At 65.6% G+C, this 57,149-nt stretch carries 54 protein-coding genes, 2 tRNA genes and 1 rRNA gene (1 of these 57 running past the window's edge); 39 read left to right on the forward strand and 18 right to left on the reverse strand.

Annotation, left to right across the window (positions count from 1 at the left end; genetic code table 11):
* Window positions 1–117: ribosomal RNA gene (rrf, locus tag HK401_RS14950) — 5S ribosomal RNA — on the forward strand; the annotation flags it as partial.
* Between the two features lie 328 nt (window positions 118–445).
* Here the strand turns inward: rrf and HK401_RS14955 are convergent.
* Window positions 446–1,096, reverse strand: coding sequence for a GNAT family N-acetyltransferase (locus HK401_RS14955; RefSeq protein WP_181275465.1), 651 nt, complete (start codon window positions 1,094–1,096; stop codon window positions 446–448).
* 140 nt (window positions 1,097–1,236) lie between these two features.
* Between HK401_RS14955 and gdhA the strand changes: the two genes are divergently transcribed.
* Entirely contained in the window at window positions 1,237–2,583 is a 1,347-nt protein-coding gene (gene gdhA, locus HK401_RS14960; RefSeq protein ID WP_181275466.1) for an NADP-specific glutamate dehydrogenase, read from the forward strand.
* Window positions 2,584–2,858: 275 nt separating this feature from the next.
* Here gdhA and HK401_RS14965 read toward each other — a convergent pair whose 3' ends face one another.
* Window positions 2,859–3,374, reverse strand: coding sequence for a flavin reductase family protein (locus HK401_RS14965; protein ID WP_181275467.1), 516 nt, complete (start codon window positions 3,372–3,374; stop codon window positions 2,859–2,861).
* A 31-nt stretch (window positions 3,375–3,405) separates the two neighbouring features.
* On the opposite strand from HK401_RS14965, the gene HK401_RS14970 reads away from it, so the two are divergent.
* Window positions 3,406–3,660 carry a DUF3039 domain-containing protein gene (locus HK401_RS14970; protein WP_035320920.1) on the forward strand — a complete coding sequence of 85 codons (255 nt, stop codon included), beginning with the start codon at window positions 3,406–3,408 and terminating at the stop codon, window positions 3,658–3,660.
* Window positions 3,661–5,454 carry a DEAD/DEAH box helicase gene (locus tag HK401_RS14975; protein ID WP_181275468.1) on the forward strand — a complete coding sequence of 598 codons (1,794 nt, stop codon included), beginning with the start codon at window positions 3,661–3,663 and terminating at the stop codon, window positions 5,452–5,454.
* A gap of 12 nt (window positions 5,455–5,466) precedes the next feature.
* Here HK401_RS14975 and HK401_RS14980 read toward each other — a convergent pair whose 3' ends face one another.
* Window positions 5,467–6,786, reverse strand: a complete 1,320-nt coding sequence (locus tag HK401_RS14980; RefSeq protein ID WP_181275469.1) for a nicotinate phosphoribosyltransferase — start codon at window positions 6,784–6,786, stop codon at window positions 5,467–5,469.
* 52 nt (window positions 6,787–6,838) lie between these two features.
* Here HK401_RS14980 and clpS point away from each other — a divergent pair, with 52 nt between their 5' ends.
* The 10 genes from clpS (at window position 6,839) to HK401_RS15030 (ending at window position 16,867) form a co-directional block, all read left to right on the forward strand.
* Window positions 6,839–7,144, forward strand: coding sequence for an ATP-dependent Clp protease adapter ClpS (clpS, locus tag HK401_RS14985; protein WP_181275470.1), 306 nt, complete (start codon window positions 6,839–6,841; stop codon window positions 7,142–7,144).
* Between the two features lie 3 nt (window positions 7,145–7,147).
* Window positions 7,148–7,726, forward strand: coding sequence for a DUF2017 family protein (locus HK401_RS14990; RefSeq protein WP_181275471.1), 579 nt, complete (start codon window positions 7,148–7,150; stop codon window positions 7,724–7,726).
* Window positions 7,723–8,544 carry an MBL fold metallo-hydrolase gene (locus HK401_RS14995; protein ID WP_181275472.1) on the forward strand — a complete coding sequence of 274 codons (822 nt, stop codon included), beginning with the start codon at window positions 7,723–7,725 and terminating at the stop codon, window positions 8,542–8,544. Before HK401_RS14990 ends, HK401_RS14995 begins: the two co-directional genes overlap by 4 nt.
* 95 nt (window positions 8,545–8,639) lie before the next feature.
* Window positions 8,640–9,362, forward strand: coding sequence for a ribonuclease PH (rph, locus tag HK401_RS15000; protein ID WP_181275473.1), 723 nt, complete (start codon window positions 8,640–8,642; stop codon window positions 9,360–9,362).
* Window positions 9,359–9,964: an RdgB/HAM1 family non-canonical purine NTP pyrophosphatase gene (gene rdgB, locus HK401_RS15005; RefSeq protein ID WP_181275474.1), complete on the forward strand. Its 606-nt coding sequence runs from the start codon at window positions 9,359–9,361 to the stop codon at window positions 9,962–9,964. Before rph ends, rdgB begins: the two co-directional genes overlap by 4 nt.
* A gap of 230 nt (window positions 9,965–10,194) precedes the next feature.
* On the forward strand, window positions 10,195–11,697 hold the full coding sequence (locus HK401_RS15010; protein ID WP_181275475.1) for an ABC transporter substrate-binding protein: 1,503 nt from the start codon (window positions 10,195–10,197) through the stop codon (window positions 11,695–11,697).
* Between the two features lie 12 nt (window positions 11,698–11,709).
* Window positions 11,710–12,657 (forward strand): ABC transporter permease, encoded by a 948-nt coding sequence (locus tag HK401_RS15015; RefSeq protein ID WP_181275476.1) that lies wholly within the window; start codon window positions 11,710–11,712, stop codon window positions 12,655–12,657.
* Between the two features lie 5 nt (window positions 12,658–12,662).
* A complete protein-coding gene (locus HK401_RS15020; RefSeq protein ID WP_181275680.1) occupies window positions 12,663–13,598 on the forward strand; it encodes an ABC transporter permease in 936 nt (311 codons plus the stop codon).
* Window positions 13,591–15,333, forward strand: coding sequence for a dipeptide ABC transporter ATP-binding protein (locus HK401_RS15025; protein ID WP_181275477.1), 1,743 nt, complete (start codon window positions 13,591–13,593; stop codon window positions 15,331–15,333). Before HK401_RS15020 ends, HK401_RS15025 begins: the two co-directional genes overlap by 8 nt.
* A 115-nt stretch (window positions 15,334–15,448) precedes the next feature.
* Window positions 15,449–16,867 carry an amidase gene (locus tag HK401_RS15030; protein ID WP_309136011.1) on the forward strand — a complete coding sequence of 473 codons (1,419 nt, stop codon included), beginning with the start codon at window positions 15,449–15,451 and terminating at the stop codon, window positions 16,865–16,867.
* Window positions 16,868–16,915: 48 nt separating this feature from the next.
* On the opposite strand, the gene HK401_RS15035 is transcribed toward HK401_RS15030, so the two are convergent.
* Window positions 16,916–18,739, reverse strand: a complete 1,824-nt coding sequence (locus HK401_RS15035) for a hypothetical protein (RefSeq protein ID WP_181275478.1) — start codon at window positions 18,737–18,739, stop codon at window positions 16,916–16,918.
* 116 nt (window positions 18,740–18,855) lie between these two features.
* Here HK401_RS15035 and HK401_RS15040 point away from each other — a divergent pair, with 116 nt between their 5' ends.
* The gene (locus HK401_RS15040; protein WP_181275479.1) at window positions 18,856–20,121 is read left to right on the forward strand and encodes a cell division protein PerM; all 1,266 of its coding nucleotides are present in this window, start codon (window positions 18,856–18,858) and stop codon (window positions 20,119–20,121) included.
* 142 nt (window positions 20,122–20,263) lie between these two features.
* Here the strand turns inward: HK401_RS15040 and HK401_RS15045 are convergent, their stop codons facing one another.
* Window positions 20,264–20,716, reverse strand: coding sequence for a hypothetical protein (locus tag HK401_RS15045; RefSeq protein WP_181275480.1), 453 nt, complete (start codon window positions 20,714–20,716; stop codon window positions 20,264–20,266).
* Between the two features lie 156 nt (window positions 20,717–20,872).
* Here HK401_RS15045 and purN point away from each other — a divergent pair, with 156 nt between their 5' ends.
* From purN to HK401_RS15065, 4 genes are all read left to right on the forward strand, one after another.
* Window positions 20,873–21,496, forward strand: a complete 624-nt coding sequence (gene purN, locus HK401_RS15050; RefSeq protein ID WP_181275481.1) for a phosphoribosylglycinamide formyltransferase — start codon at window positions 20,873–20,875, stop codon at window positions 21,494–21,496.
* A 49-nt stretch (window positions 21,497–21,545) separates the two neighbouring features.
* Window positions 21,546–23,090, forward strand: coding sequence for a bifunctional phosphoribosylaminoimidazolecarboxamide formyltransferase/IMP cyclohydrolase (gene purH, locus HK401_RS15055; protein ID WP_181275482.1), 1,545 nt, complete (start codon window positions 21,546–21,548; stop codon window positions 23,088–23,090).
* A gap of 112 nt (window positions 23,091–23,202) precedes the next feature.
* A complete protein-coding gene (locus HK401_RS15060; RefSeq protein WP_309136012.1) occupies window positions 23,203–23,439 on the forward strand; it encodes a DUF3017 domain-containing protein in 237 nt (78 codons plus the stop codon).
* Between the two features lie 119 nt (window positions 23,440–23,558).
* The gene (locus HK401_RS15065; protein ID WP_181275484.1) at window positions 23,559–23,741 is read left to right on the forward strand and encodes an antitoxin; all 183 of its coding nucleotides are present in this window, start codon (window positions 23,559–23,561) and stop codon (window positions 23,739–23,741) included.
* Between the two features lie 142 nt (window positions 23,742–23,883).
* Here HK401_RS15065 and HK401_RS15070 read toward each other — a convergent pair whose 3' ends face one another.
* Window positions 23,884–26,481, reverse strand: a complete 2,598-nt coding sequence (locus tag HK401_RS15070) for a UvrD-helicase domain-containing protein (protein ID WP_181275485.1) — start codon at window positions 26,479–26,481, stop codon at window positions 23,884–23,886.
* 125 nt (window positions 26,482–26,606) lie between these two features.
* The gene (locus HK401_RS15075; RefSeq protein ID WP_181275486.1) at window positions 26,607–26,999 is read right to left on the reverse strand and encodes a hypothetical protein; all 393 of its coding nucleotides are present in this window, start codon (window positions 26,997–26,999) and stop codon (window positions 26,607–26,609) included.
* 63 nt (window positions 27,000–27,062) lie between these two features.
* Here HK401_RS15075 and HK401_RS15080 point away from each other — a divergent pair.
* From HK401_RS15080 to pth, 6 genes are all read left to right on the forward strand, one after another.
* Window positions 27,063–27,134: transfer RNA gene (locus tag HK401_RS15080), tRNA-Gln, on the forward strand.
* Between the two features lie 32 nt (window positions 27,135–27,166).
* Window positions 27,167–28,621 carry a bifunctional UDP-N-acetylglucosamine diphosphorylase/glucosamine-1-phosphate N-acetyltransferase GlmU gene (glmU, locus tag HK401_RS15085; RefSeq protein ID WP_181275487.1) on the forward strand — a complete coding sequence of 485 codons (1,455 nt, stop codon included), beginning with the start codon at window positions 27,167–27,169 and terminating at the stop codon, window positions 28,619–28,621.
* Window positions 28,618–29,589 carry a ribose-phosphate diphosphokinase gene (locus tag HK401_RS15090; RefSeq protein ID WP_181275488.1) on the forward strand — a complete coding sequence of 324 codons (972 nt, stop codon included), beginning with the start codon at window positions 28,618–28,620 and terminating at the stop codon, window positions 29,587–29,589. The genes glmU and HK401_RS15090 overlap by 4 nt, the downstream gene beginning before the upstream one ends.
* A gap of 170 nt (window positions 29,590–29,759) precedes the next feature.
* A complete protein-coding gene (locus HK401_RS15095; protein WP_181275489.1) occupies window positions 29,760–30,770 on the forward strand; it encodes an alpha/beta hydrolase in 1,011 nt (336 codons plus the stop codon).
* Window positions 30,771–30,930: 160 nt separating this feature from the next.
* The gene (locus HK401_RS15100) at window positions 30,931–31,581 is read left to right on the forward strand and encodes a 50S ribosomal protein L25/general stress protein Ctc (protein WP_181275490.1); all 651 of its coding nucleotides are present in this window, start codon (window positions 30,931–30,933) and stop codon (window positions 31,579–31,581) included.
* A gap of 184 nt (window positions 31,582–31,765) precedes the next feature.
* Complete coding sequence (pth, locus tag HK401_RS15105) at window positions 31,766–32,365, forward strand: aminoacyl-tRNA hydrolase (protein WP_181275491.1); 600 nt, start codon at window positions 31,766–31,768, stop codon at window positions 32,363–32,365.
* Window positions 32,366–32,414: 49 nt separating this feature from the next.
* Here pth and HK401_RS15110 read toward each other — a convergent pair whose 3' ends face one another.
* Together HK401_RS15110 and HK401_RS15115 are read right to left on the reverse strand one after the other, a co-directional pair.
* On the reverse strand, window positions 32,415–33,134 hold the full coding sequence (locus tag HK401_RS15110; RefSeq protein WP_181275492.1) for a rhomboid family intramembrane serine protease: 720 nt from the start codon (window positions 33,132–33,134) through the stop codon (window positions 32,415–32,417).
* Window positions 33,135–33,283: 149 nt separating this feature from the next.
* Complete coding sequence (locus HK401_RS15115) at window positions 33,284–34,759, reverse strand: arylsulfotransferase family protein (RefSeq protein ID WP_181275493.1); 1,476 nt, start codon at window positions 34,757–34,759, stop codon at window positions 33,284–33,286.
* A gap of 84 nt (window positions 34,760–34,843) precedes the next feature.
* Between HK401_RS15115 and mfd the strand changes: the two genes are divergently transcribed.
* The 5 genes from mfd (at window position 34,844) to eno (ending at window position 41,623) form a co-directional block, all read left to right on the forward strand.
* The gene (gene mfd, locus HK401_RS15120; RefSeq protein ID WP_181275494.1) at window positions 34,844–38,437 is read left to right on the forward strand and encodes a transcription-repair coupling factor; all 3,594 of its coding nucleotides are present in this window, start codon (window positions 34,844–34,846) and stop codon (window positions 38,435–38,437) included.
* Window positions 38,438–38,557: 120 nt separating this feature from the next.
* Window positions 38,558–38,752 carry a CsbD family protein gene (locus HK401_RS15125; RefSeq protein WP_181275495.1) on the forward strand — a complete coding sequence of 65 codons (195 nt, stop codon included), beginning with the start codon at window positions 38,558–38,560 and terminating at the stop codon, window positions 38,750–38,752.
* A gap of 63 nt (window positions 38,753–38,815) precedes the next feature.
* Window positions 38,816–39,394, forward strand: coding sequence for a MazG nucleotide pyrophosphohydrolase domain-containing protein (locus HK401_RS15130; RefSeq protein WP_309136013.1), 579 nt, complete (start codon window positions 38,816–38,818; stop codon window positions 39,392–39,394).
* Window positions 39,391–40,266, forward strand: a complete 876-nt coding sequence (locus HK401_RS15135; protein ID WP_181275496.1) for a tyrosine-protein phosphatase — start codon at window positions 39,391–39,393, stop codon at window positions 40,264–40,266. Before HK401_RS15130 ends, HK401_RS15135 begins: the two co-directional genes overlap by 4 nt.
* 76 nt (window positions 40,267–40,342) lie before the next feature.
* Window positions 40,343–41,623 carry a phosphopyruvate hydratase gene (gene eno, locus HK401_RS15140; protein WP_181275497.1) on the forward strand — a complete coding sequence of 427 codons (1,281 nt, stop codon included), beginning with the start codon at window positions 40,343–40,345 and terminating at the stop codon, window positions 41,621–41,623.
* Between the two features lie 276 nt (window positions 41,624–41,899).
* Here eno and HK401_RS15145 read toward each other — a convergent pair whose 3' ends face one another.
* A complete protein-coding gene (locus HK401_RS15145) occupies window positions 41,900–42,763 on the reverse strand; it encodes a type IV toxin-antitoxin system AbiEi family antitoxin (RefSeq protein WP_258234254.1) in 864 nt (287 codons plus the stop codon).
* A 581-nt stretch (window positions 42,764–43,344) separates the two neighbouring features.
* Here HK401_RS15145 and HK401_RS15150 point away from each other — a divergent pair.
* From HK401_RS15150 to HK401_RS15170, 5 genes are all read left to right on the forward strand, one after another.
* On the forward strand, window positions 43,345–43,833 hold the full coding sequence (locus HK401_RS15150) for an FtsB family cell division protein (protein ID WP_181275499.1): 489 nt from the start codon (window positions 43,345–43,347) through the stop codon (window positions 43,831–43,833).
* Entirely contained in the window at window positions 43,833–44,396 is a 564-nt protein-coding gene (locus HK401_RS15155; RefSeq protein ID WP_181275500.1) for a DUF501 domain-containing protein, read from the forward strand. The genes HK401_RS15150 and HK401_RS15155 overlap by 1 nt, the downstream gene beginning before the upstream one ends.
* Before the next feature lie 9 nt (window positions 44,397–44,405).
* On the forward strand, window positions 44,406–45,350 hold the full coding sequence (locus tag HK401_RS15160) for a Ppx/GppA phosphatase family protein (protein ID WP_181275501.1): 945 nt from the start codon (window positions 44,406–44,408) through the stop codon (window positions 45,348–45,350).
* On the forward strand, window positions 45,347–46,591 hold the full coding sequence (locus HK401_RS15165; RefSeq protein ID WP_181275502.1) for a S8 family peptidase: 1,245 nt from the start codon (window positions 45,347–45,349) through the stop codon (window positions 46,589–46,591). The genes HK401_RS15160 and HK401_RS15165 overlap by 4 nt, the downstream gene beginning before the upstream one ends.
* A gap of 93 nt (window positions 46,592–46,684) precedes the next feature.
* Window positions 46,685–48,067 carry an NAD(P)/FAD-dependent oxidoreductase gene (locus HK401_RS15170; RefSeq protein ID WP_181275503.1) on the forward strand — a complete coding sequence of 461 codons (1,383 nt, stop codon included), beginning with the start codon at window positions 46,685–46,687 and terminating at the stop codon, window positions 48,065–48,067.
* A 95-nt stretch (window positions 48,068–48,162) separates the two neighbouring features.
* Here HK401_RS15170 and HK401_RS15175 read toward each other — a convergent pair whose 3' ends face one another.
* Window positions 48,163–48,768, reverse strand: a complete 606-nt coding sequence (locus HK401_RS15175; protein ID WP_181275504.1) for an NAD(P)-dependent oxidoreductase — start codon at window positions 48,766–48,768, stop codon at window positions 48,163–48,165.
* Between the two features lie 112 nt (window positions 48,769–48,880).
* Here HK401_RS15175 and HK401_RS15180 point away from each other — a divergent pair, with 112 nt between their 5' ends.
* On the forward strand, window positions 48,881–49,276 hold the full coding sequence (locus HK401_RS15180) for a winged helix-turn-helix transcriptional regulator (protein ID WP_181275505.1): 396 nt from the start codon (window positions 48,881–48,883) through the stop codon (window positions 49,274–49,276).
* Here the strand turns inward: HK401_RS15180 and HK401_RS15185 are convergent.
* Entirely contained in the window at window positions 49,257–49,706 is a 450-nt protein-coding gene (locus tag HK401_RS15185) for a hypothetical protein (protein ID WP_181275506.1), read from the reverse strand. The genes HK401_RS15180 and HK401_RS15185 overlap by 20 nt on opposite strands.
* Window positions 49,707–49,778: 72 nt before the next feature.
* Here HK401_RS15185 and bioB point away from each other — a divergent pair, with 72 nt between their 5' ends.
* Entirely contained in the window at window positions 49,779–50,999 is a 1,221-nt protein-coding gene (bioB, locus tag HK401_RS15190) for a biotin synthase BioB (protein WP_181275507.1), read from the forward strand.
* 63 nt (window positions 51,000–51,062) lie between these two features.
* Here bioB and HK401_RS15195 read toward each other — a convergent pair.
* Window positions 51,063–51,139, reverse strand: a tRNA-Leu gene (locus HK401_RS15195).
* A 90-nt stretch (window positions 51,140–51,229) separates the two neighbouring features.
* Here HK401_RS15195 and HK401_RS15200 point away from each other — a divergent pair.
* Both HK401_RS15200 and ppk2 read left to right on the forward strand, forming a co-directional pair.
* Window positions 51,230–52,540, forward strand: coding sequence for an MFS transporter (locus tag HK401_RS15200; protein ID WP_181275508.1), 1,311 nt, complete (start codon window positions 51,230–51,232; stop codon window positions 52,538–52,540).
* A gap of 67 nt (window positions 52,541–52,607) precedes the next feature.
* On the forward strand, window positions 52,608–53,510 hold the full coding sequence (ppk2, locus tag HK401_RS15205; protein ID WP_181275509.1) for a polyphosphate kinase 2: 903 nt from the start codon (window positions 52,608–52,610) through the stop codon (window positions 53,508–53,510).
* Window positions 53,511–53,761: 251 nt separating this feature from the next.
* Here the strand turns inward: ppk2 and HK401_RS15210 are convergent, their stop codons facing one another.
* The 5 genes from HK401_RS15210 to HK401_RS15230 all read right to left on the reverse strand — a co-directional run.
* On the reverse strand, window positions 53,762–54,922 hold the full coding sequence (locus HK401_RS15210) for a TIGR01906 family membrane protein (RefSeq protein WP_309136014.1): 1,161 nt from the start codon (window positions 54,920–54,922) through the stop codon (window positions 53,762–53,764).
* Window positions 54,923–55,085: 163 nt separating this feature from the next.
* Window positions 55,086–56,012: an AEC family transporter gene (locus tag HK401_RS15215; RefSeq protein ID WP_181275510.1), complete on the reverse strand. Its 927-nt coding sequence runs from the start codon at window positions 56,010–56,012 to the stop codon at window positions 55,086–55,088.
* 72 nt (window positions 56,013–56,084) lie between these two features.
* The gene (locus tag HK401_RS15220; protein ID WP_258234256.1) at window positions 56,085–56,402 is read right to left on the reverse strand and encodes a hypothetical protein; all 318 of its coding nucleotides are present in this window, start codon (window positions 56,400–56,402) and stop codon (window positions 56,085–56,087) included.
* Between the two features lie 91 nt (window positions 56,403–56,493).
* Window positions 56,494–56,871 carry a DUF202 domain-containing protein gene (locus HK401_RS15225; RefSeq protein ID WP_181275512.1) on the reverse strand — a complete coding sequence of 126 codons (378 nt, stop codon included), beginning with the start codon at window positions 56,869–56,871 and terminating at the stop codon, window positions 56,494–56,496.
* Window positions 56,868–57,149: the 3' portion of a YidH family protein gene (locus HK401_RS15230; RefSeq protein WP_181275684.1), read on the reverse strand. It continues 141 nt past the right edge of the window; the window shows 282 of its 423 coding nt (coding positions 142–423); its start codon lies beyond the right edge, outside the window; its stop codon occupies window positions 56,868–56,870. Before HK401_RS15230 ends, HK401_RS15225 begins: the two co-directional genes overlap by 4 nt.

Genomic DNA, 57,149 nt, shown 5'->3' on the forward strand with positions numbered 1-57,149 from the left:
CGGTGGTGATAGTGGTGGGGAAACGCCCGGTTAACCGTTCCGATCCCGGTAGCTAAGCCCATTCGCGCTGATGGTACTGCAACTTGGTGGTTGTGGGAGAGTAGGTGACTGCCGCAATATTTTTTGGTGGAGGGAGTCTGTTTCGGCAGGCTCCCTCTTCTTCTTTGTGTGGTCCTGTCTGACGTGTGGTGTTGGGTGGGGCCTTTCCTGTATTCACCGGGTTGTCGACCATGTGTGGGTGCTGCTGGTGTGGGTGCTGCTGCTGTTGATGGGTGGTGTGGTGTGTGGCTGGCTGGTGGTCGTCGTTGAAGGCGGGGCGCGTTCGTCGAGTGGTGGACGGGTCTGCAGTTAGGTGACGGCTTGAGTGGCGGTCTGCCGGGCGGGTTGTGGGTCGATAGAAGCGATGCGCCTTGAACGACGAGCCGCCGGCCGCTGCCTCGTGGTGTCAGTCGGGCAGGCCGAGGAAGGCTCGGAACGTTTCTGCACCGGCGACTTCGACCTCACCAGGGTGTCGTCGAAAGTCCTCGGAGAACAGCACCATCTTGTTCTCGATCTGCGTGGTGCCATTCTGGCCGATGGTGCGTCGGTCACCGTTGGGGGAGTACCCGAGTTTCTCCGACACCCTTCGGCTCGCGACATTGCCGTCGAAGTAGGCGGTCTCGAACCGCTCAGCTTCGAAGTGCGTGATGAACGCGTCGATCATGATTCCGCGTGCCCATGTGCCGAGGCCTTTGCCCTGTTCGGCTCGTGCCAGCCACGACCCGGTGGACACCGTGCGTGTCTGAGGGAATCGGCGGCCGGTGACTCCCTGAATACCCACGATTCTTTCCCCGACACGGACCGTGAACTCGATGGTCCAGTCGTCGACGGTGAAATTCGCCCGTGTCGCCCAGTGATACTGAGCCAGATTCCGGGCGATCTGCTCATCGCTGCCCGAATCCCAGCCGACGATGAAAGCCTGTACGCCATTTCGCCTCACACCTCCACGGGCGATCTCAGCGAGTTCGGGAAGGTCGGCCTCCCGTACTGGCGAGAGCTCCATATCTCCGGAAGACAGACGAAGTGCATACGGCGGCCAGATGTCCTCGATGACCATTCGTCGCGTTCCTCCATTCCGCATCTCCACGCCGATGACGGCGACTGCGCTCTTATATCCCACTTGAAGTGAGCGGACAACGTTGTCCATCAGCTGGTCGCGTGGAATCCTGTTATACGGGTCACGGTATGTTTGCCGGCATGAGTCTACATCCATCACTGCAGCCAATCTTCGACACAGTTCTCCAGCGCAATCCTGGAGAGTCGGAGTTTCACCAAGCGGTACAGGAAGTTCTTTATTCCTTGGGACCCGTCGTGGACAAGCATCCCGAATACCTCGAGCTCTCTGCCCTCGAGCGTCTGTGCGAACCCGAACGCCAGATCATCTTCCGCGTCCCCTGGATCGATGACTCCGGCGTCGTCCAGATCAACCGTGCGTTCCGGGTCCAGTTCAACTCGGCTCTCGGCCCCTACAAAGGCGGTCTGCGCTTCCACCCGACCGTCAACCTCGGCATCGTCAAGTTCCTCGGTTTCGAGCAGATCTTCAAGAACGCCATCACCGGACTGCCCATCGGCGGCGGCAAGGGCGGATCGGATTTCGACCCGAAGGGGCGCAGCGACCGTGAGGTCATGCGCTTCTGCCAGTCATTCATGACCGAGCTCTACCGCCACATCGGCGAATACCGCGACGTGCCGGCAGGCGACATCGGCGTCGGCGGTCGCGAGATCGGCTACCTCTTCGGACAGTACAAGCGGATCATGAACTCGTACGAGGCCGGCGTGCTCACCGGCAAGGGGCTGTCCTACGGCGGATCCATGGTCCGCACCGAGGCCACCGGCTTCGGAGTCGTGTACTTCCTCAAGGACATGCTTGCCGCAGCGAAGAAGAACATCGATGGTCGGACTGTCTCCGTCTCCGGATCGGGCAACGTCGCGGTGTTCGCTGCCGAGAAGGTCACGGCCTTCGGCGGCACCGTCATCACCATGTCGGACTCGTCGGGATTCATCCATGATCCGGACGGCATCGACACTGAGATCGTCAAGCGCATCAAGTTCGAAGAGCGCGGCCGTATCTCCGAGTACGTTGAGCAGCGCGGTGGGCGCTCCTCCTACCACGAAGGCGGCAACGTCTGGGACGTCGAGGTCGATGTTGCGCTCCCATGTGCGACTCAGAACGAGCTCGACGGTGACTCGGCCGCAACCCTGGTGAAGAACGGCGTCATCGCTCTTGCCGAGGGTGCGAACATGCCCTGCACTCCGGACGCTGCGAGAATCTTCTCCGAGGCCGGCGTCCTCTTCGCCCCGGGCAAAGCGGCGAACGCCGGAGGCGTCGCCACCAGTGCCCTGGAGATGCAGCAGAATGCCAGCCGCGACTCGTGGGACTTCGACTTCACCGAGGCGCGCCTGGCCGAGATCATGGGGGATGTGCACGACAGCTGCGCAGCCGCCGCCGACGAGTTCGGTTCACCCGGTGACTATGTCGCCGGCGCCAACATCGCCGGATTCATCCGCGTCTCCGAAGCGATGCTGGCCCAGGGGGTCGTGTGATTCGCTGACGCAGCGGATGTCGCGCGGTGCTGCCGCCGGCGCGCCGATCGACATCGCCTGACGAAGAGCCCTGTACCGGGCCGGACAGCTTCGGAAGGAAGCTGACCGCCCGCGTGCGGGGCCCTTCGCGTGTGTGAGACGGAGGGTTGTGGCTGACTTGGTGGGAGACCGAGTGTCCGCAGTTCGTGGAAGGGGCCACCTCGGCACAGGAGATCTCGGCGGATGTCAGCGGTCATCGGCGATGATCAGTGGTCAACGGGCGCGGTCAGCGACGATCAGCGGGGCCCGATGGTTCCATAGCCCTTGCGCCAACGCAGCAGAGGCCGACTCGTGCCCGCATTCTCACCCGCACCCATCGCCACCACCTCGCCGACGACGATGTTGTGGGTGGCCACTTCGAGCACCTCGGTGAGTTCGAGTTCGAACCAGGCGATCGCCTCGGTGAGCACCGGCTGTCCGGCCTGCGGAGCCGGAAAGGTGTCGATGCCTTTGAGAGATCCGTAGAGCGGCTGCCCCGAAGCTCCGAGGCGTTCGGAGATGTCCCTCTGCTTCGCATTCAGCAGCGAGATCGCGAAATGCGAGCTCACCTCCAGGGTCTCCATCATCCGCGAACCTGAGTAGATGCTCACGGCCATGGTCGGCGGATCATAGGAGACGTCGAGGAACGAATCGACGGTGATCGCGTGCAGCGCGGTGCCGCGGGTCGCGGAGACGACGGCGACGGCAGCGGCGATGTCATCACTGAGCTCCCGATAGCGTTCTGTGAGGGATTCGTCGTGGGCCTGGTCCATGACTCACATTCTAGGGAACTACAATGGAGCCATGACCATTCCAGCTTCAGGCGGTTCAGCAACGATCGAGCGCGAGCAGTCCGAGCAGCTTGTCGAGCCCGGAGACCACGAGCGCTTCAGCCACTACGCTCCCAAGGACAAGATCATGGAGTCCATGGTGACCGGGACTCCGCTGATCGCCTTGTGCGGAAAGGTGTGGGTGCCCACTCGCGACCCGGAGCGGTTCCCGATCTGCCCCAAGTGCAAAGAGATCTACGAGACGATGTCCGAAGGACCGCAGGAGTAGATGTCCGCGGAACGTCTCCCATCAGCACCTGGGACCTCCGCTGCAGAACAACTTCCACCGGCTTTCCCCGAACGCGCCGCTTGGGGAACGGCCGGAAAGTTGCGTGCGTGGCAGGCGGAGGCCCTCGAACTCTACTTCCAGAAGCAGCCGAAGGACTTCCTGGCCGTCGCGACTCCCGGCGCCGGTAAGACCACATTCGCTCTGCGTCTGGCCGCCGAACTCCTGGCTCAGCGAGTCGTCAACCGCGTCACCGTCGTCGCCCCCACCGAACATCTCAAGGTGCAGTGGGCCGATTCAGCGGCGCGTGTCGGCATCAAACTCGACCCCCACTTCAAGAACTCCCAGGGCAGGCACGCACCCGGCTTCCACGGAGTGGCACTGACCTACGCCCAGGTGGCAGCGAAGCCGGTCCTCCACCACAACCGGACCGCCGCCGGCCGCACACTCGTCATCCTCGACGAGGTCCATCACGGCGGTGACGCACTGTCATGGGGCGACGCGGTCCGGGAGGCCTTCGGCCCGGCGGTGCGCCGACTGTCCCTGACAGGAACCCCGTTCCGATCGGACACCTCACCGATCCCGTTCGTCACCTACGCTCCCGACGAGAACGGCATCCGCACCTCGGTGGCGGACTACTCCTACGGATACGGCCGCGCGCTCAAGGACTCCGTCGTCCGACCCGTCCTCTTCCTCGCCTACGCCGGGGCCATGAGCTGGCGAACCAAGGCCGGCGACGAGATGTCCCACGTCCTCGGTGAGGAGACGACGAAGGACATCAACGCACAGGCCTGGCGCACAGCGCTCGACCCCAAGGGCGACTGGATCCCAGCCGTGCTCAAAGCCGCCGACCTCCGGCTGACCGAGGTCCGCCGCACCGTCCCCGACGCCGGCGGCCTCGTCATCGCCACCGACCAGGAGGCGGCCCGCGCCTACGCCAAACGCCTCCACGACATCACCGGTGAGAAGCCGACCGTCGTGCTCTCCGACGAGGCCGGTGCATCGGAGCGGATCGAGCAGTTCCAGAACTCCACCGACAGGTGGATGGTGGCCGTGCGAATGGTCTCCGAAGGCGTCGACGTCCCACGTCTGTGTGTCGGTGTCTACGCGACCTCGTCATCGACCCCGCTGTTCTTCGCTCAGGCGATCGGGCGCTTCGTGCGTGCTCGCAAACGCGGAGAGACCGCCTCGGTGTTCCTGCCTTCCGTGCCGGTCCTGCTGGCGCTGGCGAACACGATGGAGGTCGAACGCGACCACGCCCTCGATCGTCCGACGAACGAAGACGAGAACGACGTCGTCGTCTTCGACGAGCAGGCCATGGAACAGGCGAACCGGAACGAAGGCGCCTCATCCGACCAGCTCGGCTCCTTCGAAGCCCTCGGCGCCGAAGCCCTGTTCGACCGTGTCCTCTACGACGGCGGCGAATTCGGCACCGGCGGTGCCATCGGTTCGGAGGACGAACTCGACTTCATCGGGATCCCCGGACTGCTCGAACCCGATCAGGTCCACGAACTGCTGCGCACCCAGCAGGCCAGGCAGGCCAAACGGAAGACCGCAGCGACACCGCCACAGCCGGAGACGGCCACCAGCGAACTCGAGCACCGGGCGATGAAGGAAGAGCGCAACCAGCTGCAGAGCCTCGTCGGCGCTTGGTCACGCCGTACCGGCACCCCGCATCAGAACGTGCACGTCGAACTGCGCAAGGCCTGCGGGGGACCGGCCGTGGCTCAGGCCACCCGCGAACAGATCCAGGCCCGGATCGCGAAGCTGCAGGGCTGGTTCGTCGGCAAGAAGTGACGCCGGTCGCGTTCAGTCTGTGTAGAAGACGGTCGGGATAGCCGGTTCGCCGTCCTGCAGACGGCGAGCCGAGCGCGGCAGCTCGGCCAGAGACTCGTCGTGGCGGGCACAGGCCTTCTTCACTCCGGCGGCACCGATGAAGTCCTCGTCGACCTCACCGTCGATGACGAGATCGACGCTGAGCCGACGTCCCTCGCCGACGTCTCCGGGCAGGGACGGAATGCCGACGGCCTCCTCGACGGCGATCGCACCGTCGATGAGTCTCAGCGCCTCCTTGTGCCCGCCCCGCGAGGGTTTGCCGGACGAGTGCTTGGCCACGGACGTCCATTCCCCGGCTTCGTCGGCGCGCGCCACGAGCTTGTACACCAGGCCGGCCGCCGGTGCTCCGGACCCAGTGACGACGCGAGTGCCGACGCCGTAGGAATCGACGGGGGAGGCCGCCAAGGCCGCGATCGCATACTCGTCGAGGTCGCTCGTGACCGTGATCGTCGTGTCATGGGCGCCGAGGCGGTCCAGCCCGTCCCGGACCTCCCTGGCCTGCTCGATGAGATCCCCGGAATCGATCCGCACCCCGCCGAGGTCCGTGCCGGCCAGTTCGACCGCGGTCGCCAGCGCGTCCTCGACGTCGTAGGTGTCGAGCAGGAGAGTCGTGTCCTGGCCCAGCGACTTCAGCTGAGCGGCGAAGGCCTCACGCTCGGAATCATGGAGGAGGGTGAAGGAATGCGCCGAGGTGCCGATCGTGCGCAGCCCGTACCTCAGTCCTGCAGCCAGATTCGACGTCGACGCGAAACCGCCGATGACGGCCGCCCGTGCCGCAGCCACTGCGGCATGCTCGTTCGTTCGTCGTCCGCCCATCTCCGCACACGGGCGATCACCGGCGGCCTGCGCCATCCGAGAGGCCGCCGAGGCGACCGCGCAGTCATAGTTCATCGCCGAGAGGATGAGCGTCTCGAGGATGACGCCCTCGGCGAACGTCGATTCGATCGTCAGCAGCGGTGAACCGGGGAAGTAGACTTCACCCTCGGCATAGCCGCGGATGGTCCCGGAGAACCGGTAGTTCGCCAGCCAGTCGATGGTGCGATCGTCGACGATCTGCTCACGGCTGAGATACGACAGCTCCGCATCGTCGAAGCGGAAATCCCGGATCATCTCGAGGATCCGCCCGGTGCCGGCGACGACACCGTAGCGACGACCGGCAGGAAGTGTGCGGCCGAAGACTTCGAAGAGGCTCTTGCGGTGTGCGGCGCCCGATTCCAAGGCGGCCTGCACCATCGTCAATTCGTACTGATCCGTGAAGAATGCCGTCGAATCGGTGCGTGTGAGATCACTCATAGGCGCGATCTTACGTCACGACAGCGTCAGTCTTCTGCCGTAAGCTGGAAACGTGAGCAATCCAACGACACCAGTTCTGGAGCCGGACGTCGACGTCCGACCGGTCGAAGACCTGGCCAAGCCCTGGCGGACCGTGGTCTTCAACGACCCGGTCAATCTCATGAGCTATGTCAGCTTCGTGTTCCAGAGCTACTTCGGCTATTCCGAGGACAAAGCCGATTCACTTATGCTCGAAGTCCACGAGAACGGCCGCTCCGTCGTCGCCACCGGTGGTCGCGAAGCGATGGAGCGGGACACCCAAGCGATGCACGAATACGGCCTCTGGGCCGCATGCCAACCCGATTCAGGATCCGACTGAGATATGGCCGCCATCGACGCTCGTGGGGACGACATCGTCCTCAGACTCGAGGACAACGAACGTTCTCTCATGCTCACGGTCTTCACCGACCTCGCCGAACTCCTGTCCGAGGCCGACGACGGTGATGCAGACCGACCGGACTCGGAGAACTGGGAAGCCCGGCTCAGACTCGTCGATCGCCCTCGCCCCGAGGACCCGGCGCTGCTGCGGCTGCTGCCCGATGTCGACCCCGACGACGAAGAACGCTCCGCCGAGTTCCGGCGGCTCACCGAATACGACCTCAAACAGGCCAAGGCGCACAATGTGCGCATCGTGCTGCTGGGACTGAGCAAGAGCAGCGACATCACCCTGACCCACGACGAGGTCCTGGCCTGGATGAAGGGACTCAACGACCTGCGGCTCGTGTTCGCCGTGCGCCTGGGCATCGATTCCGAGGAAGCGCAGGAGGAGAAATACGCCCACCGCGAGGACCTCTCCGAATCGGAAGACCTCACCCTGACCCTGTACGATTTCCTGACCTGGATTCAGGACCGACTGACGTCGACCTTGCTGGACCAAGCGCAAGGGGATGACGAGACATGAAACTCACTGCCATCGGCACCGCCGGCTCCTTCCCCGGGCGAGGCACCCTCGCCAGCTGCTATCTCATCGAATCCGACGAGGACACGCCCACCCGCATCATCCTCGACCTCGGCTCGGGAGCGCTCAGCCCGCTCCAGCAGACGATCGACACCGATCGTCTGTCGGCAATCGTGCTCAGCCACCTGCACCCTGACCACTGCATGGACATGACCGGTCTCTACGTCAAGCACTGCTTCGACCCGAAGTACTTCAACGGCGACATCTCCGACACCGGCACGATCCGCACCCGCACCCCGGTGCTCGCGCCTCCCGGTGCGAAGGACCGGCTGACCCGCGCTTACTACACCGATCCCGGTCGGTCCCCGGTCGCCAACGGAGGAGACGATTCGGACTTCGACCACGCCTTCGAGTTCTCCGACCTCGACCACGGCAGCCGACACCAGATCGGAACGCTGACGATCGAGTCCTTCCTCGTCGACCATCCCGTCGAGACCTACGCACTGCGGATCACCGATGCCAAGGGCAGCGTCATCACCTATTCCGGTGACAGCGACGAATGCGACAACCTCGTCGCCGCCGCCGAAGGCGCCGATCTCTTCCTCTGCGAGTCCGCCTTCCAAGAGGACCGTGACACCGCTCGTGGCATCCACCTCACCGGAAAGCGAGCCGGGCGAGTGGCCCAGAACGCCGAGGTGGCTTCGCTCGTGCTCACCCACATCCCGATCTGGACCGACTGCTCCATCGTTCGTGGTGAGGCAGCCGGCGAGTTCCACGGTCCCATCGAACTCGCCAAACCCGGAGCCACCTGGACCGTGTGAGTCCGGCGCCTTCGCGCCTGGCACGTGTGAGCTCGGGCGAAGCGGCATGAGCCGCAGCAGAAGAATCCGCAACGACGAAACGAAAGAGGCAGACAGTGCGCGCAGACGGCCGTCAGGCAGACGAACTCCGTGAAGTCAGGATCACCCCCGACTGGATCAACACCGCAGAAGGGTCAGCTCTTATCGAGTTCGGCAACACCCGCGTCCTCTGCGCGGCCTCGCTGACCGAAGGCGTGCCCCGCTGGCTCAAGGGCCAGGGCCGCGGCTGGGTCACCGCCGAATACGCCATGCTGCCGCGGGCCACCGATTCCCGCAGCACGCGAGAGTCCGTCAAGGGCAAACAGGGCGGCCGCACCCACGAGATCTCCCGGCTCATCGGCCGCAGCCTGCGCGCGGTCATCGACATGGAGAAGCTGGGAGAGAACACGCTCGTCCTCGACTGCGACGTCCTCCAGGCCGACGGAGGGACCCGCACCGCCTCGATCACCGGTGCCTATGTGGCGCTGGCCAAAGCCATCGACAAGGGTCGGTCGACCGGGCTCATCCCCGCCGCCCACAACCCGATCATCGACTCCATCTCCGCCATCAGCGTCGGCATCATCGACGGGCAACCCCTGCTGGATCTGCCCTACGTCGAGGACTCCCGCGCCGAGACGGACATGAACGTCGTCATGACCGGATCGGGCAAGTTCGTCGAAGTCCAGGGAACCGCCGAGGGTGCGCCGTTCGACCGCGATGAACTCGGCCAGCTGCTCGACCTCGCGACCAAGGGCTGCACCGATCTCACCCGCATCCAGAACGAGGTGCTCGGACAGTGACGACGCTCGTCCTCGCCACTCACAACGAAGGCAAGAAGCGGGAGCTGCTGACCATTCTCAGCCCCGTCCTCGGCGCCGACACCACGGTGCTCACCGCCGCCGAGGCGGGCCTCGACGATGTCCCCGAGACCGGAGTGACCTTCATCGAGAACGCGCTCATCAAGGCCCGCGCTGCCGCGATGGCCACCGGGAGGACCGCCATCGCCGACGACTCGGGCATCAGCGTCGACGTCCTCGGCGGGGCACCGGGCATCTTCTCCGCTCGATGGTCGGGCACACACGGCGACGACCGGGCCAACCTCGACCTCCTGCTCGCACAGCTGAGCGACATCGCCGAGGAGCACCGGGGCGCCCAGTTCCGGTGTGCCGCGGCGGCCGTGACCGCGGACGGCCGAGAATTCACCGCCGAGGGCGTCATGCCCGGTTCCCTGGCGACCGAACCCCGAGGCGAGAACGGCTTCGGCTACGACCCGATCTTCGTGCCCGAAGGCTCGACGATCAGCGCCGCACAGATGAGCGCCGAAGAGAAGAACTCCCGCTCCCACCGCAGGATCGCCTTCGACGCACTTGCAGAGATCCTCGCCGCCGAACCCGACCTCTGAGCGGCGGGCCTGGGCTTCTGAGAAGCGGGCCCAGGCCTCTGAAGGATGGGCTCGCGCCCGGCTGATGAGCCCGACTCTGCCCGCTGCTCGCACCGGGTCTCGTTCGCGTTCCCGATCCGGCCCAGCATTCGAACTTCGTCGCCTCACCTGGTGAGAATATCGGTTACACTGACGATGCTTGGGTGTTTGGCGAACGACCCGCTCTGCGGTCGGCGAATTCGAGGAGAACAATGAAGACTCCGCGCATCATGACGTGGGTGGCGGGCGCTGCCGCTGTGAGCCTGTTGCTGACGGCCTGCTCGGCCGGGGCATCGGATTCGGGCGAGGATGCGAAGAAGGATTCGATGACCATCGCCTTCACCGCCGAACCGGTCAACCTCGACTTCACCTCCACCTCGGGGGTTGCCATCCCCGAAGCGCTCATGGAGAACGTCTACGAATCGCTCGTCCGCCTCGACGGTGAGGGCGAGATCCAGCCGGCGCTGGCCAAGGACTGGTCGCTCTCCGACGATCGCACGACCTACACCTTCGAACTGCAGGAAGGCGTGAAGTTCTCCAACGGCGCGGACCTCACCAGCGAGGACGTCAAGTACTCCTATGAGCGGGTGCAGAAGGACTGGAAGAACGCGCTGAAGTCGAAGATGGACATCGTCAAATCCATCGAGACCCCCGACGACGACACCGTGAATATCGAATTGAAGAAGCCGTCGAACACGTGGCTGTTCAACCTCACCAGCCTCGTCGGCGCCGTCTTCGACACCGAGGGCACGAAGGACCTGGCCAACGAGGCCATCGGCACCGGACCCTTCGAGATCGAGAAGTTCACCCGCGGCCAGTCGATCGACTTCGCCGCCCGGGACGACTATTGGGGTGACAAACCCGCCCTGAACTCGGTGCAGTTCAAATACTTCAAGGACGCGGTCTCGGCCTCGAACGCCCTGAAGTCCGGAGAGATCGACCTCGTCTCCAACCTCCAGGCGCCCGAACTGGCCGACGAATACCAGAGCGACGACTACCAGATCGTCTCCGGCACCACCAACGGTGAAGTCGTGCTGTCGATGAACAATGCGAAGGGGATCTTCAAGGACAAGAAGGCCCGCGAAGCAGTCATGCACGCCATCGACCGCAAGGCCGTGCTCGACACCGCCTGGGCAGGCTACGGCGAACTCATCGGCTCGATGGTCCCACCGACGGATCCGTACTACGAGGACCTCACCGGGGTCTGGAAGTACGACCCGAAGAAGGCGAAGGAGCTCGTCGACGAGGCCGGGATCAAGGGGGAGGAGTTCTCCTTCACCGTGCCCAACCTGCCGTATGCGAAGGCGATCTCCGAGATCGTGTCCGCCCAGCTCGAAGAGGTCGGACTCAAGGCGAAGGTGACGACCCAGGAGTTCCCCGCCGTCTGGCTGGACAAGACTTTCACCGAACACGACTTCGACATGTCGGTGATCAACCATGCCGAACCGCGGGACATCCTCACGGTGTTCTCCAAGGACTACTACATCGGCTACGACGATGCGAAGATCAAGAAGATCGCCGAGAAGGCGGACACCGGAACGGAGGAAGAGTACATCTCCGGAATGAAGGAGATCGCGAAGACGATCACCGACGATGCGGCCTCGGACTTCCTGTTCCTGTTCCCGAACCTCGTCATCGCCAAGGCCGACATCGAGGGCGTCCCCGCCAACCGGGTTTCCGACGCGTTCAAGATCGCGGACCTCAGCTGGAAGTGATCGATCCGTTCGATGCTCACCTACGCAGCCAACCGTGCGATCCAGTTCGCACTCTCCCTCATCGTCGCCTCGGTGGTGGTGTTCGCACTGATGAGCCTGCTGCCCGGCAACGCGGCGCAGGTGGCTCTGGGCACCAACGCCACCCCTGAGGCGGTGGCGGCGCTGGAGGTCCAGTACGGCCTCGACCGGCCGCCGGTCGTCCGCTACTTCGACTGGGTTGTCGGCATGCTCGGCGGCGACTTCGGCACCTCCTACGTCACCGGGGCTGCGATCACTCCGGTCATCATCGACAGCGTCCAGGTCACCGCGATCCTCGTCATCTCCGCAATCGCGCTGTCGATCCTCATCGCCGTGCCGCTGGGCACCTTCGCCGCGCTCGAACAGCGCAGCTGGATCGGAGTGACGATCTCCGCGGCAAGCCAGGTGGGCATCGCGGTCCCGAACTTCCTCGCCGCCATCATCCTCGTCATCGTCTTCTCACTCACCCTCGGCTGGTTCCCCTCCCAGGGCTGGATGGCTCCGATCGAGGGCGTCGGCGGATTCCTGCTCCGACTCGTCCTGCCCGTGGTCTCACTGGCGCTGGTGCAGGCGGCCATCCTCACCCGCTATGTGCGCTCGGCTGTGCTCGACGTGATGCGTGAGGACTTCATCCGCACCGCCCGAGCGAAGGGCCTGACCAGAACCAAAGCCCTGTTCGTCCACGGTCTGCGCAACGCTGCGATCCCCGTCATCACAGTCGCCGGTGTGCAGCTGGCGACCCTGCTCGTCGGTGCCGTGATCATCGAACAGATCTTCGTCCTACCGGGCATCGGGTCCGAACTCGTGCGCGCAGTGGCTAACCGAGACCTCATCGCGGTTCAGGGCATCGTCATGGTCCTCGTGCTGCTCGTGCTCATCATCAACCTCATCGTCGACATCCTCGTGCCCGTCGTCGATCCCCGAATCCGGAACGCCGCATGAGTGAGATGCCCACCGGTGCGAACAGCCCCCGCGATGACGTCGCCCTCGACGTGAGCGCGGCGACCGCCTCGGCGCCGGAACCTGCGACCGGGCGCCGTCGCTCACGCCTGCGGCTGAACTCCTCGATGATCATCGGCGCCTGCCTCGTCGTCCTCATCCTCGGCCTCGCCCTGGTCTCCTTCGTCTGGACCCCTTACGGGCCCAGCGAGATCGACCCGGTCGCCAGGCTCCGCGCGGGCAGCCCCGCTCACCCGTTCGGCACCGACAGATTCGGTCGGGACACGCTGACCTGGGTGATGTACGGGGCGAGGATCACGCTCATGGTCGGCGTCGTGGCCGTGGGCATCGCGCTGCTCATCGGCACCCCGATCGGGATCGTGTCCGCGATCTTCGCGAAGCAGCCGTGGGGGATGTGGATCGACGCGGTGATCATGCGCGCCAACGACATCCTGCTGGCCTTCCCCGCCCTGCTGCTGGCGATCATCTTCGCCGCCGTATATTCGCCGGGGACGGGTCCGGCCATGGTCGCCGTCGGCATCGCCGCGATCCCCGGGTTCGCGCGGGTGGCCAGGTCGGGGACGCTGCAGGTGCTCGGCTCCGAATACGTCCGCGCCGCGCGGGCTTCGAATCGTCGGATCCCGGCGATCGCCGTGGTCCATGTGCTGCCGAACATCGCCGGAATGGTCATCGTCCAAGCCTCGGTGGCGTTCGCGATCTCCGTCCTCGCCGAGGCGGGGCTGTCCTTCCTCGGGCTCGGAACCCAGGCGCCGGTTCCCTCCTGGGGGCGGATGCTGCAGGAGTCCCAGCAGTTCCTGTCCACCCATCCGGAGCTCGCCCTGTGGCCGGGACTGTTCATCGCGCTCGCCGTCCTCGGGTTCAACCTCTTAGGGGATGGCCTGCGTGACCGATTCGACCCGAAGATGGACGCCAGGGGTGCCTGAGAACCTGCTCGAGGTCCGCAACCTCACCATCACTCCTGCCGGCGCCGAGGTGCCCGTGCTCGACGACGTCAGCCTCAGCCTGGCGCCGGGGGAGAGGGTCGGCCTGATCGGAGAATCCGGATCCGGGAAATCGCTGACCGCACTGTCGGTCATGGGACTGCTGCCCGAAGAGCTGCACGCGCAGGGCACCGTGAGTCTGCAGGGGCATGGCGGCAACCTCCTCGAGGCGAACGAGAAGACCCTGGCCGGGCTGCGCTCGGACATCGTCTCGATGGTGTTCCAAGAGCCGATGAGTGCGCTCAATCCGCTCATGCGCATCGGCGACCAGATCGCCGAGGTGCTGCGCATCCACGGCAGGGTTCCCCGCGCGCAGATCCCGGGACGGGTGCGCGAACTCCTCGCCGAAGTCCATATGCCCGACCCGGACAGTGCGCGCTTCGCCTATCCGCACCAGATGTCCGGCGGGCAGCGGCAGCGGGTCATGCTGGCCATCGCCCTGGCCAACTCGCCGAGGCTGCTCATCTGCGACGAACCGACGACCGCCCTCGACGTGACCGTGCAGAGACGCATGCTCGACCTCATCGCCGAACGGGTCGCCGCCGTGGAGGCCGGTCTGCTGTTCATCACCCACGACCTCGCCGTCGTCGCCGGTGTCTGCGACCGGGTGATCGTCATGTACCGCGGGCGGATCGTCGAGACCGGCACCGTCACCGAGATCTTCACCGCACCCCGGCACGAGTACACTCGCGGGCTGCTGGCCTCCTCCGACCTCGAGGCCACCGATGACCGCGGTCGCCTGTTCACATTGAAGACCGCGCTCGACTATGCGGGACCGCGCGTGCCGACCCGTGACTCGTCGACGGATGCGAACCGCGCGACGGATGCGAACCGCGCGGCCGACGGTCAGGGTGGGGCCGCCTCGGCGACGGGATCGGCACCGCTCATCGAGGTCTCCGACGTCACTCGCGTCTTCAAGGGTCGGGGCCTCTTCGGTCGTCGACGATCAGACGTCACGGCCCTGGGCAGCATCGACTTCAGCGTCGCCGCAGGGGAGCGGCTGGGCATCGTCGGCGAATCCGGGTCCGGGAAGTCAACGCTGCTGAACATCCTCTCCGGACTCGACCGGCCCACGACCGGGCATGTCAGGGTCGGCGACATCCGGGTCGAGGCGGCGAGCTCGACCGCCCTGCGCGCGTTGCGGGAGAACCTCCAGATCGTGTTCCAAGACCCATTCGCGTCGCTCGATCCGCGCATGAGGGTCGCCGACATCATCGCCGAACCGCTCGTCGCGGCCGGGGTCGACAAGGACGAGAGAAGCGCCAGGGTCGAGGAGATGATCGCGGCCGTCGACCTCGATGCACAGTCCCTGCGGCGCTACCCGCACCAGTTCTCCGGTGGGCAGCGCCAGCGCATCTCGATCGCCCGCGCCCTGGTCACTCGGCCGCAGATCCTCGTCGCCGACGAACCGGTCTCAGCGCTCGACGTCTCGGTGCGCGCCCAGGTGCTCAACCTGCTCGCCGACCTCCTCGAAGACTATGCGCTCACGCTGCTGTTCGTCTCCCACGACCTCGGTGTCGTCAAACACCTGTGCTCGCAGGTCATCGTCATGAAGGACGGTCAGATCGTCGAATCCGGGGCCACCGAGGACATCTACGCGAACCCTCAGGAGGGGTACACCCGGCGTCTCATCGCCGCCACACCGAGCCTCGCCGACGCGCTCGCCGCCACCGGGTGAAACGAATTCAGCACCGGATCGGCCGGGCCACGGCACCGACGGATGTTCGGATTACGGCACCGGGCGCACAAGCACCGACACACGACATCAGAACCATCGAAAGGAAGGGCGGAACGTGACCACCACGCTTGCCGATCACAGTGCGGCCGCTATGGCGGCCGGATACGCATCCGGAGACTTCGACCCGATCGAGGTGCATGCCGCGGTCGTGGACAGGATGGACGAATGCGAACCGGTCATCAACGCCCTGTTCCACCGCGATGACGACCGTTCCCGCGCAGCCGCCGTGGCCAGTGCCGCTCGCTGGCGCGAAGGCAGTCCGTTGAGCGACCTCGACGGTGTGCCGGTGACGATCAAGGAGAACATCGCGCGCCGCGGCGTGCCTCTGCCCAGCGGGCACGCGTGGGTCGAGATGCCGATCTCCGACCACGACGCCCCCATCACTCAGCGACTCGAGGAAGCCGGCGCCGTCATCCTCGGATCGACGACGATGCCCGACTGGGGAATGCTGTCCTCGGGAGTCTCCTCCCTGCACGGAGTCACCCGTTCACCGCTCGACCCGAGTCTGACCACGGGCGGTTCGAGTGCCGGAGCGGGAGCGGCGGCCGCGGCCGGGTACGGCCCCATCCACATCGGCTCCGATATCGGCGGCTCGATCCGCCTGCCGTGCACATGGCTGGGCTTGGCCGGGCTCAAACCCAGTTTCGGTCGGATTCCTCTCGACGCGCCCTACCTCGGGCGGTGCGCCGGTCCGCTCGCACGCCGGATGTCGGATGTCCGGGCCGCCATGGACATCGTCTCCGCCCCCGATGACCGGGACTATTCGCGGCTGCCGCGCTTCGCCTCCGACGATCTTCCGGCCGGCCCCGGCTGCGGGTCAGACGCCCCGTTCGATCCGCGTGGGCTGCGGATCGGTCTGCACCTCGATGCCGGATGCGGAGTGGCCGTCGATGCTCATGTGCGATCCACCATCACCGAGGCGGCCGAGAGCTTCGCCGCGGCCGGTGCCGAGATCGTCATGATCGAGCCCTTCATCGACGATGACCTGCTCCACGACATGGACCTGTTCTGGCGAGTGCGGTCGTGGGCGGACCTCAAGGCGCTGCCGGTCGAGGAGCAGGCGCTCATCCTGCCTTACATCCAGCAGTGGGCCCAGGATGGGGCGGACACCAGCGGCGTCGAGCTGATGAACTGCTATCACAGTGTGCAGGAGATCCGGCGGCGCACCATCGCGGCCACCGCCGGATTCGACCTGGTCATCTCGCCCACGTCACCGGATGCCGCGTTCCCGGCAGAGCAGCCGATGCCCTATCCGAAGGTGCACGAGCCGATGGTGCACGTCGGGTTCACCATGCCCTACAACATGTCCGAACAGCCCGCTGCGACGGTGCTGGCCGGATTCATGCCCGATGGTCGCACCATCGGCGCTCAGCTCACCGGTCGCCGCTTCGCCGACGACGTCGTCATGGCCGCCGGCGCCTGGTTCGAAGATGCCGGCGGTCTTGAGACGCCAGAACGGGCGGCGATGAGCTGAACGCTCACCGCCGCCCGTCGAGGGTCGCGGTGCGGGCGGCGCAGAGTCTCAGAAGTCGAAGAATTCGACCTTGAGCTTGTCTCCGTCGATCTTCACGCTGCCGGAGACCGAGAGAGCATTGCCGTTGGAGAAGTATGAGGAGCCGGCGGCCTTGCCGTCGACGGTGAAGTCGAACTTGCCGGGCTTCTCGGTGAAGAACGAACCAGTGTTCGTGTCACCCGCACTGAACGAGGCCTTCACCTTGGGCATGTCCTTCATGGTCCACTTCGCGGAGTCCTTCTTCGCCAGATCGTCGAGCTTCTTGTCCGAACCGCCGACAGGGATCTCGGTGGGATCGAACTTGATGAACTTGCACTTGGGCTTGATGCTCTTGTTGTCGAAGCACTTCTTGAGCTCGGCCTCGACCTGCTTCTGGACTTCCTTCTGGAACTTATCCGTGGGGGTGAGATCGAGGTTGAGGGTCGTGGGAGACACCTGCCCCTCGTTCGGCTGGCCGCCCGGGGGGAAGGCCTTCGGGAAGTTCACTCCGGCGGTGTCGGAAGCCTCCGAGATCCACTTGTTCGACGGGATCTTGAAGTCGTAGTTGCCGGGGTAGACGGCGAACGAAGTGGTTCCCGACTTCACTTTGTAGTCCTCACCGTTGACGGTGAGACCGTCGGCGGCCGGAACGTCGAGTGAGACGACGTTGAGGTCGGGGCCGGTCATCGTCCATTTGTCGAAGAACAGATCCTGCTTCCCGTCCTTCTTCGCCGCAAGATCGACATTGTAAGGACTGCCGTCGAGCTCATACGAGACGGTGACGGTGCCCTTGTCCCCGTCCACCTTCGACGACTCCACCTTCGCCTTCTCGATCTTCGCCGATGACGCGTCGGTGAACTCCTTGGACAGCAGATCGAGATTCGTGCCCTCCGGGCGCGGTGAGGGCGCGATCTTCTCGGCGGCAGCGAAGTCGCCCTTGTTGAGAGCCTCGACATAGTCCGCGGCCACCTTGTCGGGACCGTAGTTGTTCTTATTGACGCTGCCGATGACGAGGAAGCCGACGAGCACGAGAATGATGACGAGAGCGACCGCACCGAGAGTGATGAAGAGCGGAAGCTTGCTCTTCTTCTTCTCAGGACGGGAATCGGCCCGAGTCGCAGCGGCCTGCGAGCCGGCGAAGCCCGGCGCCGGCGCCGGCTGTGGAATCGCCTGCGACTGTCCGGGCCCGGAGCCGGTCTGATTCGGGTTCGGACCCGAACCGGTCCGGTACTGGCCCGGCTGACTCTGCCCGGCCTGGTTCGGTGCCGCCTGGTTCTGTGCTCCGGGGTAGGGAGTGCCGCTCTGACCGCCAGGGTACGGTGTCTGACCGCCAGGGTACGGTGCACTCGAATTCTGCGCGTTCTGGTACTGACCTCCCTGGTACTGGCCGTTCAGGGGCTGACCGTTCTGAGGGCCGGCACCGGGGTAGGGGCCGGCGGGCGGGTAGACCGGTGCCTCATTCGGCTGCTGGGGTGCGCCGCCCGGCTGCTGTGGGGCCCCACCCTGCTGGTCGGGACCGGCCTGGGAGCCGGGCCCCGAATACTGTGGGGCTCGGTCCTGCTGCGAGGCGGCCGGCGTCACGGTGGGTCGGGCCGAGGAATCCCCACTGGAGCTGCCGAGCGGAGGTGCCTGGTCGTCGGGGACCGACGAGTCAGCAGAGGACTGTGACGATTCAGACGCCTCGGGAGGGGCGTTCGACTCCTCGGAAGGGGAGGACGTTGCGGGGCTCACATCCTCAGCGGCGGCCGAACCTCGGTCGTCGTCGGTGTGCTCGCCAGGCGACTTCGCGCCGCCGGTCTTCGGAGGCTCGCTGGGTGGTGGCGGGAAATTGGGGTGATCGTTCCCGTTGCTCATCGTGGGGTTCATCCTTTGCGTGTACAAGCCTGTCCTGGCGCAATTGTACTTCCCAGAACAGGGAATCGCGCTGTCAATACCGGGAAGCCGGCTCGAAGTCAGCGAAAATGGTGCTGATGCAGACTTCTCCCCACCCTCAGACCCTTCGCCGAACGATCATCAACGCACTCATCGAAGTCGTGAAGATCGACCTCATCGTCGTGCCCGCCGTCTTCGTGGCGGCAATCGTCTTCTGGATCATCGGGCTCGGCTCACAGCTTCCCTATTCGGCCGTTCCCGAATGGGCCTTCGCACTGTGGGCGGCGATCTCGGGACTGAGCGTGACCACCCTCGGCTTCGACTTCTCCCTGGCACCGAGTCTCGTCACTCTCGGACTGTGGCTGCTCGTGGCCGCGGCGGCCAAGCGACTGGTCGCCGGTGTCGCCGCTGCGGACTGGGACGACGATGAGGTCGCACTCGGCCAGTGGTGGACGATCGTCGGCGCCGGACTGGGGACGTTCACACTCGCCTACGCTGCCCCTCTGGTGGCTCTCGCGCTCTTCGTCGGGCAGGCGACGATGACTCCGCTCGGTTTCCTCCGTCTCGTTCTCTTTCTGCTGTCGGCGCTGTTCTTCGGGTGCCTTCGGGTCCGCGGGATCGACGATTTCCCGGGACTGCGACTTCTCGACGACAGAGCCTGGGACGTCGGTGTCAGGCTCGCCCGCCGGCTGGTCTGGGGTGGGCTCGCCGCTGCGGTGATCATCCTCGCGGTCGGATTCGTCCTCCGATGGAGGGAGGTGACCGACTCGATGCAGGTCTACAGTTCGCCGGTCGCCGCAGGCATCGGCCTCCTCATCGTGCAGGTGCTCTTCGCCCCGGGCATTCTCTTCTCTGCACTCTCGTGGTCTGCCGGCACCGGTGTCGGTCTCGGAGGAGCGGGCACGAGTTCGGCGTTCAGCGCGACCGCCTCGCCGGTCCCCGATGTGCCGGTTCTCCAGCTCCTCATCGGGGACTACCCGGCATGGACGGCAGCCGCGCCTGTCCTCCTCGTCGTCCTCGGTCTGCTCTGCACCATCCTCGGACGGTTCCGGGCTCGGGACGTGCTCGAGAGCTCGTGGACGGGGATCGGAGTCGCCGCCGGAATCGTCTTCGTCGGTGCGGAGGTCATCGCGGTCTTCTCCTCCGGTGCACTGGGGCCGCTGGGACTCGCCGATTTCGGTCCCTCTGCGCTCACCTCGGCGCTGGTGATCACTGCGTGGATCGGTGCGGGGATGAGCGTCGGCCTGCTGCTGATCCGATTGTCGAACCTGCAGTCGGGACCGGGTGATGATGGTCTCGGGGTCGACGATGACGGTGGATACTTCGGAGACGACGCCGTCCTCGATGACGACGAGGTCCGCTGAGCAGGGACGCAGGGGTCAGCTGTGACGCCCGGGGGCGGCTGTATCGGGGCCGGGGATGCTGTGCTCAGCGGCAGGCAGGTACGCCGAGGTTCACGGATGAGTCCTCAGACGGGCAGGTCCGAGGTGCCGAAGCACACCGGTCTCAGTTGGTGCCGGGGATGTCGAGGTCCTGCCCGGTGATCTGTTTGAACCAGTCGCCGAGGCCGGTCTGGTATTCGCTCGTGCAGGACAGCTGAGCCTGCTGGGTGATCGCGTCGCGCAGGCACTCCTCGTATTTCGACTGCACCGGCCAGAGGATGACCGAGGACATCGTCGAGAAGATGAGATAGAGGCTGAGCAGTCCGCCGAGGATGCCCAGCGACATGTTCCTCCGCTGCTTCGTCTTGACCACGGCGACGATGTACTTCACCGACCACACGATCGCGGCGATGGCGAAGCCGACGGCGGCGAGCTTGAACGGCAGCTGGTAGGTGAACGTCAGCACCGAGGCGAGGATGAGCAGGATGAGGACGAGCCCGTGTCGTGCCGGAGCCGCCTGCTGCTCCTCTTCGGGAGTCGGGGCCTTCTTCTCTTCAGTGCTGTTTGGTGACGTCACTCCGTCAGTTTCTCACAGACGACTGACAAATGCCTCGGCGGGCTGTGCCCGAACGCCGAACTGTGTCCGACCGTCGAGCGGTGCCCGATCGTCGAACTGTGTCCGGGTGTCGAGTGCCGGGGCGCCTCGCTCCGGCACAGACGTTAGACTGTGCGGGTGCGCATCGTTCTTCTGGCCTCAGGCTCCGGTACCCTCACGCAGGCAGTCATCGACGCATTCGTCGATGGTGCGCGCGGTGTCGACATTTGCGCGGTCGGGTCGGATTCTGCGACGGCAGGTGTCCTCGACCGAGCACGCAGACACGATGTGCCGACCTTCGTCGTCCGTCCCAAGGACTTCACGGACCGTGCGATGTGGAACGAAGCCCTGCGGAAGACCGTCGCCGAGTACGCACCCGATTGGGTGGTCTCGGCGGGATTCATGCGCATCCTCGGCGAGGACTTCGTCGCGGCGTTCCCACAGCACATCATCAACACCCATCCGGCACTCCTGCCCTCGTTCCCGGGCGCGCACGGAGTGCGTGACGCGCTCGCCCACGGGGTGAAGATCGCCGGGGGAACCATCCACCTCGTCGACCCCGGCGTCGACACCGGTCCGATCATCGCGCAGTACGCGGTGCCCGTCGGCGACGATGACACCGAAGAGACCGTGCACGAACGGATCAAGACCCGCGAACGGGAGGAACTCGTCCGCGTCCTCGCCCACCTCGCCCACTCCGACCTCGTCGTCGATGGTCGGCATGTCCGCGGATATGCCGCCTCGGCGACGGTGCCGAACTGAACCCAGCCGTGCGAAGAACCGACCGGCGACCGAACCTCAAGGAGGATCTGTGACAGGAACCCGCGCGATCAAGAGAGCGCTGATCAGCGTCTACGACAAGACCGGTCTGGAGGATCTGGCCCGCGGACTGAACGCCAACGGCGTGCAGATCGTGTCGACCGGATCGACGGCCGCGAAGATCGCCGAGGCGGGGGTCGACGTCACGAAGGTCGAAGAGCTGACCGGATTCCCCGAATGTCTCGAAGGGCGGGTCAAGACCCTCCACCCACGCGTGCACGCCGGGATCCTCGCCGATTCCCGCAAACCCGATCACCTCGAACAGCTGGCCGAGCTCGAGATCGAGCCCTTCGACCTCGTCATCGTCAACCTCTACCCCTTCGCCGACACGGTCGCCAGCGGCGCCGGCTTCGACGACTGCATCGAACAGATCGACATCGGCGGACCCTCGATGGTGCGCGCGGCCGCGAAGAACCACCCCACCGTCACCGTCGTCACCGATCCGACCGACTACCAGGCGGTGCTCGACGCTGCGGCAGGGGAGGGATTCGACCTCGCGGCGCGACGCTCGTTCGCCGCCCGCGCCTTCGCCCATACCGCGGCCTATGACACGGCCGTGGCCGCATGGTTCGCCGCCGAGCTCGGCACCGACGAACAGCCGGCCTTCGCCGGAGTCACCGGTGAGAAGATCGCCGACCTGCGCTACGGAGAGAACCCGCACCAGGCCGCCGCCGTCTACGCCGACGGGACCCGCGGGATCGCCGGGGCCACCCTGCTCGGCGGCAAAGCGATGTCGTATAACAACTACACCGACACCGATGCCGCGATCCGTGCCGCCTTCGACTTCGACCAGCCCGCCGTGGCGATCATCAAGCACGCCAACCCGTGCGGGATCGCCGTCGGTGAGACCGCGGCCGCCGCCCATGCGGCCGCCCACGCCTGCGACCCGCTCTCGGCCTACGGCGGAGTGATCGCAGTCAACCGTGAGGTCGACGCCGAACTCGCCGCGTCGATCAAACCGATCTTCACCGAGTGCCTGGCCGCTCCCTCCTTCACCGAGGAGGCCCTGGAGATTCTGTCGACGAAGAAGAACCTGCGTCTGCTCGAACTCGGCGACGTCGACGTGCCCGCCTCGGAGATCAAGCCGATCAGTGGCGGGTTCCTCGTCCAGGACCGTGATGCCTTCCAAGCCGACGGAGACTCCCCGGAGAACTGGACGCTGGCCGCGGGACCTGCCGCAGCCCCGGAGGTCCTGGCCGACCTCGAGTTCGCGTGGCGAGCCGGTCGGGCCGTGAAGTCCAATGCCATTCTGCTCGCGAAGAACGGGGCCTCCGTCGGCGTGGGCATGGGCCAGGTCAACCGGGTCGACTCCGCAAAGCTGGCCGTCGAGCGTGCCGGAGCCGAACGCGCCGCCGGTTCCGTCGCCGCCTCGGACGCCTTCTTCCCGTTCCCGGACGGCCTGCAGATCCTCATCGACGCCGGCGTCACAGCCGTCGTCCAGCCGGGCGGATCGATCCGCGACGACGAAGTCATCGCGGCCGCCGAAGCGGCAGGCATCACGATGTACCTGACCGGGAGCCGCCATTTCTTCCACTGAGATGAGACACCCTCACCCTCGCCATGCCCGGCGGGGGCGGGGGAGAGGCCCGATCTCAAAGCGGTGGATCTATTGGAAGCGCCGGTACGCGCATCCCACCCGCCGGGATTGGGTGCTGCTCGGCTGCCTCCTCTGGGCGGGCGCTGCCGCAGCATGCACCTTCATCGACTTCCGCCTCGGCGCCGTCGTTCTGGCCGTTGTGCCGGCAGTCCTGGCCGTGTTCAGGGCGATGCCGCCGCCGAGGAACGAGGTGTGGACCAATCGTTCGAAGGCCGTCGACATCACCACATGCGTGCTGTTCGCCGTCCTGCTGATCGGGCTGGCGTTCATCGTCCCGCAGTCGCGATGACCTCGAATATGTGCATCCTCTGGGAAATGGAATCTGCCGGTGCCGTCGCGCCCTAATCAGTGGCAAGGTGAGTGTCGTCAGAGGTTCGCTTCGAACCTTTTCCGATGAAAGGAGACAGCATGGGACTCGACGATCTTACTAACAAAGCCAAGGACGCCTTGAATAGCGATAAGGGTGAAGAGATCAGCGACCAGGGCCTGGACAAGGCCTCGGACGCAGCCAACAATGTCACCGGTGGAAAGTTCGAAGACCAGATCAACAAGGGTCGCGACGGAGCCGACGACAAGCTTGGCAACGAATGACCTTCATTCCATAGCCGCGTCCGGCATGGACAAAGCGCCGAGGAGAATTCCGGTTCTCCTCGGCGCTTTCCTTGTGCGACGGCCCGGTCAGACCGGGCTGGTCTGACCGGGCCGGGGCTGACCAGCCGCATGACCGAGTCTCTCAGCCGAGCTTTTCGATCGGGGCGTAGCGCAGCAGCAGTCGCTTCGACCCGGCCGAACCGAAGTCGACGACCGCGACGGTCTTGTCACCGACCCCGTTGACCTCGGTGACGGTGCCGAGGCCGAAGGACTCGTGCGAGACCTTCTCTCCGACCTCGACGGAGATGACCTCTCGATTGGGGCGGATCCGATTGGGGAATCCGGCCACCGGCGCCGAGGCGGACGAACCGGAACGCGAGCGGGACGAACCGCCTGTCGAACGCGACGAACCTAAGCCGCCGGAGTATCCGGACGACGAGCCCCCGGAGCCGTACCCACCGGGCCCGTACCCACCCGATCCGAATCCGCCGGACCGCCCACCGGATCCGAATCCACCGGAGAAGCTGCCTGTGTTCTCCCAGGTGATGAGGCTCTCCGGGATCTCGCCGAGGAATCGACTCGGCGGGTTGTACTGCGGCTGGCCCCACATGCTTCGGGTCTCGGCACGGGTGACGAGCAAACGCTGACGGGCGCGTGTGAGCCCGACATAGGCCAGGCGGCGTTCCTCGGAGAGCTCCTGCGGATTCTCGAACGACCGGGCGTGGGGGAAGCCGCCGTCCTCGAGACCGGTGAGGAAGACGACCGGGAACTCCAGCCCCTTCGCCGTGTGCAGCGTCATCAGCGTGACCTGACCGAGTTCGGCATCGGGGATCTGATCGGTGTCCGAGGCCAGAGCCACCTGCTCGAGGAACTGGTCGATGGCCGCAGGGCCCACCCCGGGAGCCGCTTCGACAGCCGATTCCTCGTCCTCGGCAGCCTCGTCTGAGCCGGTGTCGGACGTGGCGGCCCGCGGACCGGTCGATTCGTCGTCACGGTCGGCCGCCTCGGCGTCGGTGCCTGCCACATCTGCCGCCGTGGCGGACTCCGCACCCGATGCCTGCGAACCAGAGCCATCGCCGTCGGAATCGACGGCGGCGGCCTCCCGTGTGGCAACGAAGTCTTCGGCCACAGCGACGAGCTCGGCGAGGTTGTCCACCCGCGATTCGTCCTGCGGATCCGTGCTCTTCTGCAGCGACTCGAGGTAACCGGACTGTTCGAGGATCGCCTCGATGACCCGCGACAGAGGAGAGGACTCGGCTGTCGAGCGCAGATCCTGCATGAGATCGTAGAACTTCTGCACCGAGGTCAGGGCGCGCGAACTCAGGTGAGGGATCTCATCGAGCCGGCCCAGCGCAGTGTAGAAGCTGATGCCCTCGCGGTCGGCAAAGTCGGCGATGAGACCCTCGGTGCGATCACCGATGGAGCGTTTGGGCACATTGAGGATGCGACGCAGATTGACGTCGTCATCGGGATTGGCGACCACGCGGAGGTAGGCGAGGGCGTCCTTGATCTCTTTGCGCTCGTAGAAGCGGGTGCCGCCGACGACCTTGTAGGGAATGCCCGACCGCACCAGGGCGTCCTCGATCGCACGCGACTGCGCGTTCGTGCGGTAGAAGACGGCGAAGTCACCGTAGGTGTACTGCTCCTCGTCGATGAGGTCGTCGACGCGGTCGACGATGAACCGTGCCTCGCCCTGCTCGTTCTCGGCCACCCAGCCGATGATCGGCTCACCCGAGCCTTCGGAGGTCCACAGCTTCTTCTCGCGCCGATCGTCGTTGTTCGCGATGACCGCGTTCGCCGCGTCGAGGATGTTCTGCGTCGACCGGTAGTTCTGCTCGAGCAGGATGGTGTCCGCGTTCGGGAAGTCCTTCTCGAACTCGACGATATTGCGCACCGTCGCCCCGCGGAAAGCGTAGATCGACTGGTCGGCGTCGCCGACGACGGTGAGTTCGGCGCCTGTGGACCCTCCGGCACCGTCGCCGGCCAGAGCCTTGATGAGCGCGTACTGAGCCGGGTTCGTGTCCTGGTACTCGTCGACGAGGATATGACGGAACCGACGACGGTAGGAATCGGCCACCTCGGGGAAGGCTCCGAAGAGGTGAACGGTCTCGGCGATGAGGTCGTCGAAGTCGAAGGCATTGGCCAGTCGCAGGCGGGAGGTGTAGCGCTTGAAGACGTCGGCGAGCACCTCATCGGCAGGGTTGTTCGGTCGTGGGATGAAGTCGTCGGGCGTCTGCAGGTCGTTCTTGAGGTTCGAGATCCGATGCAGGATGGCCCGCGGTGCGTACTTCTTCGTATCCAAGCCGAGCTCCTTGAGGATCTGAGCGACGAGGCGCTGAGCGTCCTGAGCGTCGTAGATCGTGAAGTTCGACTTCATGCCCAGCACCTTCGCCTCCCGGCGGAGGATGCGCACGCACGAGGAGTGGAACGTCGAGACCCACATGGCACGCGAAGCCGGGCCGACGATGGAGGAGACGCGTTCGGCCATCTCCTTGGCCGCCTTGTTCGTGAAGGTGATGGCGAGCACCTCGCCGGGGTGGGCGCGTCCGGTGGCCAGCGCATAGGCGATGCGGCGGGTGAGCACCGTGGTCTTGCCCGATCCGGCCCCGGCGACGATGAGCAGCGGGGAACCGGTGTGGATCACGGCCTCGCGCTGCCTGGGATTGAGCCCGGTGAGGAGTTCGGCCGCCCGGGAATCGGCGCCGGCGGCATGGTCGATGTGTTCAGCTGCAGCAGTCATGTCGCCATCAACGATACCGTCAGCCTCTGACACGACACGATCCCGCCGTCCTCCCCACCCCATTTGCTACGTGACGGCGGCCCAGCAACCTCGCGCAAGGTTGCTGGGCCGCCGTCAGGTAGCAATCAGTGGATGAAGACGGCTATGAGGACGTTGAGGACCGCGAATGCGAACGTCAGATGCGCCATCGTGGCCGAGGGGCTCTTCACTGCTGTGATCACTCCTCCCTCGGCGGGGGCCGATGCGGTGAAGGCCTTCTCCTTCTTATTGCCGATGAAAGCGAAGACGGTGACGAGGATCGCCACGACGATTTTGATCCCGAGCTTCATGTGGTTGACGTCCCCGTCGCCCATCTCCGCCAGACCCATGAGCAGCAGTCCCGTGATGAGCTGCAGATAGGCCGCGTGGAGCATTCCGGGCACCACTTTCGGTGAGCGGATGACCGTGAAATAGCCGCCGACGATGATCGCCATTCCGACCAGATGCAGGGTCAGCAGAATCTCGCGTAGAATTTCCATAGCGTTCATCGTAGTGGCATGATGGTGTCTCGTGAGCGCGGGCCCCTGAACTGGTCACGCTGTTCCGCCCTGGTGTAATGGCAGCACGCCGGCCTTTGGAGCCGTGCAGTATAGGTTCGAATCCTATGGGCGGAGCTGGCCCAATCCGACTTGCGAAGGATTCAACTATGTCGCAGACTTCACCGACCGCCGTCATCGTACTGGCCGCCGGCCAGGGAACCCGTATGAAGTCGGCGCTTCCCAAGGTGATGCATCCCATCGGAGGGCGCTCCCTGCTCCACCATGCCGTGTCCGCCGCGGCCGGCACCTCGCCCGAGCATCTCGTCGTCGTGGTCCGTCACGAACGCGACCAGCTCGTCGCCCATCTCGACTCCCTGCCCCTGGCCTCCCAGCGCACACTGCTCATCGCCGATCAGGATGAGGTTCCCGGCACCGGCCGAGCCACCGAATGTGCGCTCACCCAGCTCCCCGAGGATCTCACCGGCACCATCGTCGTCACCTACGGCGACGTTCCGCTGCTGACCACCGAGACCATCAACGGCCTCGTCGCGGTCCATGAATCCGCCTCGAACGCCGTGACCGTCCTGTCCGCCGAGGTGGACGACCCCAGCGGGTACGGCCGCATCGTCCGCGATGCGAACGGATCCCTGCTGCGCATCGTCGAGCAGAAGGACGCCGACGAGACCGAACGGGCCATCAGCGAGATCAACTCCGGCATCTACGCCTTCGACGCCTCCGCCCTCAAGGAGGGCCTGGCCTCCCTGACGACCGACAACGCGCAGGGAGAGAAGTACCTCACCGACGTCATCGGCCACTCCCGCGAGGCCGGCCGCCCCGTCGCCGCCACCGCCACCGACGATCTGTGGCAGGTCGAAGGCGCGAACGACCGAGTCCAGCTGGCGCAGCTGGGCAAGGAGCTCAACCGCCGTCAGTGCGAGAAGTTCATGCGCGCCGGCGTCTCCGTCATCGACCCCGACACCACCTGGATCGACGTCGACGTCTCGATCGGCCAGGACGTCACCATCCTGCCCGGCACCCAGCTGCTCGGCGCCACCGACATCGCCGCTTCCGCCGTGATCGGACCCGACACCACCCTCAAGGACACCGAGGTGGGCGCAGGTGCCCACGTCGTGCGCACCCACGGTGAACTCGCCCAGATCGGACCCGACGCCAACGTCGGACCGTTCGCCTACCTGCGACCCGGGACCAGCCTCGGCGAAGGTGGAAAGATCGGCACCTTCGTCGAGACGAAGAACGCCGACATCGGCAAGGGAGCGAAGGTCCCCCACCTGTCCTACGTCGGCGACGCCGAGATCGGCGAGGGCACGAACATCGGAGCCGCCTCGGTGTTCGTCAACTACGACGGCGTCAACAAGCACCGCACCGTCATCGGCAAACACGCACGCATGGGCTCGGACAATATGTATGTCGCCCCTGTCACGGTGGGCGACGGCGCCTACTCGGGTGCGAGCACGACGGTGCGCAAGGATGTCCCTGCAGGAGCGTTGGCCATCTCGGTGGCCCCACAGCGCAACCTGGAGGGCTGGGTCCAAACCAATCGTCCCGGCACGTCTGCAGCGCAGGCGGCCGAAAACGCATCCGAAGGGGAACCGGATCAGTGAATGAGATAACGACGGCCGGCGACAAGAAGCTCGTCCTGGTCAGCGGCCGGGCGAATCCCGAACTCGCCGAACAAGTCGCGGAGAACCTGGGGACCGAACTCCTCCCCACCGACATCTACAACTTCGCCAACGGCGAGATCTACGTCCGGTACTCCGAGTCGGTCCGCGGCAGCGACGTCTTCGTCCTCCAGTCCCACTGCGCGCCCATCAACGAATGGCTGATGGAGCAGCTGATCATGGTCGACGCCCTCAAGCGCGCCTCGGCCAAGCGGATCACCGTCATCGCACCATTCTTCCCATACGCCCGCCAGGACAAGAAGCACCGCGGACGCGAACCCATCTCCGCTCGCCTCGTCGCCGACCTCTACAAGACCGCCGGCGCCGACCGCATCATCACCGTCGACCTGCACACCGCGCAGATCCAGGGCTACTTCGACGGCCCCGTCGACCACCTCATCGCGATGCCGATCCTCGCCGGCTACGTCAAGGACAAGTACCCCGGCGACCTCGCCGTGGTCTCGCCCGATGCCGGCCGCATCAAGGTCGCCGAGAACTGGTCGAACGCATTGGGCGGAGTGCCCCTGGCGTTCATCCACAAGACCCGCGACATCACCCGTCCGAACGAGACCAAGGCCAACCGCGTCGTCGGTGAGGTCGAGGGTCGCACCTGTGTGCTCGTCGACGACATGATCGACACCGGCGGCACCATCGTTCAGGCCGCCGATGCGTGCATGGCCGCCGGCGCCACCGGCGTCATCGTCGTGTCCACGCATGCGGTGTTCTCCGGCCCGGCCGTCGAACGCCTGTCGAACTCCGTGGCGCAGGAAGTCATCGTCACCAACACCCTGCCGCTGAGCGAGGACAAGACCTTCGACAAGCTCACCATCCTCTCGATCGCCCCGCTCATCGCCCGAGCCGTCCACGAGGTGTTCGAAGACGGATCGGTCACGAGCCTCTTCGAGGTCTGAACCGAGAACCTCCCGCCGCAGACCTGCGAGGACAACGCAGCCCGGCACGGATACCGCGGCCGACCGCGGCACTCTCGACGAACCCCGAGTCGATCATCGACTCGGGGTTCCGTCGTCTCCGAGCCGTCTTCGATCTACACTGGGAGGAAGCGACGAAGGGAACCGCGACGATGTCGTCACACGATTACAACCGGTACCGGGTCGACGTGGACGGTGGTCAGCTGTCCGTGGGGGTATGGGAACCCGTGGCCGCCGGGCCCGGACATGTGCCCACGGTCTGCGTCATCCACGGCATCACCTCGAACCATCTGTTCTTCGCCGGCCTCGTCTCCGCCCTGACCGAGGTCCGCGTCATCGGCCCCGACCTGCGTGGTCGCGCCGATTCCCGGACCCTGCCGGGACCTTACGGAATGGCCGCCCATGCCCGTGACGTCCGCGCCGTGATCGACGCCTTCGCCCCCGAGGGGCCGGTGGTGCTCGTCGGGCATTCGATGGGCGGGTTCGTCGCGATGACCCTGGCGGCCATGCCTGACGAGGATGACACCGGCACCGAGGCAGCCCGACGCTTCCGGGGGCCCGTGCTCATCGACGGCGGGCTTCCGCTGCCCGTAGGGCAGCCGACCGGCGGTGAGCCCGTCGACGATCTCAACGACGATGACCTCGACACCGACGATCTCATCGCTGCCGTGCTCGGTCCCGCCGCCGAACGGCTGTCGATGAGCTTTGCCACCGTCGAGGAGTACCTCGCGTTCTTCGCCGCCCACCCGGCCTTCGTCGACGGTCTCGACACCGTGGCCACCGAGAGCTTCGTCTACGATCTTGCGGCCAAGGACGACCATTCGTTCCAGCCCTCCACCTCGATCGAGGCGATGCAGTCCGATTCGGCCGATATGTACACAGGCTCCGCCTACGCCGATGCGCTGGCAACGGTGATGGGGGATGAGGGCCGGCAGGGCGAGGTCGTGTTCCTCTTCGCCGAACGCGACCTCGTCGCCGCCGAACCCGGACTCTATCCGCCCGAGCTCGTCGACGACTACGCGAAGCGGTGGCCGCGGCTGTCCGTCATCGGTGTGCAGGGCACGAACCATTACGACATCCTGCTCACCGAGACCGGCATCGACGCGTGCGCCGATGCCGTCGTCGGCCGACTTGGTGCGGCCGCGGACAGTGCCGTAGACTAGTGGGGTTGCCTCGGCGAGGGAGACTTCTGTCTCCGTGATCGACGCGGCCGACGTCCCACGAACTGCACGAACCCACCCGGTTCGCCTGGTCACAGTTCGCAGCGGATCCAGGCTGTTTCGCCGTGGTGCTTGAAGATAAGTTCACCACGAAGGAGAGAAAATGGCTGACTTCAAACTTCTGGCCGAAGCTCGCAATGAGTTCGGCAAGGGCGCAGCGCGCCGCATCCGTCGTGCGGGCCGCATCCCCGCCGTCGTCTACGGACACGTCGGCGATCCCGTCCACATCTCGCTCGAAGGCCACGCCACCATGATGGCACTCAAGCACGCCAACGCGCTGCTCGAGATCGAGAGCACCGACGGTTCGAAGAACGTCCTGGCCATCGCCCGCGACGTCCAGGTCGAGCCCGTTCGCCGTGAGATCGAGCACCTCGACCTCATCATCGTCAAGCGCGGTGAGAAGATCGAGGTCGACGTGCCCGTCCACGTCGTCGGAGAGGCCGCTCCCGGGACCATGGTCTCGCAGGAGGAGTCGACCATCGCCGTCAAGGCTGATGCGACCAAGCTGCCCGAACTCATCGAGGTCAGCGTCGAAGGCCGCCCGGCAGGCGAGCACGTGCTCGCCGGTCAGGTCGAGCTGCCCGCCGGTGTCGAACTCGTCGCCGACGAAGAGCTGCTCATCGTCAACGTCTCGGAAGAGGCCGAGATGGACACCGAGTCCGACGCCGAGGAAGAAGCCACCGAGGCAGAGTCGACCGACGAAGAGTCCGGCGCCGAGGAGTCGACCGAGGAAGAGGGCTCCGACGAGGAGTGATTCCTCATCGTCACGATGCCGAGCGGCGTCGTGACGAGCATCGACTGATGAATGATTTCGGTGGGTCGTCCCTGCGGCGGCCCACCGAAGTCGTCTCCGTCGGGCAGCATCCGGGCACCGGGAGCCGGCCCGGCACGAGAGCGGTGAGGCACCCGGGCGGCAGACACCAGGGGAGAGAGCGGCATTGACGAACGAGACATGGTTGGTATTCGGCTTGGGCAATCCGGGACCGAAGTACGAATCGACCCGTCACAACATCGGGCAGATGGTCGTGGCCGAGCTCGCTTCTCGTATCGGGACGACGCTGACCCGGACGAAGCTGCGCACGAACGTCGGCACCGGGCGACTGCCCACCGGCAGCGTGCCGGGTGTGCCCGGGCCCCGGGTGGTGCTGGGAACCTCGACCGGGTATATGAACGAATCCGGCGGGCCCGTGCGCCAGCTCGCCGACTTCTACGGCATTCCGACAGATCGGATCATCGCTGTCCACGACGACGTGGACATCCCCTTCGACACCATCAAGATCAAGCTCGGCGGGGGAGAGGGCGGACACAACGGTCTGCGGTCGATGACCTCCGTGCTGGGTACGAAGAGCTATCTGCGGGTTCGTGCCGGTGTCGGACGGCCTTCGGGTCGGCAGGATACTGCGGACTATGTGCTCCGCCCGTTCGCGAAGGCCGAGCGGGAGACGCTGCCGATCTTCATCGCCGACCTTGCCGACTCCGTCGAACTCCTCATCAATGAGGGATTGGACACGGCGCAGCAGAAGTTCCACTCACGCTGAGCGACCCAGCCTCAGCTCGTCTGCGCGGACTCAGCTGTTGGGTGCCGCCTCAGCTCTTCTGTTCCGCCCCCGCACGCCGGCGGTGGAGCAGCCATGCGGCGAAGACGCCGCCGGCGAGGCCGAAGAGGTGCCCCTGCCAGGAGATGTCGTTGGCCTGCGGGAGCATTCCGAAGATCATCGACGCACCGTAGGTGACGAAGATGAAGAACCCGATGACGAAGTAGACGATCTTGCGCAGCACGTCATCGGTGAACCAGGTGCGCACGGCCAGATAGCCGAAGAATCCGAACACGATGCCCGAGGCACCGACGATGTGGTGTCCCGGCCGGGTCGTCAGCCATGCTCCGAGCCCGGAGGCCAGAGCGGTGATGGCCGTGACCTGCCAGAACCGTCGGGAGCCTTCGACAGCAATGACGATTCCGAGGACGAGGAACGGGAACGTGTTGGCCAGGAGGTGGCCGAAGCCCGAATGCAGCAGCGGCGAGGTGACCAGGCCGTAGAGCGAGAGAGGGTGCCACGACTCGAGGCTGAACCGATCGAGGTCGATCGGCAGGAGCGTGTCGACGATCTCGACGACCCACATGACCGCCAGCAGCACGAGCACCGGGACGAAGCGCGAGAGATGATGGTCGCGGTCGACGCTCGTATTCAGATGGGCGACCGGTGGATTCGCCGAGCGGCCGGAGTGGGGCGACCCGGCGGAGGAATCGGACCCGAAGAGGATTCGTGACTCCTCGTCGGAGAAACGGGGGGAGTGGTTGGAGCTCATGGTCCAATTGTGGGCGATGAAGATTGGAGAACCCCGAATATCCGCGGCGGCCGGGCAATCGTGATCGTTCCGTTAGCCCCGTTATCACCCCGCAATGTTCGCCAGCGTGCATCCGGCACACCGGACTGTCTCAGCCGGGCGAGCGGGCCTCAGCTCTCGCGCTTGACCGCCCGCGTCGATCCGAGGGGGTCGCCGTTCGCATCGAGGGCCTCGACGACGATCGCCGGCCCGTTCGGGGTGATGTCGGCCGCGGTCTCGAACCCTGCGCGCTCCACCTCGGTGTTCTCAGCCAGGTGGTCCTCGTCCTCTCCGCTGAGCACCCGCCAGGACGCGACCTCGGTGGCTCCGTTCCAGCTCATGTGGATGCGGGTGACGCCGGCCTGCGGCTCGGACTTCGTTGCGATCGGCGGTGCGGTCGGCCGGGCATGCCAGTCGAAGCGATAGGCCCGGTAGTTCGATCCGCCGGTGAAGGTGAGGTCGCTCAGCAGCTTCCCGTCCTTGGAGAATTCGGAGACGAACGGCTCCGAGCCCCATCCGACGACGACGTTGCCGTTGTCGAGCTCCTGCAGGTTGCCCTGACTGCCCGACGACCGATCGTCGGGGGCAGAATATTCGGTGACCACCTCGGCGGTCCTGTCCTTCTCATCGACGTCGAGACGCAGACCGCGGGTATCGCCGAGGCGGGGCGCGGCATGATTGTCGAACAGCGTGATCGTCCCGTCCGCACGCCGGTGGGCGTCGTGCTGCCAGGCAAAGGTCGCCCCCTCTCCCATCTCGAAGTCCGAGGCCTTGCCGCCGAGGACCCAATGGAGGTCCGCAGTCGTCCGATCGAGCTGGTAGACCGCATGCGTGTTGCGGGCCGAGACGAGCAGCGAATCCCCGCCGTCGTCCTCGCTGACGGAATTGAGGTGGATGTAGTCGTAGGGTTCGTCCTTCGTCCCCTCCCCGTCCTTGAGCTCGGCTTCGGACTCGTCGACGGGGACGTCGTCGAGGGAATGCCATTCGACGAGCGGCTCACCACTGGCGATGTCGACCTCCTGGACCACGCCCTCCCAGACCCAGCCGTCGGCGTCACCGCCGACCGAGGACAGATCCGTCTGCTTCTTGACATAGGAGAGCAGGAACATGGTGTCGTCGTCGGTGATCGTCGTCTCGTGCAGGTCGGAGGTGTCCTTGGGCAGATCCCCGCCCATGCCGACCCGCGCGATCTCCTGATACGAGGTGTCAAGGACGACGACCTCTCCGGCGGTGTGCGGGGTCTCGGCCAGGCCCTCCCACCACGTGAGCACCGGTTCGCCCTGATACTGCTGAACCCGCAGGTCCCACAGGGTGCCCTCGTTCTCTCGGATCCACATGGGCTCACCGTCCGCGTCGAGGATGAGGCCCCCGACCCAGGACTTCTCGTCGGTCTGCGTCTGGCCCTTCGGGGCGAGGAACGTCTTGAGACCCCCGCGGTCGGGGAATGCACCGGAGTCGATGTCGACCTTCGGCGGTCCGAGATCGGGGCGAGAGTGGAAGTCCCACCGTTCGGCGACGTCGATGTCGTCATCGGCATCGTTCGTACAGCCCGCGAGCAGGAGAGCCGTGGCAGCCAGACCTGCAAGGACAGTTCTCATCTTCGCCATATGCCCATCCTCACACGTTTCGACCGGTTTCGCTCGACCCCGCACAGGCTGGGCCGTGTCCGTCCGGTGGCCTAGAATGTTCGGGTGCTCAACGGACTCGATCTCACACGCCAGAATCCCACCATCACCGAACTCGTCGGTGCCTTCAACGACCCGAGCACGAGCGGTGGGACGATCGACGCGATCAAGGGACTGTGGCCCTCGATCCTGCGCCGGACGGTGGCCACGGCTGGTGCACCGCAGCTCATCGTCACGGCCACCACGCGTGAGGCAGAAGACCTCGCCGAGGCGCTCGCGGACTGGGTTCCGGCCGCATCGATCGCGGTCTTCCCCAGCTGGGAGACGCTGCCGCATGAGAAGCTGTCCCCGCGCTCGGACACCGTCGGCCAGCGTCTCGAGGTGCTCCGCCGCCTGACCCACCCGAGTCCGGGTAAGGAACTGACCTTCGTCATCGCCCCCGTCCGCGCCTTCCTCCAGCCGCTGGCCAAGGGACTCGGCGACATCGAACCGGTCGAACTCTCCGTCGGAGACGAATGCGAGATCGACGATCTGTCGCAGAAGCTGACCGAACTCGCCTATTCGCGCGTCGACATGGTCTCCCGGCGCGGTGAATTCGCCGTCCGCGGCGGCATCGTCGACATCTTCCCGGCCACGGCCGAGCGGGCGCTGCGTGTGGAGTTCTTCGGCGATGAGGTCGATGAGATCCGCGAGTTCTCCGTCAGCGATCAACGGTCGATCCCCGCCGAAGACGGAGACGAGCCTCTGCACCTCTCTGCGCCTCCGTGCCGCGAACTGCTCCTGACCGACTCGGTCCGCGCCCGTGCGCGTGAACTCGCCGAGACCGTGCCGAGTGCGGCAGACATGCTCGAGAAGATCGCCGGGGGAGTCGCCGTCGAAGGCATGGAATCCCTCTCCGCCGTCCTCGCCGACGGAATGGAGCCGATCATCGCGCTGCTGCCGCCCGAGTCGAAGATCATCATCACCGAACCCGAACGCGTCGAGGCCCGCGCTGCCGATCTCGTGGAGACGACGAACGAATTCCTCGAGGCCGCCTGGGTCGGTGCCGCCGCCGGGGGAGAATCGCCGATCGACCTGTCGGCAGCGACCTTCCGCACCGTCGCCGAGATGGCCGAAGGCGCTCGCCTCATCGGCCTGCCGTGGTGGGAGATCGGCGGCTTCGCCCACGATGAGGAGCTGGCGGGTCCGGAGGAGAACATCTTCTCCGTCCCCGCCCGGACGCCGAAGGGCTACGCCGGCGATGTCGAGGCGATCCTCGCCGACGTCAAAGGTCTCGTCCATGACAAGTGGCGCATCCTCGTGCTCACCGAAGGACCGGGGCCGGGCAAACGGATGGTCGAGGTGTTCTCCGAGGCCGGAGTGCCTGCCAGCTTCGTCGAGGATCCCACCGACCTGCCCGAGGCCCTCGTCACCGTGACCACGGCGACCTCGTTCGGCGGCTTCGTCTTCGACGATCTCAGGCTCGCCGTGCTCACCGAGGCCGACGTCCTCGGGCGTGCGGCGGCCACCTCGACGCGGGATATGCGACGCCTGCCCACCCGACGCCGACGCAATCAGGTCGACCCGCTCAACCTGACCCCGGGCGACTACGTCGTCCATGATCAGCACGGCGTGGGCCGGTTCGTCGAGATGACGCAGCGGACCACGGGCAGGGGTGCGAACAAGCACACCCGCGAATACCTCATCATCGAGTACGCCCCGGCCAAACGCGGCCAGCCCGGAGACCGTCTCTACGTGCCCAGCGATGCCCTCGACCAGGTCACCCGCTACGTCGGCGGGGAGAGCCCGAACCTCAACAAGATGGGCGGCGCCGACTGGCAGACGACGAAGGCGAAGGCCCGCAAAGCCGTCAAGGAGATCGCCGGAGAACTCATCCGTCTCTACTCGGCCAGGCAGGCCACCGTCGGCCATGCCTACGGTCCCGACACCCCCTGGCAGCGCGAACTCGAAGACGCATTCCACTATGTCGAGACCGCCGACCAGCTCACGACCATCGACGAGGTCAAGTCCGACATGGAGAAGACGGTGCCGATGGACCGTCTGATCTGCGGCGATGTGGGCTACGGCAAGACAGAGATCGCGGTGCGTGCCGCGTTCAAAGCGATCCAGGAGGGCAAACAGGTCGCCGTGCTCGTGCCGACGACCCTGCTCGTGCAGCAGCACTATGAGACTTTCGCCGAGAGGTATTCGGGATTCCCCGTCACCCTCGGAGCCCTGTCGCGGTTTCGGACCAAGCAGGAATCCGAGAAGGTCAAGGAGGATCTCGCCGCTGGGAAGCTCGACCTCGTCATCGGCACCCACCGCCTCCTCAGCGGTGAGGTGAGGTTCCAGGACCTCGGGCTGGTCATCATCGACGAGGAGCAGCGCTTCGGCGTCGAACACAAGGAGACGCTCAAGGCGCTGCGGACGAACGTCGATGTGCTCGCGATGTCGGCGACCCCGATCCCGCGCACCCTGGAGATGGCGGTGACCGGCATCCGCGAGATGTCGACCCTGGCCACACCGCCCGAGGAACGGCACCCGGTGCTGACCTACGTCGGCAGACGCGAGGACAAGCAGATCAGGGCCGCGATCCGCCGTGAGCTGATGCGTGAGGGCCAGGTCTTCTACATCCACAACCGGGTCCGCGACATCGAGGCAGTGGCCGGGCATATCGCCGAGATGGTGCCCGAGGCCAGGATCGCCATCGCCCACGGGAAGATGAACGAATCGCGGCTCGAGCAGGTCATCGTCGACTTCTGGGAGAAGAAATACGATGTGCTCGTGTGCACGACGATCGTTGAGACCGGCATCGACATCGCGAATGCGAACACGCTCATCATCGACAACGCCGACAAGTACGGTCTCTCCCAGCTCCACCAGCTGCGCGGACGCGTCGGTCGCGGACGCGAACGCGCCTACGCCTACTTCCTCTACCCGCCGGACACCCAGCTGACCGAGACCGCCCATGACCGCCTGACCACGCTGGCGGCTCATACCGAACTGGGCGCGGGCATGCAGGTGGCGATGAAGGACCTCGAGATCCGCGGTGCCGGCAACCTCCTCGGCGGTCAGCAGTCCGGTCACATCGAAGGAGTGGGGTTCGACCTCTACGTCCGTCTCGTCGGGGAAGCCGTGGCGAAGTTCCGCGGGGAGGTCACCGAACCCGAAGCGGAGATGCGCATCGAGCTGCCCGTCGACGCCCACCTGCCGGCCGACTACGTCGATCACGAGCGACTGCGCCTCGAGGCCTACCGGAAGCTCGCGGCCGCGGCGAACGAAGCCGAACTGCAGGAAGTCCTCGACGAACTCGTCGACCGCTACGGGCCCTACCCGGAGGCCGTCGGAGTGCTCGCCGACGTCGCCCGGCTGCGCATTCGCGCCCGGGCCTCCGGAGTCAGCGACATCGTCGTGCAAGGCAACTTCATCCGCTTCGGTCCGCTCGAACTCGCAGACTCCCAGGTGGTCAGGCTCAAACGCCTCTACCCGAAGTCGCTGCTCAAACCGGCGATCCGGTCCGTGCTCGTGCCCAAGCCGATGGCGGGAACCGGCTTCGATGCCAAGGAGATGACCGATTCGGACATCCTGCGGTGGGCGCATCAGTTCCTCGACGCGATCGTGCCCGTCATCGGGTCCGAAGTCACGGAGGACAGCGAGGCCGGAGTTGCGAAGAACGGTTGAGAACTCCCCGACTGTTCATCGCTGACCGGCCCACGGGCCAGGGCAGTGGCGTAGAGTGCGAAACGCGGAGGCATCCGCAGCAAGTGCACATCACTCAGCTATCTGCTAAGGAGAATCCCCATGGGTGTTGACGACAAGTTCGAGAACAAGGCCGAGGACCTCGGCGGTCGGGCCAAGGAGACCATCGGCGATGCGACCGATGACGACAAGCTCAAGGCCGAAGGCGCCACCGACCAGCTCAAGGCCAAGGCCAAGGATGTCGGCGAGTCGGTCAAGGACCTCGGCTCATCGGTCAAGGACAAATTCTCGAAGTGACCGACGAATCGACCCTCATCGTTTCTGCGGTGGGGGTCTTTCGTGCCGGCAGGAGGATATTTCGTGGGTGAATGTGACGAGCAGAGTGCGGTCGAACGGGGAGCAGACCAGGTCGAAACTGGAGCGGAGCACGCCGAAACTGGAGCGGAGCAGGTCGAACCTCGGCTGCAACCGGTGATCGACGCCATGGCGATCCTGCGGCGACGCTGCCCCTGGTCGAGCCGACAGGACCACCAGAGCCTCGAGAAGTACGCTCGTGAGGAGACCGAGGAACTCATCGACGCACTCGAGGACTACGTCGACTCACCGAGCACGACCCATCGTGCGGCGGTGGTCGACGAGCTCGGCGACGTGTTCTACCAAGTGCTCTTCCACTCCGCGCTGCTCGACGAAAGCGGCGGACACGAGTACGGGCACAGCCTGGGGGCCATCATCGACGGCCTTCAGGAGAAGCTCATCCGCCGGCACCCGCTGGCCTTCGGCGACGATGCCGAAGGTGCGATGGCCGACTTGGACGACGTCGAACGCGAATACCGCCGGATCAAGTCCGAGGAGAAAGCCGAGAAGAACGTTGAGAACAACGGCGCGGAGAACGTCTCGGTGACAGCCATGACCCACGAACCTGAGGATGGGCGGCGATGAGCCTGGAACGGCTCGACATCGAAGGCACCTTCAACTTCCGTGACCTCGGTGGCGCACCCACTCGGGCAGGTGACCAGGCGGTGCGCCACGGGCTGGTGTTCCGCGCCGACGGTCTCGCTCAGCTGACCGATCGGGCGAGGGCGGATCTCGAGGAGTTGGGCATTCGAACCGTGATCGACCTGCGTGACATCGGTGAGCGGTCGAAGCTGCCCGACGCCGTCGACGGTCTCGACGTGAGGCGAATCGAACTGCCGATCTTCGACGATCACTTCTTTCCCGCCCGCCCACTGAGCGTCGATGAGATGAAAGCCGCAGCCGCCGCGTCCGGCATCGATCTCAGCGACCGCTCGCTGGCTCGGATCTATGACCTCATGATCACGCATTTCGGCCACCGTCTGGCGCTCGCCGTCGATGCGATCGCTGAGCACTGCGACGGCGGCGTGGTCTTCCACTGCTCTGCCGGCAAGGACCGGACCGGGGTGCTGGGAGCGTTCGTCCTCGACCTCCTCGGCGTGGGCCGCAGCGAGATCGTCGATGAGTATGCGATCACCTCCACCCACCTCTCCGAGGGATTCCTCGACTCGATCACCCGCGACTTCGCCGATGCGGGAATCTCCCGCAACCTCGCCGCGACCGCCACTGCCGCACCACCCGCACTCATGCACGACCTCCTCGATCGGATCGATGCCGACTATGGGGCCGCCTCGGCGAAGGGAAAAGGCACCAGCGTCGGCGGGGTCGGCACCGCCTCGGCGAATGAAGACGGCACCGGCGGGGGAGTGGAAGCGTACCTGCTCGCGCACGGAATGGACCCGACGACGCCGCAGCGGCTGCGCGACTGCCTGCTCGAGCCGACGGCGAACACGGCGTGAGCCCGGCCACGCGGTGCATTAAGCTGTCCTGCAGGCGCATGTTCCCCATGTGAAACCCATAGCTAAGGAGTAATCAGTGGCTGAGATCGTTGCCGCAAATGCCCGCGAAATCCTGGATTCCCGGGGAAACCCCACCGTCGAGGTGGAAGTGCTGTTGGCCGATGAGTCCGTCGGCCGTGCCGACGTGCCCTCCGGTGCCTCCACCGGAGAGTTCGAAGCCGTCGAACTGCGCGACGGCGACCCCGAGCGCTACCTGGGCAAGGGTGTGACCCAGGCCGTCGACGCCGTCGTCGACGAGATCCACGAAGCCATCATCGGCCTCGAGAGCGACGATCAGCGTCTGGTCGATCAGGCCCTCATCGAGCTCGACGGGACCGACAACAAGTCCCGCATCGGCGCGAATGCGATGCTCGGCGCCTCCCTGGCCGTGGCCCGCGCGGCCGCAGTCTCGGCCGACCTGCCGCTCTACCGCTACCTCGGCGGACCGAACGCCCACGTCATGCCGGTGCCGATGATGAACATCCTCAACGGCGGTTCGCACGCCGACTCGAACGTCGACATCCAGGAATTCATGATCGCCCCGATCGGTGCGGCCAGCTTCCGCGAGGCGCTGCAGTGGAGCGTCGAGGTCTACCACGCGCTCAAGGGCGTGCTCAAGGAACGGGGACTGTCCACCGGACTCGGCGATGAGGGCGGATTCGCCCCGAACCTCGACTCGAATGCCGCCGCACTCGACCTCATCCTCGAAGCCATCGACATCGCCGGACATCGCCCCGGACGGGACATCGCCGTCGCCCTCGACGTGGCCTCCTCCGAGTTCTACAACGACGGCGTCTACGACTTCGAAGGCGGGAAGAAGACCGCCGAGGAGATGGCCGCTTACTACGAGGAGCTGCTCGCGAACTACCCGCTCGTGTCCATCGAGGACCCCCTCGACGAGAACGACTGGGACGGTTGGGCGACGCTGACCGAGACGATCGGGTCGAAGGTCCAGCTCGTCGGCGACGACCTGTTCGTGACCAACCCCGAGCGCCTGCAGCGCGGAATCGACAACGCCACCGCGAACTCGCTGCTCGTCAAGGTCAACCAGATCGGCACCCTCACCGAGACCCTCGATGCCGTGTCCCTGGCACAGACGAACGGGTACACGACGATGATCTCGCACCGATCGGGCGAGACCGAGGACACGACGATCGCCGACCTCGCCGTGGCCACGAACGCCGGCCAGATCAAGGCCGGTGCACCGGCACGCTCCGAACGCGTCGCGAAGTACAACCAGCTGCTGCGCATCGAAGAGCAGCTCGGTGACGCCGCCCGCTACGCGGGACGCAAGGCGTTCCTGCGCTTCGAAGCCTGAGGCGCAGCCCGGCTCAGATCGGAATCCCCGAGGCGGGACCTCCCCGAGGCGGAGCGGAACCTTGCTGCTGAGGCGGGGCCTGAGTGATCATCATCGATCGCTCGGGCCCCGCCTCGGCGCGTCGCCGGCCTTCTCCCGATCGCGCGGCCGCCTCATTGCGCTGGGGTTGGACCATCCCGTACCGCTGCGGTCGCTTCGCACCAGTCGCCGCAGTTCCTCCGGTTCGCCACATACTGCACCGTTGCACCGGGAGGAGATGGCGCGAACGGCGACCGATCATGCCGTCTGCGGCTGTGCTGAGCGTCGGATCGCGCGACGGATCTCCTCGAACTTCGCTTCCTCGAACAGCTCCTTCCAGCTGATCCGGATGACTTGCCAGCCGCGATCGCGCAGCCACTGTTCGCGCCGTCGCTCGGCTTCGAGCTCGACGCGAGGCACGCCCGAGCCGAGATAGAGCTTCCCGAGGCCGTCGATCTCAATGATCAGGCGCGCCTGGGCGTGACGGAAGTCGACGCGGATGGTGCGGTGCAGACTTTCGGCTCGGAACGAGATCTGCGGCTCCAAGCCCGTGATGCCGTGCTGGTAGAAGCGGACCGCGGCGATCGCCTCGGCGGGGGATTCGCGGCGGGAGTCGGCGAGGTCGATGGCGAGCCTCACCCTGCTGATATTGCGTTTCTCAAGGCACTGGTCGAGGGTCGCGAGGATTCTGTCTTTCGTCGTCCGACCTCGGTGGAGTGCATCGTCGATCATGGCGACGGAGATGTCGAGGTGATAGCTGCGGGCGACATCGATGAGAGTGCGTTCGAGTGTGGTGACCTCTGCGGCGCCGGTGATCTCCCGGTGATTCGACGGAATGTGATTGCCGCGGACGTGGATGCTCTTGAACCGGCGATTCGTGCCCGGGCGGACGACTTCGACCTGGTGGGTGACGGGGTAGGCGAGCGGCAAGCCGTGGAGGAACGCCGCAGAGATGTGAGAGAAGACCTCGGGCGGGGAGCCCGGCTTCGACGCGTCTGTCCGACGATCGGCTTGCCGAGCATAGCGCGCCATCACAGCGGCGTTGAGTTCCTCCACCCGGTCGCGCGCATCGCCGTGATCGACGAATGCCTGGTGGACCCTCTCCGCGATGCTGGCCCACAACGGTCGATGAGAGTCGAGGTCGCAGACATGTCTGACGAGATAGACACCTCGCGACAGCCGTCGGAGACAGCACTTTCGGGCACGGCGAATGTCATTGTGGCTGAAACCGAGTCGGTTGAGTTCCCTGGTATCCATTAGTTTGTACATGCATTCAAAATGCAATAAACGCCCACAAAACGCAATAGAGCTATCTATATCTGTGGATAACTCTGTGGATGGCGGTGTTGCAGGATAGGAGAGCGTGCGGTGAGTCGGTGGGCCCTGTGCCGCGGCGGAAGGTATCAGTCACCGGAAGCGATAGGAAACCGTGTTGGAACGGAGCGATTTCTCGCTAACGGTGATGGATGCATGGGGGATTGTAAGAGATGTGGTTGGCGCGTGGGAGTGCCGCTCCCGGTGCGTGATGGTGCCGGGTCGGGCTCGGAATGCGCTGTGAGGTGCGGGAGGGTACCTGTACCGACCGCCGCGCGAACACGCGAACACGCCATGGGTTCGAAATCCTGGCGCTGGGAATGCCGACACGGCAGACTTGGATATGTTGCGACACGCTTCCCCGATCCCCAGTCGCAGAGGAAAGAAGCATGGTCCCGAGCAAGCCCAGAAGAAGTGCCCCGAAATCGGCTCCTGGCAAAGCCTCCCCTCGTCGACGCCCGAGACCCGTGGTCGAAGCCGATGAGTCCGCCGAGGTCCGCGGCCGTCGGATGTCCTGGCGCACCGGAATGTTTCTCCTCGTCATCGCCATCGTCCTCTTCGCCTTCCTTTCGCCGCTCAACTCCGCACTCAAGCAGGCCCAGCAGATCGCAGCCTTGAACAACGAGATCGAGACCACGAAATCCGAGGTCAAGAGCCTCGAGCAGAAGAACGAGAATCTCAAGGATCCGGACTACATCAAACGCAAGGCCCGGGCGGATCAGTACTACGTGGAGAAGGGCAAGAACGCGGTCATTGTGACCAACCAGGAAGCCGTCGACGAGGATTCGAAGTCCGATGAGCCGGTTCGCAAGCAAGCCTGGTACCTTGAATTGCTGGAGTCGATTCAAGAGGTCGGCAATACCGTGGAGAAGAACTGATGATCACAGAATGCACCGAGGCGGATTTCGCGACCCTGCAGGGTCAGCTCGGACGCATTCCCCGCGGCGTCGTCGGCATCGCCGCCCGCAGCGCCGCCGGTGAGCCGCTCGTCGTCGCCACCGCCCCACGTCTCGAGGACGGCACCCCGTTCCCGACGACCTTCTACCTCACCCACCCCGCCTACGTCGCCGAATGCTCGCGTCTGGAGGCCTCGGGCATCATGGCCGAATGGACGACCGAAGTCGGCGAAGACGAGGACCTCGCAAGCGACTATGCCGCCGCCCACCGGGCCTACCTCGACGTCCGCTCCGAGATCGGCGCCGCAGCCGGCCTCGCCGAGGTGGTCGAGATCAAGGACTACTCCGCCGGTGGGATGCCCACCCGGGTCAAATGTCTGCACGCACTCGTCGGGCACTCGCTCGCCGCTGGGCCCGGGGTCAACCCGATCGGCGACCGAGCACTGTCGTATATGGACGACGTCCCTCCCGTCGCCGAGGCGGACGCTCCGAATCCTGCGAACGTTCCCATCCCCGATGCCCCCACCGCCGAACCGACTGACTAGGATCCGACCATGCGCGTTGCTGCCTTCGACTGCGGGACGAACTCCCTGCGCCTGCTCATCGCTGATGTCGTCGATGGAACACTCACCGACCTCCGTCGCGAGACCCGCATCGTCCGCCTCGGCCAAGGCGTCGACGCGACGGGTCAGTTCGCGCCCGAGGCCCTCGAGCGCACCTTCGCCGTAGCGAGGGAATTCGCCGAGGTGGCCGCGGAGTACCAGCCGGAGAAGCTGAGATTCGTCGCGACCTCTGCCAGCCGCGACGTGAAGAACCGCGATGAGTTCTTCGCCGGCATCTTCGAGATCCTCGGCATCGTCCCCGACGTCATCACGGGCGACGAAGAGGCGCGCCTGTCCTTCCTCGGCGCCACCGCGAACCTGTCCGACGCCGAAGCACCCTTCGTGGTCATGGACCTCGGCGGCGGTTCGACCGAACTCGTCCTCGGCACCGACGATGTCGACGCCGCAGTGAGTATGGACATCGGATCCGTGCGCCTGACCGAGCGGCACATGCCTGTCGAAACCCCTGACGACACCCAGATCCGGGCCGCTCTGACCGACATCGACGCCCAGCTCGACCAGGCGGCACAGATCGTCGACTTCTCCGCTCCACGCACCTTCATCGGTGTCGCCGGCACCGTCACCACCATCACCGCAGGCATCCTCGGACTCGAGAGCTACCAGCGCGAACGCATCCACGGCGCCCGCATCAGCGTGGCCGACATCGCCGGCGAATCGCGCAGGCTGCTGGCCATGGACCGCAGCACGCGGGCGGGACTTCCGTACATGCACCCGGGCCGCGTCGATGTCATCGGAGCCGGCTCCCTGCTCTTCTCCCGCATCGTCGAACGCTTCGAGACGGCAGTGACCGGGGCGGGCGGTCAGCTGGACATCCGCACCTCGGAGACCGACATCCTCGACGGAACTGCGCTCGACCTTGCGCTGACGAGCTCGTGAGAGCCGCCGGCCGACTCGCCGCGGTCACAGTGCTCATCCTCGGCCTGATCGTCGGCACCACACAGCCGGTCATCGCGGCCCCGAAGGCCGGACCCGGGCAGTGGTTCATCAAAGACTACGGCATCGACAAGGCGTGGAAGACCTCGACCGGCAAGGGCGTGAAGGTCGCCGTCATCGACTCCGGGGTCAACACCGACCACGAGGACCTCGACGGTGTGGTGACCAAGGCCAAGGACTTCAGCGGTCTCGGAAAGGACGGCACGACGCCGATCGGCGGATCGACGACGATCCACCACGGGACCGCCGTCGCCGGAGTCATCGCCGGGCAGGGCACGGGAGCAGGACCGACAGGTGTCGCCCCCGATGCGCAGATCCTCTCCGCATCGATGTGGTTGGGCCCGGACCGGCCGAAGGAATCCGGGTCGACCCGGGAGCAGGCCGACAAGGCCATGCGCTGGGCCGTCGACTCCGGAGCGAAGGTCATCAACATGTCTTTGGGCTGGGACGACCCGGGCTGGCCGGAGAGCTGGGACAAATCGTTCGAGTACGCCTATAAGAAGGACGTGCTCGTCGTCGCCTGCGTCGGCAACGCCTCACAGGGTGCGACCCAGGCATGGTCGCCGTCGACGGTTCCCGGCGTCATCGGCGTGGGCGGACTGGACAAGAACGGCAAGGTGCTCGACGACTCCACGGCACCGGGCACGGCTGTTGACCTCATGGGCCCGGCCAAGGACATTCCGATCCCCTATTACAGCGGCGGATACGCCGAAGGGCAGGGCTGCTCCTTCGCCTCGCCGATCGTCTCCGGAGTCGCCGCACTGATTCGGGCCGACAATCCGAAACTCAGCGCCGATGAGGTTCGGGCGAAGCTGCAGTCGAGCGCGAAACCCGTCTCCGGCCACAAGGGTGTGACCAAGAAGGATAAGCCCGATCCGATCGTCGGGTGGGGCCGGCTCGACCCGAACGCCGCGTTCAGAGCCAAGGCACCAGGCAACGCGCCCTCGGCCGAGAAAGAGCTCGAGGACTGGGTGAAGATGCATCGGCGCGGTGATGCGAAGACCGAAGAGACGGAGACAGCGTCACCGGATGAGACCGAGGGGCCGAAAGCCGTGGCGCCGACCGATATCGCTGCCACCCAGTCGACGCCTGTTCTCGGATTCGCCGCCCTCGGCGTCGGTGCGCTGATCGCGCTCGGCCTCATCGTGGCCTCGATCATCGCCTTCGCTCGCCGTCGGCGCTGATGGGAGGGGAGCGCCAACCGCTCTCATCTGCGGAGTTCGAATCCTGCGAGAAAACAATTAGTGAAAGTTTTCACAAGGGTCTAGCATGGGCATATGGCACTCATCAGAAATTCGAAACTGCGTCCACGAATCCTCGTCGTCGGTGGGGGCTCCGTCGGTCTCCTCGCCGCTCAGAATCTGCTGAAGAACCTCGGACGGGGCGAAGCCACCGTCACCGTGGTCGATCCCAATCCGTACATGACCTACCTGCCGTTCCTCCCCGAGGTGGCGGCCGGTTCGATCGAGCCCCGTCACGCCGTTGTGCCGCTGCGTCGCAACCTGCCGGGTGCCGAGGTCATCACCGCGAAGGTCACCTCGATCAACCATGCCGAGAAGTTCGCCACCATTGAGCCTGAGAACGATGAGGCCTTCGAGCTCGACTACGATCACATCATCCTCGCCTCAGGTTCGGTCGCTCGCGCGCTGCCGATTCCGGGCCTGAAGGAGAACGCGATTGCGCTGAAGCGCATCGAGGAAGCCGTCGCGCTGCGCGACCACCTCCTCTCCCGCCTCGCCGACGCCGCGCTCATGGAAGACGACGAAGAGCGCCGCAAGGCCCTGACCTTCGTGTTCGTCGGCGGCGGCTTCGCCGGCATCGAGCTGCTCACCGAGCTCGAGGACATGGTCCGTTCGGCTGTTGCCCAGTACGAGACCCTGACCGAGGCCGACGTCCGCTTCGTCCTCGTCGAGGCCCTCGGCCGGGTCATGCCCGAGGTCGGCGAGGCTCAGGCCCGCTGGGTCGTCGAGCACATGCGCGAACGCGGCATCGACGTCTACCTCGAGACCTTCCTCCAGGACTGCACCGACAAGCACATCAAGCTCTCGAACGGCGAAGAGTTCGACGCCGACACGATCGTGTGGTCCGCCGGTGTCAAGGCCAACCCGATGCTCATCGACTCCGATCTGCCGATCAACGAACGCGGCAACGTCACCGTCCGCGCGGATCTGCGCGTCGAGGGCGATGACGGAGTCGTCGAGGGCGCATGGGCGGCCGGCGACAACGCTGCGGTTCCCGACCTCTCCGGCGGCGGTGTGGCGGGCTTCTGCGTGCCCAACGCTCAGCACGCTGTGCGTCAGGCTCCGGTACTGGCCGCCAACGTCCTCGCCGCTCTGCGGGGAGAGACCGAGTTCAAGCAGTACTTCCACAAGACGATCGGTACGGTTGCCGGTCTCGGACTGTACAAGGGTGTTTCGCAGATGGGCGACTTCGAGGCTCGCGGGATCCTCGCTTGGCTCATGCACCGCGCCTACCACGGCTACGCCATTCCGACCGTTGATCGCAAGGTTCGGGTCTTCGGCAACTGGTTCCTCAGCGCCGTCCTCGGCCGCGATGCCATGCCGCTGGCCGATCTCGATGTTCCGCGCAAGAACTTCGTTGAGGCCGCGAACTCGAAGTCGGCCCCGAAGAAGGAAGCCAAGGAAGCTGCCAAGGCCTGATCTCGGGCCGCCGGCCTTGACCGGCTACCGGGCCTGATGAGGCGAAAGCGCCGGGGATGCATTCAAGCATCCCCGGCGCTTCTCATTCTCTGCGCTCAGTTCGCAACGGTGAAACGGGTGTCGATGTGCTTCGGGTCGACGATCTCATCGACCATGGCCACGGCGAAGTCCTCAGCCGAGATCGCGTCACCGGCCGGAACCTCGAGCTCTGACTTGTACGATCCGGTGCGCTCACCTGGGGCGATCTCCGGGGCGGGGGAGATGAGCGTCCACGGTGACCAGTTTCCGGCGCGCAGCAGCTCGAGAGCCCGTGTGCCGGTCTCCGACTCGGCCTTGTACATGGCAGGGAAGCCCTCGGTGTCCTTGAGCATGGTGTCGCCGACCCACAGCGATCCGGCTCCGCCGACGACGAAGATGCGCGTGTCACCGCTGTTCGCGGCCAGAGTCTTCAGCGCATCGAGCCATTCCTGATGATCGCTGCCCGTGCGGCTGGGACCGGTGGTGGAGACGACGATGTCATGCTCGGCGGCGATGGTGGCATCGAAGTCCGCATCGGCCATGTCGCCCTTGAGACTGCGGGCGGCACCGGGCACGTCGCCGCCCGAGCGCGTGATGGCGGTGACCTCGAGGCCGCGGCCGGCCGCCTCGGCGGTGACGCGGGAGCCGATCATTCCGGATGCTCCGAAGAGTGCGATCTTCATGGTGTGTTCCTTTCTGCAGACGCCGCGGTGACGGCGCGAAGGTGGCGTCTCCTGTGCTGACATCATGACACTATCGTTCGGAAACCGAGTACCTCAAAGATACTATTGAAGTATGAACGTCAGAGTTTCCTGGGAAGGCGACGCCTTCGATCCGGAGTGCCCCACTCGCGTCATCCTCGACCGAGTCGGTGACAAATGGACGGTGCTCATCATCGAGATCCTCGATGACGGCCCGAAGCGGTTCGGCGAGATCCGGCAGGCGATCGGCGGCATCACCCCGAAGGTGCTCACTTCGACACTGCGGTCGCTCGTTGCCGACGGCCTGGTGACCAGGCAGTCCTACGGTGAGGTGCCTCCGCGTGTGGAGTATTCGCTGACGGAGCTCGGTCGCTCGCTCCAGGCCCCAGTGGCCGCTCTGCGACGGTGGGCCGAGCTCAACGTCGCCGAGGTGATCGACAACCGCGATCGCCAGGCCGGACTCGAACCCGTCAAGCCCGGCTCCCGCTGACGAGTTCTCCGAGCGCCGTGACGAACTCTCGCAGTCGACCGGCGACTCGGTAGACCCGCGGCGAACCTGAATGGACCCAATTGTTCGTGATGATCGAGGCGCTGCCGCCGTTCGTCGCACGCTTGAACTCGCTGACGTCGAGCGTCGCAAGGTGATCTTCGACGAGGCGGCGCCGCAGTTCCGGTCCCATCAGCACCCAATGATCGGCGGCCTCGAAGTCGATGTCCGTCCAGTCCGTGCTCGCCTCGCGGTAGGCGAGGGGGCGGTAGGGTGCGCAGGTGCATTCCCTGAGCGACGGTCCCCCGGAGCCGGCGGCAGCGCTTCCGACGTCGAAGAGTACGGCCGGTCCGGTCGCCTCGGCGACGCGCGGGTCATCAACCCCGTCGACGAACTGTGGGCGGTCGCCGACGGTGAGCAGTACGGAGGTCATCACACTATTCTGCCTCCTCGCGCGGGGAGATGTGATCTTGCACTCTCCTGAACAGTGTTCAATAATGACAACATGGATAGCTGCCAAACACTCGCCGAGCGCGTGCTCGGCGGCGCTCCGGCCACTGCCTCCGACGCTCACGCGATCCTGTCCTCGCCCGATGAGGACTTGCTCGACCTCGTGGCGGCAGCCTCCCGGCTGCGCCGCGAGCACTTCGGCAATCGCGTCAAGGTCAACTACCTCGTCAACCTCAAATCCGGACTGTGTCCAGAGGACTGCGGCCACTGCTCGCAGCGCTTGGGTTCGGACACCGGCATCCTCAAGTACTCGTGGCTGCCGAAGGATGAGGCGAAGCGGCAGGCGGAATTCGGTCTGGCAGGAGGTGCTTCGCGGGTCTGCCTCGTCGCATCCGGTCGCGGTCCTTCGAACCGGGACGTCGAACGCGTCTCGGGCATGGTTGAGGAGATCAAGTCATCCACTCCCGACGTCGAGGTCTGCGCGTGCCTCGGATTCCTCAAGGATGGTCAGGCACAGCGTCTCAAGGACGCCGGTGTCGACGCGTACAACCACAACCTCAACACCGCTGAATCGCTCTACCCCGACATCTGTTCGACCCACACATTCGCCGATCGCGTCGACACCGTCGACAAGGCACGTGGCGCCGGGCTCTCTCCGTGTTCGGGGCTCATCGTGGGAATGGGAGAGACGAATGAGCGGATCATCGAGGCGATCGAAGCGCTCAGGGCCGTCGACTCCGATTCGATCCCTGTCAACTTCTTCATTCCCTTCGACGGCACCCCGCTCGAGGGCACCTGGACGCTGACGCCGCAGCACTGCATGCGGATACTGTGTGCCGTGCGTTTCCTCTGCCCCGACCGCGAGGTGCGCATCGCCGGCGGTCGGGAGCTGCAACTGCGATCGCTGCAGCCGATGTCGCTGCATGTGGCCAATTCGCTCTTCCTCGGCGACTATCTGACCTCGGAGGGGCAGGCCGCCGAGGAGGACCTCGACATGATCGTCGACGGCGGCTTCGAGATCGTCGGGGCAGAGAGTGCCGAACGGCTGCGCAATGAGCTGAAGTCCCATCGGGCGGCGCATCAGGCCGCCTTCGCCGAGGCGACACCCAGTGAAGCGAAGAGTGGCGGAGCGCCCGCTGGGGCAGCGAAGACTATGAGTACGCTGCCCTGTGGCAAACCTCTGCCGACGGCCGGTCACGAAGCCGGCGACTCCGGAGTGACGATTCCGACCATCCGTCGCCGCGGTGCCGGCACGGAGCTCACGCCCAATGCGTGATTGCGCCTGAATGTCGACGTCGGATTCTCGCGAGCACTCTGCCGCGGATGGACCGGATCTCTCTGGTCCCCCCAGTGGGACTCGAACCCACACTGAATCGATTTTAAGTCGACTGCCTCTGCCGATTGGGCTATAGGGGGAATGCTCAGAACACACTGTATAGCCAAACGTCCGAACCCGCGATCTGAGACGTTCGGCCGCCGTCAGTGACCCGGCGGTAGCCTCGACCCATGACGAGAAACCGACCGAGCCCACAAGCCTGGATCATCCTCGTCATCGGTGTCCTCACCCAGATGGCGGCGACCATTGCGATCGCCGGTCCCGCATTCCTCATCCCGTATATGCACACCGACCTCGGGTTCACCCTCACCCAGGCTGGCACCGTCGCCGCCGCCCCGAGCTTCGGTCTCATCCTCACCCTCATCGCCTGGGGTGCCTTCGCCGACCGCTACGGTGAACGGCTGGCGATGACTCTGGGCATCGCACTGACCGCCGTGTTCTCGGCTGCCGCCGTCCTCGTCGTCGACTCACCGATCTGGATGGTCATCGTCATCGCCGCCTCCGGTGCGGCCGCCGCCTCGGTGAATTCCGCGAGCGGCCGCGTCGTCATGGGCTGGTTCCCACGCCACCGCAGAGGGCTGGCCATGGGCATCCGGCAGATGTCCCAACCCCTGGGCACGAGCATCGCCGCCGTCACGATCCCACCGATCGCCGCGGCCGGGGGATTCCCCGCCTACCTCTGGTACGTTGCCGCCGTCTCCGGGGCACTCACGCTCATCTGCTTCGCCCTCGTCCGCAACCCTCCGCCCTCGGTTCCCACCCGCACCGAGGTAGCCGACCCCGACGGCGCCACCGACGTCCTCGATACGTCCCTCCCCGAACCTGCAGCGGACGTGAACGGATCCGCTCGACCGGGCACAACCTCGGCGGGGGAGGGGAATCCGAGCCCCACCTCGGCGGTCAATCCCTACCGCAGCGATTCCTTCCTGTGGCGCATCCACGGGGTCTCGGCACTGCTGGTCATCCCGCAGTTCGCGTTCTCCACCTACGGCCTCATCTGGCTCATCGCGAATCAGGGCATCCACGCCGGCACCGCCGGAGCGATCGTCGCCGCCGCACAGATCGTCGGTGCGATCGGGCGCATGGTCGTCGGCGGTCTCTCGGATCGGACGAGCTCGCGGGTGGGCCTCATGCGGGTGGTCGCGATCGCGGCGGTCGTCAGCGTCGTCGCCATCGCCGTTCTCTCGCTCACCGAGCTGCCGGTCGTCGCGGCGATCGTGTTCATCCTCGCCTCGGCGGTGTCGGTCGCCGACAACGGGCTCGCCTTCGCCTCCGTCGCCGAAGCCGCGGGACCGCGCTGGTCGGGCAAGGCCATGGGAGCGCAGAACACGGGACAGTTCGTCATGTCGGCCCTGCTCGGGCCCGGGTTCGGCGCCCTGGTCACCGTCTTCGGCTACCCGCTGTCCTTCGGGCTCATCGCCCTCGCCCCGCTGCTGAGCATCGGAATCGTTCCGCGCAAGGACGTCGATCGCATAACCTGATATTCACCTCGGCGCGCTAGCGAGCTCGAGGCTCGACTCTGTGCCCATATCGAAAGGTGAGGATCTCGTGAACGATCTGTTCCAAGAGAATCTGCGGGAGTACATCGACAAGCTCCGGCTGGAGGGCTATACCGTTTCTGACAGCCAGACCACGGATCCGCACCTCATCGACCCCATGGGCCGGGCCGTCGAGACCTGGCGTGAAGGGTACCCGTACGACGAGCAGATGGACCGTGAGGAATACGAGATCGAGAAGTACCGTCTGCAGGTCGAGCTGCTGAAGTTCCAGTACTGGGGCCAGGACTCCGGTGCGAAGCACGTCATCGTCTTCGAAGGCCGCGACGCCGCCGGTAAGGGCGGGACGATCAAACGCTTCACCGAACACCTCAACCCGCGTGCCGCCCGCGTCGTGGCGCTGAACAAGCCCTCGGACCGTGAATCCGGCCAGTGGTACTTCCAGCGCTACATCTCCCACCTGCCCACCAGCGGTGAGATCGTCATGTTCGATCGGTCCTGGTACAACCGCGGCAATGTCGAACGCGTCATGGGATTCTGTACTGATGACGAGTACGAGACGTTCATGGAGCAGGCGCCCGTGTTCGAGAAGATGCTCATCGATTCCGGCATCCATGTCACCAAGTTCTGGTTCTCCGTGACCCAGCGTGAACAGCGCACCCGGTTCGCGATCCGCCAGATCGACCCGGTGCGGCGGTGGAAGCTCTCACCCATGGACCTCGAATCGCTCGACCGATGGGATGACTACACGCAGGCGAAGGAGGCGACCTTCCGCCGCACGGACACCGACCATGCTCCGTGGATCACGATCAAGAGCAACGACAAGAAGCGCGCGCGGCTCAACGCGATGCGCTACTTCCTCAACCAGTTCGACTACGAGGACAAAGACACCTCGGTCGTCTACGAGGCCGATCCGCTGCTCGTGCGCCGCGGCCGGGACGCCGTCGACGACTGAAAGTCACGTCTCCGGGGCGACTCCGGGCCGGATTGGGATCGGAATCGGCCCGGGACGGCGGGCGACCGGAATACTTTGGTCGATCCACCGTGTTTTCCTCGACCAGAACACCGCGGATCGACCAGGAAATCTGAGGTGGTGTCAGCGACAGCCGTCGAGACAGAATTTCGGCCGGGTGGAAGGGGAAAGACCACCCGGCCGGAACCGTGGAGCGGGGCTCTCACCCGCAGCGCACTATTGGCGGACGCGGCTTAAGCGTCGGCGGCTTCCTTGCGTGCCTTCCGCGCCGCGCGGCGCTTCTTGTGGCCGGCGAAGCTGAAGCAGAAGAGGACGATGGCCACCAGGACGAACAATCCGCCTCCGGCGATGCCGGCATCGACCCAGAACTGGGGTGGGAACAGCCGGATGAGCGAATCATCGGCGTAGAACTCCCAGGTCCCGTCCTTGAAGAAGACCTTGTGGAACCCGCGGAAGAAGCTCTCCCAGCCGAGTACGGCGACGACGGCGACAGCGGCCATGAAGATGACGCTGAAGATCGAACCGAGGCGGACTCCGGCGTGGATGCCCGAGCCGCCCTTGCGGCACATGTAGAGACCGAAGAGGACGGATCCGATGAGGCCGATGAGCGCGACGAGGTAGAGCAGCGAGATGAGCCCCTTGACGTCGGCCATATGGCTGAGCTCGTCGGAGATGAAGATCGGTTCGCCGTTGGGCATGACGATGTCGGCGAGGTAGCGCCGCGAATCGAAGTTGTGCAGATAGTCGATGACATAGGTCCCGTAGTGCTCCCGGTCGGCCTCTCCGAAGCCGAACTGGTCGGCGGGGAATCCGGGTCGGAAGTACTCGAACTTGAGGAAGATCCCGGAGGCGACGAAGCGCACGGCCAGTGCGAGCAGGACGAAGGGGGTGGCGAGCATGATCCAGATCGTGCCGATGACGTCGAGGACGCTGCGCCGACGTTCCGGGACCTCGGGTTCACGAGAATCGGTCGAGGTCGCCGCCTTCGACACAGCAGCCCAATCGGCCTCGCTCATCACCGCTGTCCGTGCGTTCGCGGGCACCTCCCGGGTGGCCCCGGTCGAGGTCGATGCGGACGCCGTCGACACCGAATCTCCAGCCTCCGACGAGGAGGATCGGTCAGCACCGCGTGTACTCGAGGACTGAGCGTTCGGATTCGACGAATGCGCGGGAGCCACCCTCACCGGGCCCGTCTGGGGCTTGGCGTCAGCGGAATGCTTGGGGGCATCCTCGGCGATGGGATCCGTGATCGGATCGAACGCCTCGGTGTCGGTCGAGGGATCGTTCGCCGCCTCCAGAGAGGTCGACGACTGCTTTTCGGCAGCACTGGCCGACCCTGAACTCATCCGCCTGCTCAGGAGGTCTTCGGTCTCGTTCTTCTCGTCTCTGGACACATCCCCATTGTCAGCGACCACAGGGTCCGAGCCCGGGAGGACACGCCACGGCGGACGATTTCGGGCACACCCGCGCCGAGGTGGGGCCGAGACGATCGGTCGAGCGCGGTTCGCGTCGGGGCGGGGGTGGTTGCGGTTCGGCCCAGGAGGGCAGACCAGAGGGTCAGCCCAGGAGGGCTGCGATGACGACGAGCGCGGGCACCGCGAGGACCGTGGTGATGAACACCGCGTCTCGCATGAGCGCCTCGGACTGGCGGTACTGCATCGAGTAGATGTAGACGTTCTGGGCTGTCGGCAGAGCCGAGGTGACGACGATGGCGAAGAGGTCGATGCCGCCGTAGCCGAGCATCGGCCCGCCGATGGCCCAGGCGATGACCGGCTGGAGGACGAGCTTGCCGCCCGCGATGTAGCCCAGCTGGGACCGGGTGCCCTTGACCGGCAGCGCCCACCCGTCCTTGAGTGAGATGCCGAAGGCGAGGAGGGCACCGGGGACCGCGGTGGCACCGATCATGTCGATGGGTTCGAAGACGAAGCGGGGCAGTTCGAAGCCGGTCGCCGAGGCGGCCACGCCGGCCGCGGCTCCGAGGACGATGGGGTTCTTGAGCACTTGGAGGACCGCGGAGTACCAGTGCGAGTCGTGCTGTTTCTTCCCGGCTCCGTCGAGGACGGCCATCCCGATCGGGGCGAGCACGAGGAGTTGGAAGAGCAGCACGGGGGCGACGTAGCCGATGTCGTGGAGGACGTAGGCGGCGATCGGGATGCCGAGGTTGCCGATGTTGACGTAGCTGGTCGCCCACGCGGAGAACATGGCCTCACCGGTGCTGCGCTTGCGGATCCAGCGGGTGAGGACGAAGAGGAGGAGGCCGACGATGGCCGCGGATCCGCCGGTGGCGAAGAGCGCGGTGTTGAAGATCAGCCCGAGATCGGTGTCGGCGACGGTGACGTAGAGCAGGGTCGGAGTGCCCGCATAGAAGACGAGCTTCGCGATGACCTGCTGGCCGTGGGGGCCGAGCACGCCGGAGCGACCGAGGATGAAGCCGACGAGGATGACCCCGGCGATGACGGCGAAACCTTCGAACACGGCGAGCATGGGTGGGTCGATCCTCGCTTTCTGGAGCAGTCGTGTTCTGAGTCAGGCGTGCCGCCGGTGACGGTCGGTAAGTCAGTCCGCCTCGGCGGCGTCGGAGACGAGATAGGACGCGGCGACGCTGACCGCGCTGACGGCGAACACCGCGGGCCAGGCGCCGATCTTCTTCGCCAGGGGATGCGAGGCTCCGAAGCCGCCGAGGTAGGTCAGACCGAGACCGACAGCGGCAGGCCAGCCTCGCTTGGCGTACCAGGAGCGGGCTGCATAGCCGCCGGCGGCGGCGAGGACGACGCCGCCGAGGGGGCGGATGCCGGTCTCGCGGGCGGTGAGGAATCCGCCGATGAGGCCGATGGCGACGAGCGGGGCGGTGGCGACTTCGTGAGCATCCTTCATGCGCTCAAGTCTATGCATGAGGGTTCGCGGTCCGGACGGCGGTCTCACAACAAGGAACGCCGATTCGGCATCGCGGCCCTCACATCGGCCCTCAGGTCAGCGAGATCTTGATGACCGAGGCGATGCTGATGACCGCGATGAGACACACCGAGGCGGTGAGGAAGGCGACGGCCCACGGGCTCGGTCGGCCGCGTTCGGCCTGGATCGAGTCCGCCCCCAACCGGTATCGCCTGACCTGCATCGACAGTGCGGCGATCGCGAGGCCCATGCACACGACGAAGACGCCGACCGACCAGCCTTCGAAGACGTTGATGAATCGCATGAAGACGAGGCTGACGACGGTCATCGTCAGTGCCGTACGCAGCCATGACTGAGTGGTGCGCTCGGGCTGCAGACCCGGATCGGGGTGCGGCTGCGGTCGAGTTCGGCGCGGCCCGGGCAGGCGCGGCCGGGGGAGGCGGGGAGTCATCGCAGCAGACCGGCGAACACGAGCACGAGCAGCCCCGCGCCCAGCGCCGAGGCGAGGCTGACGATGGGAATGATGAGCGGCAGCGGCAGCGAGGTCTTGCGCCGCATCGCCGATTCGATGCGATGCCAGCGGACTGCGGCCCCGGAAGCGAGGATGAAGCCGATGACCATGAGCACGATCGACAGAGTCGCACGCAGACCGGTCGAGAAGATCTCCGAGGTGAAGGCTTCGACGGCGATGCCGCCGCCGATGAAGGCCAGGGCCGTGCGGATCCAGGA

This window comes from Brevibacterium oceani (assembly GCF_013623835.1).
GTDB lineage: Bacteria > Actinomycetota > Actinomycetes > Actinomycetales > Brevibacteriaceae > Brevibacterium > Brevibacterium oceani.

Bases quoted from the DNA above. Each gene is read 5' to 3' on its own strand.
- HK401_RS14955 (WP_181275465.1), bottom strand. From the start codon at position 1,096: ATGGTCATCGAGGACATCTGGCCGCCGTATGCACTTCGTCTGTCTTCC.
- gdhA (WP_181275466.1), top strand. From the start codon at position 1,237: ATGAGTCTACATCCATCACTGCAGCCAATCTTCGACACAGTTCTCCAG.
- HK401_RS14965 (WP_181275467.1), bottom strand. From the start codon at position 3,374: ATGGACCAGGCCCACGACGAATCCCTCACAGAACGCTATCGGGAGCTC.
- HK401_RS14970 (WP_035320920.1), top strand. From the start codon at position 3,406: ATGACCATTCCAGCTTCAGGCGGTTCAGCAACGATCGAGCGCGAGCAG.
- HK401_RS14975 (WP_181275468.1), top strand. From the start codon at position 3,661: ATGTCCGCGGAACGTCTCCCATCAGCACCTGGGACCTCCGCTGCAGAA.
- HK401_RS14980 (WP_181275469.1), bottom strand. From the start codon at position 6,786: ATGAGTGATCTCACACGCACCGATTCGACGGCATTCTTCACGGATCAG.
- HK401_RS14990 (WP_181275471.1), top strand. From the start codon at position 7,148: ATGGCCGCCATCGACGCTCGTGGGGACGACATCGTCCTCAGACTCGAG.
- HK401_RS14995 (WP_181275472.1), top strand. From the start codon at position 7,723: ATGAAACTCACTGCCATCGGCACCGCCGGCTCCTTCCCCGGGCGAGGC.
- HK401_RS15010 (WP_181275475.1), top strand. From the start codon at position 10,195: ATGAAGACTCCGCGCATCATGACGTGGGTGGCGGGCGCTGCCGCTGTG.
- HK401_RS15015 (WP_181275476.1), top strand. From the start codon at position 11,710: ATGCTCACCTACGCAGCCAACCGTGCGATCCAGTTCGCACTCTCCCTC.
- HK401_RS15020 (WP_181275680.1), top strand. From the start codon at position 12,663: ATGCCCACCGGTGCGAACAGCCCCCGCGATGACGTCGCCCTCGACGTG.
- HK401_RS15035 (WP_181275478.1), bottom strand. From the start codon at position 18,739: ATGAGCAACGGGAACGATCACCCCAATTTCCCGCCACCACCCAGCGAG.
- HK401_RS15040 (WP_181275479.1), top strand. From the start codon at position 18,856: ATGCAGACTTCTCCCCACCCTCAGACCCTTCGCCGAACGATCATCAAC.
- HK401_RS15065 (WP_181275484.1), top strand. From the start codon at position 23,559: ATGGGACTCGACGATCTTACTAACAAAGCCAAGGACGCCTTGAATAGC.
- HK401_RS15070 (WP_181275485.1), bottom strand. From the start codon at position 26,481: ATGACTGCTGCAGCTGAACACATCGACCATGCCGCCGGCGCCGATTCC.
- HK401_RS15075 (WP_181275486.1), bottom strand. From the start codon at position 26,999: ATGGAAATTCTACGCGAGATTCTGCTGACCCTGCATCTGGTCGGAATG.
- glmU (WP_181275487.1), top strand. From the start codon at position 27,167: ATGTCGCAGACTTCACCGACCGCCGTCATCGTACTGGCCGCCGGCCAG.
- HK401_RS15095 (WP_181275489.1), top strand. From the start codon at position 29,760: ATGTCGTCACACGATTACAACCGGTACCGGGTCGACGTGGACGGTGGT.
- HK401_RS15100 (WP_181275490.1), top strand. From the start codon at position 30,931: ATGGCTGACTTCAAACTTCTGGCCGAAGCTCGCAATGAGTTCGGCAAG.
- HK401_RS15110 (WP_181275492.1), bottom strand. From the start codon at position 33,134: ATGAGCTCCAACCACTCCCCCCGTTTCTCCGACGAGGAGTCACGAATC.
- HK401_RS15115 (WP_181275493.1), bottom strand. From the start codon at position 34,759: ATGGCGAAGATGAGAACTGTCCTTGCAGGTCTGGCTGCCACGGCTCTC.
- HK401_RS15125 (WP_181275495.1), top strand. From the start codon at position 38,558: ATGGGTGTTGACGACAAGTTCGAGAACAAGGCCGAGGACCTCGGCGGT.
- HK401_RS15135 (WP_181275496.1), top strand. From the start codon at position 39,391: ATGAGCCTGGAACGGCTCGACATCGAAGGCACCTTCAACTTCCGTGAC.
- HK401_RS15150 (WP_181275499.1), top strand. From the start codon at position 43,345: ATGGTCCCGAGCAAGCCCAGAAGAAGTGCCCCGAAATCGGCTCCTGGC.
- HK401_RS15155 (WP_181275500.1), top strand. From the start codon at position 43,833: ATGATCACAGAATGCACCGAGGCGGATTTCGCGACCCTGCAGGGTCAG.
- HK401_RS15160 (WP_181275501.1), top strand. From the start codon at position 44,406: ATGCGCGTTGCTGCCTTCGACTGCGGGACGAACTCCCTGCGCCTGCTC.
- HK401_RS15170 (WP_181275503.1), top strand. From the start codon at position 46,685: ATGGCACTCATCAGAAATTCGAAACTGCGTCCACGAATCCTCGTCGTC.
- HK401_RS15175 (WP_181275504.1), bottom strand. From the start codon at position 48,768: ATGAAGATCGCACTCTTCGGAGCATCCGGAATGATCGGCTCCCGCGTC.
- HK401_RS15180 (WP_181275505.1), top strand. From the start codon at position 48,881: ATGAACGTCAGAGTTTCCTGGGAAGGCGACGCCTTCGATCCGGAGTGC.
- HK401_RS15185 (WP_181275506.1), bottom strand. From the start codon at position 49,706: ATGACCTCCGTACTGCTCACCGTCGGCGACCGCCCACAGTTCGTCGAC.
- bioB (WP_181275507.1), top strand. From the start codon at position 49,779: ATGGATAGCTGCCAAACACTCGCCGAGCGCGTGCTCGGCGGCGCTCCG.
- HK401_RS15200 (WP_181275508.1), top strand. From the start codon at position 51,230: ATGACGAGAAACCGACCGAGCCCACAAGCCTGGATCATCCTCGTCATC.
- HK401_RS15215 (WP_181275510.1), bottom strand. From the start codon at position 56,012: ATGCTCGCCGTGTTCGAAGGTTTCGCCGTCATCGCCGGGGTCATCCTC.
- HK401_RS15220 (WP_258234256.1), bottom strand. From the start codon at position 56,402: ATGAAGGATGCTCACGAAGTCGCCACCGCCCCGCTCGTCGCCATCGGC.
- HK401_RS15225 (WP_181275512.1), bottom strand. From the start codon at position 56,871: ATGACTCCCCGCCTCCCCCGGCCGCGCCTGCCCGGGCCGCGCCGAACT.